Origin of the sequence: Embleya scabrispora (assembly GCF_002024165.1) — a bacterium.
Taxonomy (GTDB): domain Bacteria; phylum Actinomycetota; class Actinomycetes; order Streptomycetales; family Streptomycetaceae; genus Embleya; species Embleya scabrispora_A.
Genome location: NZ_MWQN01000001.1, coordinates 5,616,029 through 5,673,699 on the forward strand (window position 1 = coordinate 5,616,029; position 57,671 = coordinate 5,673,699).

At 71.6% G+C, this 57,671-nt stretch carries 44 protein-coding genes and 2 pseudogenes (2 of these 46 running past the window's edge); 25 read left to right on the plus strand and 21 right to left on the minus strand.

Annotation, left to right across the window (positions count from 1 at the left end; genetic code table 11):
• From B4N89_RS24780 to B4N89_RS24790, 3 genes are all read left to right on the plus strand, one after another.
• Positions 1–384: the 3' portion of an NADPH-dependent FMN reductase gene (locus B4N89_RS24780; protein WP_235618766.1), read on the plus strand. The gene continues 171 nt to the left of window position 1, outside the view; only the last 384 of its 555 coding nucleotides appear in the window; its start codon lies beyond the left edge, outside the window; its stop codon occupies positions 382–384.
• Positions 385–700: 316 nt separating this feature from the next.
• On the plus strand, positions 701–2,128 hold the full coding sequence (locus tag B4N89_RS24785; RefSeq protein ID WP_078978019.1) for an MFS transporter: 1,428 nt from the start codon (positions 701–703) through the stop codon (positions 2,126–2,128).
• A gap of 9 nt (positions 2,129–2,137) precedes the next feature.
• Positions 2,138–2,869, plus strand: coding sequence for an SMI1/KNR4 family protein (locus tag B4N89_RS24790; RefSeq protein ID WP_201260898.1), 732 nt, complete (start codon positions 2,138–2,140; stop codon positions 2,867–2,869).
• Between the two features lie 56 nt (positions 2,870–2,925).
• On the opposite strand, the gene B4N89_RS24795 is transcribed toward B4N89_RS24790, so the two are convergent.
• Positions 2,926–4,788, minus strand: coding sequence for an LVIVD repeat-containing protein (locus B4N89_RS24795; protein WP_235618767.1), 1,863 nt, complete (start codon positions 4,786–4,788; stop codon positions 2,926–2,928).
• A 410-nt stretch (positions 4,789–5,198) separates the two neighbouring features.
• On the opposite strand from B4N89_RS24795, the gene B4N89_RS24800 reads away from it, so the two are divergent.
• The 4 genes from B4N89_RS24800 (at position 5,199) to B4N89_RS24815 (ending at position 10,027) form a co-directional block, all read left to right on the plus strand.
• Complete coding sequence (locus B4N89_RS24800; protein WP_078978020.1) at positions 5,199–6,146, plus strand: LysR substrate-binding domain-containing protein; 948 nt, start codon at positions 5,199–5,201, stop codon at positions 6,144–6,146.
• Positions 6,147–6,246: 100 nt separating this feature from the next.
• Entirely contained in the window at positions 6,247–7,146 is a 900-nt protein-coding gene (locus tag B4N89_RS24805) for a hypothetical protein (RefSeq protein WP_078978021.1), read from the plus strand.
• 260 nt (positions 7,147–7,406) lie between these two features.
• Positions 7,407–8,480, plus strand: a complete 1,074-nt coding sequence (locus B4N89_RS24810) for a fatty acid desaturase family protein (protein ID WP_078978022.1) — start codon at positions 7,407–7,409, stop codon at positions 8,478–8,480.
• Positions 8,480–10,027 (plus strand): MFS transporter, encoded by a 1,548-nt coding sequence (locus B4N89_RS24815; protein WP_078978023.1) that lies wholly within the window; start codon positions 8,480–8,482, stop codon positions 10,025–10,027. Before B4N89_RS24810 ends, B4N89_RS24815 begins: the two co-directional genes overlap by 1 nt.
• On the opposite strand, the gene B4N89_RS24820 is transcribed toward B4N89_RS24815, so the two are convergent.
• Complete coding sequence (locus tag B4N89_RS24820) at positions 9,999–11,552, minus strand: ABC transporter substrate-binding protein (protein ID WP_078978024.1); 1,554 nt, start codon at positions 11,550–11,552, stop codon at positions 9,999–10,001. The two genes, B4N89_RS24815 and B4N89_RS24820, sit on opposite strands and share 29 nt — an antisense overlap.
• Positions 11,553–11,800: 248 nt before the next feature.
• Here B4N89_RS24820 and B4N89_RS49935 point away from each other — a divergent pair, with 248 nt between their 5' ends.
• Positions 11,801–12,940, plus strand: a complete 1,140-nt coding sequence (locus B4N89_RS49935) for a hypothetical protein (protein ID WP_078978025.1) — start codon at positions 11,801–11,803, stop codon at positions 12,938–12,940.
• A 114-nt stretch (positions 12,941–13,054) separates the two neighbouring features.
• On the opposite strand, the gene B4N89_RS24830 is transcribed toward B4N89_RS49935, so the two are convergent.
• Complete coding sequence (locus B4N89_RS24830) at positions 13,055–13,696, minus strand: hypothetical protein (RefSeq protein WP_078978026.1); 642 nt, start codon at positions 13,694–13,696, stop codon at positions 13,055–13,057.
• 118 nt (positions 13,697–13,814) lie between these two features.
• Here B4N89_RS24830 and B4N89_RS24835 point away from each other — a divergent pair, with 118 nt between their 5' ends.
• Positions 13,815–14,000 (plus strand): DUF5703 family protein, encoded by a 186-nt coding sequence (locus B4N89_RS24835; RefSeq protein ID WP_078978027.1) that lies wholly within the window; start codon positions 13,815–13,817, stop codon positions 13,998–14,000.
• A 134-nt stretch (positions 14,001–14,134) separates the two neighbouring features.
• Here B4N89_RS24835 and B4N89_RS53065 read toward each other — a convergent pair whose 3' ends face one another.
• The 4 genes and pseudogenes from B4N89_RS53065 to B4N89_RS24850 form a co-directional block, all read right to left on the minus strand.
• Positions 14,135–14,482, minus strand: a complete 348-nt coding sequence (locus B4N89_RS53065; protein ID WP_235619003.1) for a hypothetical protein — start codon at positions 14,480–14,482, stop codon at positions 14,135–14,137.
• A 131-nt stretch (positions 14,483–14,613) separates the two neighbouring features.
• A pseudogene (locus B4N89_RS51630) lies at positions 14,614–14,793 on the minus strand (chaplin); the annotation flags it as partial.
• Between the two features lie 311 nt (positions 14,794–15,104).
• The gene (locus tag B4N89_RS24845) at positions 15,105–15,344 is read right to left on the minus strand and encodes a chaplin (RefSeq protein WP_078978029.1); all 240 of its coding nucleotides are present in this window, start codon (positions 15,342–15,344) and stop codon (positions 15,105–15,107) included.
• A gap of 215 nt (positions 15,345–15,559) precedes the next feature.
• Positions 15,560–16,888, minus strand: coding sequence for a M20/M25/M40 family metallo-hydrolase (locus tag B4N89_RS24850; protein WP_078978030.1), 1,329 nt, complete (start codon positions 16,886–16,888; stop codon positions 15,560–15,562).
• Positions 16,889–17,193: 305 nt separating this feature from the next.
• Here B4N89_RS24850 and B4N89_RS24855 point away from each other — a divergent pair, with 305 nt between their 5' ends.
• Together B4N89_RS24855 and B4N89_RS24860 are read left to right on the plus strand one after the other, a co-directional pair.
• A complete protein-coding gene (locus B4N89_RS24855) occupies positions 17,194–18,075 on the plus strand; it encodes a TIGR04222 domain-containing membrane protein (RefSeq protein ID WP_078978031.1) in 882 nt (293 codons plus the stop codon).
• Positions 18,076–18,412: 337 nt separating this feature from the next.
• A complete protein-coding gene (locus B4N89_RS24860; protein ID WP_235618769.1) occupies positions 18,413–19,669 on the plus strand; it encodes an SAM-dependent methyltransferase in 1,257 nt (418 codons plus the stop codon).
• A gap of 357 nt (positions 19,670–20,026) precedes the next feature.
• On the opposite strand, the gene mshC is transcribed toward B4N89_RS24860, so the two are convergent.
• The 4 genes from mshC to B4N89_RS24880 all read right to left on the minus strand — a co-directional run bounded on the left by mshC (position 20,027) and on the right by B4N89_RS24880 (position 23,614).
• Positions 20,027–21,253, minus strand: coding sequence for a cysteine--1-D-myo-inosityl 2-amino-2-deoxy-alpha-D-glucopyranoside ligase (gene mshC, locus B4N89_RS24865; protein WP_078978033.1), 1,227 nt, complete (start codon positions 21,251–21,253; stop codon positions 20,027–20,029).
• Between the two features lie 144 nt (positions 21,254–21,397).
• A complete protein-coding gene (locus B4N89_RS24870) occupies positions 21,398–22,222 on the minus strand; it encodes an SCO1664 family protein (protein ID WP_078978034.1) in 825 nt (274 codons plus the stop codon).
• Complete coding sequence (locus tag B4N89_RS24875) at positions 22,219–22,788, minus strand: DUF3090 domain-containing protein (protein ID WP_078978035.1); 570 nt, start codon at positions 22,786–22,788, stop codon at positions 22,219–22,221. The genes B4N89_RS24870 and B4N89_RS24875 overlap by 4 nt, the downstream gene beginning before the upstream one ends.
• A gap of 100 nt (positions 22,789–22,888) precedes the next feature.
• A complete protein-coding gene (locus B4N89_RS24880) occupies positions 22,889–23,614 on the minus strand; it encodes a histidine phosphatase family protein (RefSeq protein WP_078978036.1) in 726 nt (241 codons plus the stop codon).
• 145 nt (positions 23,615–23,759) lie between these two features.
• Here B4N89_RS24880 and corA point away from each other — a divergent pair, with 145 nt between their 5' ends.
• Both corA and B4N89_RS24890 read left to right on the plus strand, forming a co-directional pair.
• Complete coding sequence (gene corA / locus B4N89_RS24885) at positions 23,760–24,734, plus strand: magnesium/cobalt transporter CorA (protein ID WP_078978037.1); 975 nt, start codon at positions 23,760–23,762, stop codon at positions 24,732–24,734.
• Between the two features lie 256 nt (positions 24,735–24,990).
• Positions 24,991–25,614: a hypothetical protein gene (locus B4N89_RS24890; protein ID WP_201260899.1), complete on the plus strand. Its 624-nt coding sequence runs from the start codon at positions 24,991–24,993 to the stop codon at positions 25,612–25,614.
• Between the two features lie 144 nt (positions 25,615–25,758).
• On the opposite strand, the gene B4N89_RS24895 is transcribed toward B4N89_RS24890, so the two are convergent.
• A complete protein-coding gene (locus B4N89_RS24895; RefSeq protein ID WP_078978039.1) occupies positions 25,759–26,808 on the minus strand; it encodes an LLM class F420-dependent oxidoreductase in 1,050 nt (349 codons plus the stop codon).
• A gap of 209 nt (positions 26,809–27,017) precedes the next feature.
• On the opposite strand from B4N89_RS24895, the gene B4N89_RS24900 reads away from it, so the two are divergent.
• Both B4N89_RS24900 and B4N89_RS49090 read left to right on the plus strand, forming a co-directional pair.
• On the plus strand, positions 27,018–27,998 hold the full coding sequence (locus B4N89_RS24900; protein ID WP_078978040.1) for an aldo/keto reductase: 981 nt from the start codon (positions 27,018–27,020) through the stop codon (positions 27,996–27,998).
• 796 nt (positions 27,999–28,794) lie between these two features.
• Positions 28,795–32,097: a helix-hairpin-helix domain-containing protein gene (locus B4N89_RS49090; RefSeq protein WP_143658076.1), complete on the plus strand. Its 3,303-nt coding sequence runs from the start codon at positions 28,795–28,797 to the stop codon at positions 32,095–32,097.
• 53 nt (positions 32,098–32,150) lie between these two features.
• Here B4N89_RS49090 and B4N89_RS24910 read toward each other — a convergent pair whose 3' ends face one another.
• The 3 genes from B4N89_RS24910 to B4N89_RS24920 form a co-directional block, all read right to left on the minus strand.
• On the minus strand, positions 32,151–33,248 hold the full coding sequence (locus tag B4N89_RS24910) for an ABC transporter ATP-binding protein (RefSeq protein WP_078978042.1): 1,098 nt from the start codon (positions 33,246–33,248) through the stop codon (positions 32,151–32,153).
• 174 nt (positions 33,249–33,422) lie between these two features.
• Positions 33,423–34,241: an MOSC domain-containing protein gene (locus B4N89_RS24915; RefSeq protein ID WP_078978043.1), complete on the minus strand. Its 819-nt coding sequence runs from the start codon at positions 34,239–34,241 to the stop codon at positions 33,423–33,425.
• Between the two features lie 177 nt (positions 34,242–34,418).
• On the minus strand, positions 34,419–34,937 hold the full coding sequence (locus B4N89_RS24920; protein WP_201260900.1) for a DUF6643 family protein: 519 nt from the start codon (positions 34,935–34,937) through the stop codon (positions 34,419–34,421).
• Positions 34,938–38,922: 3,985 nt separating this feature from the next.
• Here B4N89_RS24920 and B4N89_RS24925 point away from each other — a divergent pair.
• The 4 genes and pseudogenes from B4N89_RS24925 (at position 38,923) to B4N89_RS24940 (ending at position 42,321) form a co-directional block, all read left to right on the plus strand.
• The gene (locus B4N89_RS24925; protein WP_078978044.1) at positions 38,923–39,153 is read left to right on the plus strand and encodes a hypothetical protein; all 231 of its coding nucleotides are present in this window, start codon (positions 38,923–38,925) and stop codon (positions 39,151–39,153) included.
• Positions 39,153–40,184 (plus strand): ADP-ribosylglycohydrolase family protein, encoded by a 1,032-nt coding sequence (locus B4N89_RS24930; protein ID WP_143658077.1) that lies wholly within the window; start codon positions 39,153–39,155, stop codon positions 40,182–40,184. Before B4N89_RS24925 ends, B4N89_RS24930 begins: the two co-directional genes overlap by 1 nt.
• Positions 40,185–40,638: 454 nt before the next feature.
• Positions 40,639–41,891, plus strand: a pseudogene (locus B4N89_RS24935) (IS256 family transposase).
• A 31-nt stretch (positions 41,892–41,922) separates the two neighbouring features.
• Positions 41,923–42,321: an NUDIX hydrolase gene (locus B4N89_RS24940; protein ID WP_078978046.1), complete on the plus strand. Its 399-nt coding sequence runs from the start codon at positions 41,923–41,925 to the stop codon at positions 42,319–42,321.
• A gap of 494 nt (positions 42,322–42,815) precedes the next feature.
• Here B4N89_RS24940 and B4N89_RS52685 read toward each other — a convergent pair whose 3' ends face one another.
• Positions 42,816–43,208 (minus strand): cupin domain-containing protein, encoded by a 393-nt coding sequence (locus B4N89_RS52685; RefSeq protein ID WP_078978047.1) that lies wholly within the window; start codon positions 43,206–43,208, stop codon positions 42,816–42,818.
• Between the two features lie 114 nt (positions 43,209–43,322).
• Here B4N89_RS52685 and B4N89_RS24950 point away from each other — a divergent pair, with 114 nt between their 5' ends.
• The 4 genes from B4N89_RS24950 (at position 43,323) to B4N89_RS24965 (ending at position 49,626) form a co-directional block, all read left to right on the plus strand.
• Entirely contained in the window at positions 43,323–43,832 is a 510-nt protein-coding gene (locus B4N89_RS24950; RefSeq protein WP_078978048.1) for a MarR family winged helix-turn-helix transcriptional regulator, read from the plus strand.
• A 1,636-nt stretch (positions 43,833–45,468) separates the two neighbouring features.
• On the plus strand, positions 45,469–47,643 hold the full coding sequence (locus B4N89_RS24955; protein ID WP_078978049.1) for an MMPL family transporter: 2,175 nt from the start codon (positions 45,469–45,471) through the stop codon (positions 47,641–47,643).
• Positions 47,640–48,815 (plus strand): sensor histidine kinase, encoded by a 1,176-nt coding sequence (locus tag B4N89_RS24960; RefSeq protein ID WP_235618770.1) that lies wholly within the window; start codon positions 47,640–47,642, stop codon positions 48,813–48,815. Before B4N89_RS24955 ends, B4N89_RS24960 begins: the two co-directional genes overlap by 4 nt.
• A 115-nt stretch (positions 48,816–48,930) precedes the next feature.
• On the plus strand, positions 48,931–49,626 hold the full coding sequence (locus B4N89_RS24965; RefSeq protein ID WP_078978051.1) for a response regulator transcription factor: 696 nt from the start codon (positions 48,931–48,933) through the stop codon (positions 49,624–49,626).
• Between the two features lie 57 nt (positions 49,627–49,683).
• On the opposite strand, the gene B4N89_RS24970 is transcribed toward B4N89_RS24965, so the two are convergent.
• A complete protein-coding gene (locus tag B4N89_RS24970; protein WP_078978052.1) occupies positions 49,684–50,697 on the minus strand; it encodes a transporter substrate-binding domain-containing protein in 1,014 nt (337 codons plus the stop codon).
• A 376-nt stretch (positions 50,698–51,073) separates the two neighbouring features.
• A complete protein-coding gene (locus tag B4N89_RS24975; protein ID WP_078978053.1) occupies positions 51,074–51,670 on the minus strand; it encodes a TetR/AcrR family transcriptional regulator in 597 nt (198 codons plus the stop codon).
• A gap of 149 nt (positions 51,671–51,819) precedes the next feature.
• On the opposite strand from B4N89_RS24975, the gene B4N89_RS24980 reads away from it, so the two are divergent.
• Positions 51,820–52,974: an FAD-dependent oxidoreductase gene (locus B4N89_RS24980; RefSeq protein ID WP_078978054.1), complete on the plus strand. Its 1,155-nt coding sequence runs from the start codon at positions 51,820–51,822 to the stop codon at positions 52,972–52,974.
• A 93-nt stretch (positions 52,975–53,067) separates the two neighbouring features.
• Here B4N89_RS24980 and B4N89_RS24985 read toward each other — a convergent pair whose 3' ends face one another.
• A complete protein-coding gene (locus tag B4N89_RS24985) occupies positions 53,068–54,405 on the minus strand; it encodes a trans-sulfuration enzyme family protein (protein WP_078979606.1) in 1,338 nt (445 codons plus the stop codon).
• A gap of 60 nt (positions 54,406–54,465) precedes the next feature.
• On the opposite strand from B4N89_RS24985, the gene B4N89_RS24990 reads away from it, so the two are divergent.
• Positions 54,466–54,972 carry an Lrp/AsnC family transcriptional regulator gene (locus B4N89_RS24990; RefSeq protein ID WP_078978055.1) on the plus strand — a complete coding sequence of 169 codons (507 nt, stop codon included), beginning with the start codon at positions 54,466–54,468 and terminating at the stop codon, positions 54,970–54,972.
• A gap of 15 nt (positions 54,973–54,987) precedes the next feature.
• Here B4N89_RS24990 and B4N89_RS24995 read toward each other — a convergent pair whose 3' ends face one another.
• Positions 54,988–56,172 (minus strand): low temperature requirement protein A, encoded by a 1,185-nt coding sequence (locus tag B4N89_RS24995; RefSeq protein WP_078979607.1) that lies wholly within the window; start codon positions 56,170–56,172, stop codon positions 54,988–54,990.
• A 252-nt stretch (positions 56,173–56,424) separates the two neighbouring features.
• Positions 56,425–57,671: the 3' portion of a lactate 2-monooxygenase gene (locus B4N89_RS25000; RefSeq protein ID WP_078978056.1), read on the minus strand. 7 nt of this gene lie beyond the right edge of the window; the window shows 1,247 of its 1,254 coding nt (coding positions 8–1,254); its start codon lies beyond the right edge, outside the window; the stop codon is at positions 56,425–56,427.

Consider the following 57,671-nt stretch of genomic DNA (forward strand, 5'->3'; position numbering starts at 1 on the left):
TTGCCGCCGGCCGTCGTCGCGCTGCGCGCCGCGATCGAGGACGCCGACGCGGTGCTGTTCTCCACCCCCGAGTACGCCGGCGCGCTGCCCGGCTCGTTCAAGAACCTGCTCGACTGGACCGTCGGCGGCGTCGAGACCAGTGACAAGCCGGTCGGCTGGATCAACGCCTCGACCAACCCCGGCGGCGCGGCCAAGGCGCACGAGTCGCTGCGCACGGTGCTCGGGTACACCGGGGCCGACGTGATCGACGCGGCCTGCGTACGCCTGGGCGTGGCCCGCGACGGGATCGCCCCCGACGGCCTGATCGCCGACCCCGAGGTGCGCGAGGGCATCACCGCCGTGCTGACCGTACTCGCCGAGGCGGCCCGACTCACCCGCACCTGAACGCGCTCCCGCTCCCGGGCCGGCCACGACGAGCCGGCCCGACCGACCACCGCCACGCGCCGGCCCATCCACACGCGCCGCGCGGGCACCGTCGATCTCGCCGCGGCGCTCGCGGCTGCCGGTGCCGGCCGGGGAGGCACCGCCGTGGGAGCCGTCCGAGCACCCGCCCGTCGCGGTGACGCGGGGCCGCCGACGCGCGCTCGGTGACCGGGGTCACCCGGGCGGCGGCCTTGGGTCCGGGGGATGTGGGCATCGTCCTTCGGATGGCCGCCGACGGGGTGGCCGCGCGGGAGCGGCCGAGAAGGGGCGTGGGAGCGTGACGCACGATGCGCCCGATCCGCATCGGTGGCAGGCGCTCGGGGTCTGTCTGATCGCGGGGTTCATCACCCTCCTCGACGTGTCGATCGTCAACGTCGCGCTGCCGTCGATCCGGGCGGGCCTGGACGCGTCGGAGAGCGACGTGCAGTGGGTGCTGTCCGGCTACGCGCTGACCTTCGGCCTGGTCCTGGTGCCGGCCGGCCGGATCGGCGACGCGCGCGGGCGCCGGATGATGTTCATGACCGGTCTGGCCCTGTTCACCGCCGCCAGCGCGCTGTGCGGCGCCGCGCAGACGTCGTTGTGGCTGGTGCTGGCCCGACTGCTCCAGGGCATCGCGGGCGGCATCCTCACCCCGCAGGTGTCCGCGCTCATCCAGCAGATGTTCGCCGGCCACGAACGCGGCCGCGCGTTCGGCATGTTCGGCACCGTGATCGGCATCTCCACCGCGGTCGGCCCGCTCCTGGGCGGCCTGATCATCAAGGCGGCCGGCGCCGAGGAGGGCTGGCGCTGGGTGTTCTACGTCAACCTCCCGATCGGCGTGCTGGCCCTCGTACTGGCCCGGCGGCTGCTGCCGGGACCGGACCACGAGAATCGGGCCTGCCTGCGCGACCTCGACCCCGTGGGGGTGCTCCTGCTCGGCTCCGGCGTGCTGCTGTTGCTGCTGCCGCTGGTCGAGGAACGCCAGTGGCAGGGCTCGACGAAGTGGCTCCTGATCCCGATCGCGGCGGTGTTCCTGGCGGCATTCGTGCGCTGGGAGATCCACCAGACCCGGGTCGGCCGCAATCCGGTGGTCGACCTGGCCCTGTTCCGGGTCCGGTCGTACACGCTCGGGTTGTTGGTGATGCTGTTCTACTTCGCCGGGTTCACCTCGATCTTCTTCGTCTTCACCCTTTACCTCCAGTCCGGCCTCGGCTACAGCGCGCTGCTCGCCGGGCTGGCGATCACCCCGTTCGCGGTCGGCTCCGCGGTCGGCGCGTGGCTCGGCGGGCATCTGGTGAACCGGTACGGACTCGCGCTGGTGACCGGCGGGCTGCTGATGGTCGCGATCGGTCTGGGCGGGGCGATCGTGGGGGTGTACGAGGTGCCCGGGCGCGACGTCGGCTGGATCCTGGTGGCGCCGCTGGCGTTCGCGGGGGTGGGCAGCGGGCTGGTGATCTCGCCCAACCAGACGCTGACCCTGGCCCGGGTGCCGCCGGCGCAGGGCGGCAGCGCGGGCGGGGTGTTGCAGACCGGACAGCGGATCGGCTCGGCGATGGGCATCGCCGCGGTCGGCTCGATCTTCTTCTCCCGACTGGCCGCCGACCAGGGCCGGGACTGGGCCGGGCCGCTGCGGCACGGCCTGGTGGTGTCGGTGGCGTTCGTGCTCGCCGCGTTCGTCGTCGCGATGGCGGATCTGCACCGGGGGCGGGTGCCCGGGACCCGGTAGCGTCCGGCCATGACCTTCGACATCCACGCGGCACTGCCCGCCGCGCTCGCCGATCGGGCCGGGGCCTGGGAGTTCGTGCGCGCCTTCGCCGCCGACCGCGCCCGGGCGATCGGACCCGCCGACGGGTACACCCCGGCGGAACTGGACGCGAGCGCGGCGCGACTGGGCGTCGCGCTGCCGGCCGCGCTCCGCGAGCTGTACGAACTCCTGGGCCGCCGGTCGGACCTGACGAGCAATCACGACGTGCTGCTGCCGCCCGACAAGCTCTACGTGGAGGACGGCCTGCTGGTCTTCCGCGAGGAGAACCAGGGCGTGGCCTGGTGGGGCGTGCGGCCGCAGGGCGACGACCCGGAGGTCCTGGTGAGTTTCGACACGGCCGAGCCGGTCGAGAAGCCGTGGAGCGCCTGGCTGAACCGGTTCTCGCTCGCGGCCGTCGAGATCGTGCTGTCCGAGACGCTGCTGTTCGACGACGACCTGGTCGAGGCGGTCGAGCTGGACGCGGACGGTCTCGACCTGCTTCCCGAGGCGATGCGGGAGCTGGCCTTCCCCGGCTACCCCGAGGGCGAGTCGGCCGGGAACCGGATCCGCTGGTTCGCCGGTGACGACCTGCTCGGCCGGTACGACGGCGCCATGATCGTCTTCCGCGCCCGTACCGAGGACGACCTGGAGGCCTTCTTCGACGCGGTCTGCGGCCCGGACGACGAGGACGACGAGGACGAGCCCAACGACCGCACCGGGTGAGGCGGGCCGGCCGCCCGGCGTCCGAGGCGCGGACGCCGAGCGGCCGAACCCGGCGCTCAGGAGCCGCTGTTACGGAACGGCTCCTTCGGCCGGCCCAGGTTCGGCCGACCCAGCACGTCCTTGGCGGACAGCGCGTAGATGCCGTGGTTGGTCAGCACCCACACCACGTTGCGGTCCCACTCGACGTAGACGCCGTGCGTCTGGTTGCCCATCGCCCACTCCGGGAACGTGCCGTCCTCGGTCGGCCAGTCCCGGGTCTTGGTGCCGAACGCCTTGGGCACGAAGTACGCCTCGATCTCCGGCCGGGCCGGGTTCTTCACGTCGAAGACCTGGGCGCCCGCGTTGTAGAAGCCGTACACGAGTGTGCCGTCGTCGTGCCGGCCGGGGTTGGTGTAGTAGCCGGTGCGCTTGGGCCCGAAACTGCCCCGGCGCTGGCAATAGTCGGTGATCCCGGCCGACTTCGGCGGCGTCGGCCGCGGCAGTTGCCCGACGATCCGGGGATTGGCCGGGTCCCGCGCGTCGATCTGGTAGATCGGCTTGTAGGGCTCGTAGCAGTCCTCGGTCAGCGGATAGCCGGAGACGTAGATCATCCCGGTGCGCTGAAACTGCGACACGTCGATGTTGTCGCCCTCGGTGCCCGCGACCGACGGCGGCAGGTCCACGTGCCCCACCTGGCGCATCCGGGCCGGGTCGGAGATGTCCAGGACGGTCATGCCCAGGCCGCCCTGCACGGCGAAGCCGTACCGACCGCCGCGCTCCACCGGAGTGGGCACGAACAGCGACATCCGCGCGCCCAGCCAGCTGGTCCGGTTCCCGCAGCGCGGGTTGCGCGCGTACGCCTCCTCCTCGCCGGTGACCTGGCCGGGCAGGTGCCAGGTGTCCAGCAGCTTCGGCGCGCTCGGGTCGGACATGTCGTAGGACTGGTAGCCGGCCGAGTGCAGGTTGGTCGGGTATTCGGTGTTGGCGTACGTGTCGTTCGGCGCGACCGCGATGAACATGTACTTGCCGCCGTCCCAGTACGGCACGTCCAGCGAACCGGAGCCCTGCTGCGGCCGGTTCGGGTCGCTGTGCAGCGGGTCCGGCTGGGTCGAGTCGGTGCTGACGGTCGAGATCAGCTGCCAGTCGGCCTTGCGGGGACCGTTCAGGCGATACACCTTGAAGCCCTTGAGTCCGGGCTTGGCACGCAACTTCGCCACGCCCTCGGGGTTGCCGTACTTGTCCTTGCCCGGCTCGTCGCCGAGTTCGGTGATCTGGCGCTTGTCCTCGAAGGACTGCACCATCACATACGCGCGCAGCCGGTCGTTCCACTGGATCGTGGACGCGCCCCAGTAGTCCCCGGCCGCCCAGGTCCCGTTGGCCTTCGACTCGTCGCCGCCGACGTCCTCCCGGGACATCTTCTCCACCACCTTGACGTGCTTGACGTCGGTGATGTCGTAGACGCGGCCCTCGGAGCGGTCGTACTGGAACATGTAGCGGCGGCCGTCGAAGTCGACGATGTTCTGCCAGGTGTGGAAGAAGTCGGGGGTGAAGTCGTAGCCCTCGTAGGCGGCTTCGACGGTCATGTTCTTCACGTACTGCCGGCCGTCGTACTCGGCCCGGCGGCCCGGGAACGGGTGCGGGTTCTCCTCGTCGAGCGGGGTCGACGCCGGGGCCAGGAACGAGCCGTCGAGCTGCATGCCGTACGCGTTCGGATCGGCCGCCTGCGGGCGGCGGTCCTGGCAGACGAAGGGGATGTTCGGATCGGTGCCGGCGGCGCCCGCGGCGGTCGCGGTGCGGGCCGGGGAGCCGGCGGCGGGGGAGCCGGCGCGTGGGGCGCCCGCGTAGGTGCCGGCGGTGAGCGCCACCAGGGCGGCCACCGCCAGCGCGCTCGATCTGCCGTATCTGCCGGTGCCGTTGCCAAGGAGGGGAGTGCGGCGCATCTGACGAACCTTCCGACCGGGACGATGACGGGGAAGTACACGACCGGCGGCGACGGCGCCGGGCGGGGACGCGGCACACGCCTTTGCGGGGTACGACGCGAACGGAATCCCCGATCGCACCGTCGACCCGTGGCCTCCTCGCCGGCGACCGGTCCATCCGGCGAGGGGCATTTTCGGCGAGTGGCCCGACCCGGCGGCTTCGGAAGCTCCGATGCCGCCGCGCGTCGATCCGCCCGGGGCCGCTCGCGCGCTCGTGCGGCCACGGCGGCGGCTCGTCAAGAAGCCGTCGCCACGTGCATGATGGCTGCGCCGGTGCATGTCCATCCAATGCCGATCCGGCGCCATGGCATCACCAAACAGGTATGCGTCCTGTCGGGGGGACGCAGCACCGAACCGGTACGGGAGCCCGCGTGGACCTGCTCGACGGACGGCTGAAGTTTCGCCACCTGACCCTGATCACGGCGATCGCCGAGCACGGGGGAGTCAGCCGCGCGGCCGAGGCGTTGCACCTGACCCAGCCCGCCGCCACCCGCACGCTGCGCGAGTTGGAGACGATGGTCGGCGTGCCGCTGTTCGAGCGCGGCCCGCACGGGATGAGCGCGACCCTGTACGGCACCGCCCTGGTCGCACACGCACGGGCGATCCTGGCCGAGGTGCGACGGGCCGGCGACCACCTCGCGAGCCTGCGCGAGGGGCAGACCGGCACGGTCACCGTGGGCACCCTGCTCGCCGGGACCAGCGTGCTGCTGCCGCGTGCGGTGTCCGCGCTCAAGCGGGAGCGGCCCGGGATCACCGTGATCGTCCGCGAGGCCACCCACGACGTGCTGCACCCGCAGTTGCTCGCCGGCGAGATCGACGTCGTGGTGGGCCGGTTGGGGCCGGCCGCGGACGCCGGGCGGATCCGGCGGACCGCGCTGTATCGCGAGCCGATCCGGCTGGTGGTGCGCCGCGGTCACCCGCTCCTGGACAGCGCGCGCGAACTGGCCGACACGATCGCGCACCCGTGGATCCTGCCGCTCGAACAGACGGCGCTGCGCAGCGAATTGGCCCAGCTGTTCCTGCGCAACGGGCTGGCGCTGCCGGCCGACCGGGTGGAGTGCACCTCGATCCTGACCGTACGTGCGCTGCTGCTCGGCACCGACATGATCGCCGCGCTGCCCGAACTCGTGGTCACCGGCGACGACCGCCTCGCGGTGTTGCCGGTGCCGCTGGAGTCGGTGCGCCGCACCGTGGGCACCACCCTCCTGGCCGACCGGCCGCCCACCCCCGCCGTGGGCGCCTTCCTCGCCTGCATCGGCGAGGAGGCGGCGGCGTTGCGGGCCGCGCTGGGCGAGGAGGCGGCGCTCGATCCGGACTGACGCGCCCGCCCCGTACCACCGCACGCCCTGTTCAGGCGGTTTCGCCCGGGAGCACCATGCCACCTCGACAACCGCGCGGGACCGCGCCCAGGGGGCCATCGTGCCGAACGATCCACTCAGCCTCACCCCGCATCCACGGCTGCTGCTCGTGCTCAACGGCCCCCGGGGAGTCGGCAAGCGCGTGGTGGCCGCCGCCGTCGCCCGCCACCTGCGCGGTGCCACGGTGTTCGACCCCGACGCGGTGTTCGACCACGCCACGGTGGCGACTTCCCACCCGGTGGGCGTCGTCCCCCACACGGCGGGCGCGCCGGCCGCGTTGGCGGCCCCCGACGACGGCGCCGCCCCGGAGGCCCCCGGACACCGGCCGCGATCCGCCGCCGGGACGAACAGCGGGACGAACACCGCGACGCCGCACGCCGACCACCGCGCGCCCGGGGCGAACGACCCCGAGCACCGCGCGCCCGCCCGCCGGCGGATCCTGGTCGCGGATGCCGCCGAGGCGCTGCGCACGCACCGGCCCGGGCCGATCCTGATGCCCGCCACCCTCCTCGACCGCGCGCACTGCGAGCACCTGCTCGATCTGCTGGTGGCCCGCGGCTTCGACGTCCGACACGTCACGCTGCACCTGGACCGGCGCGACCGCCGGGCCCGGATCGGCGACGACGAGGCGACGGCGTCCGGTCGCGCAGCCCGCCGCGCGCGACTCGGCTCCGAGCGGCGCTACGAACGGGCCAGGCCCTGGCTGCACGCGGCGACGCTGGTCGTGGACACCACCGCCACCTCGCCGGACACGATCGCGGTCGGCCTCGCCGAGGCGGCGCTGCGGGGGTCGCTGCCCACGCACCGGGGGAGCGGCGAGCGCATCGAGGCCCCGCCGGACTCGCACCCGATCACGACGAACGCCGCCGACGGGGGATCCCGGGGGCGATACCGCGCCACGAACCGTGGCGTCCCGGTACAGGCAGGCCGATTCCGGGACATTCGCCGACGGAACGGCTAGCCGGCGACTCGATCTCGTGCAACAGTTCGATGAACGTACCGATGGCACCCGGACCCTGAGTCGTCACACGCGACGGGTCTTCGCGGACCCGCCGTAGCGGATCACACCGCGTGTGTCCATGGTGCTCGACCCCCACGTGAGGGGAGGTGAAGCCTCCCCGGGATCGGGGGCTTGTCGGCTCGTTCCCCGGTGGGACGGTCAATAGCGTCGAGGTGGGCGCCAAGCCACTGCGCTCACACGACCAACCACCGAGATCCGGGATGCCCCATGACCTTGACCGCACCGACCCTGGACGCGCCGCAGGCCCCGCGCCGCGCCGGGGCAGCGACTTCGCGCCGCTGCTCGCCGACCTCAAGGCGGCCGGCCTGCTGGAGCGGCGCACCGCCTGGTACGCCCGCTCGATCGGCCTGAACCTGCTGCTCCTGCTCGGCTCCTGGGCCGCGGTCATCCGGGTCGGCGACTCGTGGTGGCAGCTCGCCCTCGCGATACCCGTCGCGCTGTTCACCACCCGCGCGTCCTTCGTCGGCCACGACGCGGGCCACCAGCAGATCGCCCGCAGCGCCCGCACCCACCGCATCCTTTCCCTGCTGCACGGCAACCTGCTGATGGGGATGAGCTGCGGCTGGTGGAACGCGAAGCACAACAAGCACCACGCCAACCCGAACCACCGGGAGAAGGACCCGGACGTCGCGGTCGGCGTGCTGGTCTGGGACGCCGAACAGACGGGCGGCCGGACCGGCCTGATGGGCTGGCTGACCCGCAACCAGGCACGACTGTTCTTCCCGCTGCTGCTGCTCGAAGGGCTCAACCTCAAGGTCAACGGCCTGATGGCGCTCAAGGAGCGCACCCCGCGCGAGCGCCGGGTCGAGGGTTCGGTGCTGGCCCTGCACTACGCCCTGTACATCTCGGTCCTGGCGATCTCGATGTCGCCGGTCAAGGCCCTGGTCTTCGTACTGCTCACCCACGCGCTGCTCGGCCTGCACCTGGGCATGGCGTTCGCGCCCAACCACAAGGGCATGCCGATGCCGGAGCCGGGCGTCAAGTGGGACCACCTGCGCCGCCAGGTGCTGACCTCGCGCAACGTCACCGGCGGCCCGGTCACCGACTGGCTGCTCGGCGGGCTGAACTACCAGATCGAACACCACCTGGTGCCGAACATGCCGCGGGTGAACCTGCGCCGCGCGCAACCGATCGTGCGCGCGCACTGCGCCCGGCTCGGAGTGCCCTACCTGGAGACGAGCGCGATCACCTCGTATCGGCAGGCGCTCGGCCACATGCACCGGGTGGGCGCGCCGCTGCGCAAGGAGCGGGCAAAGGTGTCCGCAAATGATTGATGTGTCGTACATCTATCCCTAGGGTGGGGCCGACCTTCCGCCCTCTCCCACCCGGAGCGTTCGTGACCGGCCCCGCCTCGACTCCGCACGACGCGCGACGACGCCTCCTCGTACCGGTCCTCGGCTCCTGCGGCATCGTCGCCGCGCTGATGCAGACCGTCGTCGTCCCGCTCCTGCCGGACCTGCCCGCACTGACCGGCAGTTCGGCCTCGACGGTGAGCTGGACCCTGACCGCCACGCTGCTCAGCGGCGCGGTCTGCACCCCGCTGCTCGGCCGGGCGGGCGACATGTTCGGCAAGAAGCGCATGCTGGTCCTGGCCATGGTCGTGTTGTCGATCGGCTCGCTGATGTGCGCGCTCACCTCGGACATCGCCGTGCTTATCGTCGGCCGCACCCTCCAGGGCATGGCCACCGCCGTGGTTCCGCTGGGGATCAGCATCCTGCGCGACGAACTGCCGCCGGCCAAGGTCGGCGGCGGCGTCGCGATGATGAGCTCGACGCTCGGCATCGGCGCCGCCGTCGGCCTCCCACTGGCCGGCCTGGTGGTCGACCACGCCGACTGGCACATGATGTTCTGGGCCGCCACGGCACTGGCCCTGGTGGTGCTGACCCTGGTCGTGCTCGTGGTCCGCGAGTCGCCGGTCCGCACCCCCGGCCGCTTCGACGTGATCGGCTCGCTCGGCCTGGCCGCGTTCCTGGTCTGCCTGCTGCTCGCGGTCTCCAAGGGCGCCGCCTGGGGCTGGGGCAGCGCCCGGACGACCGGCCTGATCGGCGCCGCCGCGGCAATCCTGCTCGGCTGGTGCCGGCACCAGTGGCGGGCGCGCACCCCACTCGTGGACCTGCGGGTGACCACCCGCCCGGCGGTGCTGCTGCCCAACATCGCCGCGCTGTTCATCGGCTTCTCGTTCTACGCGAACAGCCTGTCCACGGCCCAGCTGGTACAGACACCCGAGGCGAGCGGCTACGGCCTCGGCCTCTCGGTCGCCGCCGGCGGCCTGTGCCTGCTCCCCGGCGGGGTGATGATGGTCGTCCTCTCCCCCCTCTCCACCCGGCTGACCGCCACCCGGGGACCACGCTTCTGCCTCGGCCTCGGCGCCGTCCTGCTCGGCCTGGGCTACGTGGTGCGCATCTTCACCAGCCACGACCTGTGGACCGTCATCGCCGGCGCCACGGTCGTCGCCTCCGGCACCGCCATGTGCTACTCGGCGCTGCCGATGCTGGTCATCCGGGCCGTGCCCGCCGCGCAGACCGCCGCCGCCAACGGGATCAACGCGCTGATGCGCACCATCGGCCAGGCGGTGTGCAGCGCGGTGGTGGCGGCCGTGCTCACCACGTACACGATCTCCGCCGCCGGACGCGAACTGCCCGCGCTGCACGCCTACATGGTCGTGTTCGTGATCGCCGGCGCGGTGGCCGGATGCGCGCTGATCGCCTGCCTGTGCATCCCCGACCCCGTCGGCCCCACGGCGGTACCGATCCCCGCCCCGGCCACCCCCGCCGACTCGCGCCCGCTCGCGCCTAGGCCAGACCCAACCGGTCGAACATGATCAGCCCGTCCTCGAACACGGTCAGGTCGACCACCTTAACGTTCTTCGCCCGGATCGCCGCCGTGAACGCCTGCTCGTAGGCGAACATCGGCACATCCTGCGCCAGCGCCCGCTGCACCTCGGCATACGCGGCCCGCCGGACCTCCGGATCCGTGGTGGCCCGGGCCCGCTCCAGCGCCCCGTCCACCGCCGGGTTCTTCCACTGCATGTGGTTGTCCTGCCCCTTGGAGTGCAGGAAGTTGTACAACACCGGCTCCGGGTCGTCGAAGGACAACACGAACTCGCCCGCGTCGAACTGCCGTTGGATCTGCACCTTCTGGAGGTACTGGGTGCCCTCCAGGAACTCGGTCCTCATGCCGATGTTCCTCATCGTGGCGATCTGGGCCAGCCAGTATTCGGCGGTCACGTGCGAGCCCGGACTGTTGTACGTGCTGTAGGTGAAGTTCAGCGGCTTGCCCTCGGCGGCGAGCGCGTCGAGCAGGCGCTGCGCCTCGACCCGGTTGTTCGCGGGCAGCGGCGCGTCGGAGGCGACGAAGTCCGAACCCGGGCGCAGGAACGTGCTCAGCGGCTTGCCGGCGTCGTCGGTGACCACCTTCGTCCGCGCGGCCGGATCCATGATCAACGCGAACGCGCGCCGCGCCCGGGGATCGTCGAACGGCGGCCGGGCCGTGTTGAACAGCGTCATGAAACCGCCGCTCTTGCCCTCGGTGACCACCGGCAGCCCGGCCTTGCGCGCGTCGCCCATCAACTTGGCCTGCGCCGTGGTCAACACCTGGGCCTGATCGGCGTTCAGCATCGCCAGCCGCTGCGACTGGTCGACCACCGGCTTGAGGATCAGCTCCTTCAACGGCGGCCGCGAGCCCACCTGCCAGTACTTCGGATTGCGCTTGAACACCATCTGCTGGTCGCGCACCCAGCTCTCCAGCCGGTACGGCCCGGCTCCCACCGGCTTGGCGCCGAACCCCTTCGGATCGGCCCTGATCGCGGTCGGCGAGCCGATGAACGCCAGGTTGTGCGCGATCACCTTGTCGAAGTGCGCGTTCGGCGCCGGCAGCGTGACCCGCACGGTCCGGCTGTCGGCCACGGATATGCCGATCCCGGCGACCACCCGCGCCTGGAGCGACTTGTTCGCCGGATCCGCGTGCCGCTCCCAGTTGAACTTCACCGCCTCCGCGTCCAGCGGGGTGCCGTCGGAGAACCTCAGATCCGGCCGCAACCGCATCGTCCAGACCCGACCGCCCTCCGCCGCGGTCGCGCTCTCCGCCAGCTGCGGCATGGCCCGGCCGGTCTTCGGATCGATCCACAACAGCACGTCGAAGACCGCCGCGGCCTGGGTGCCACCGGTGATCTGGGACAGGCTCGCCACGATCGGGTCGAGACTGCGCGCCTCCTGCGTGACCAGCACGGTCATCGCGCCGCGGGACGAACCGCCGGCGGTGGAGTCCGCACCGCACGCGGCGGTGGTCAGGGTCAATCCGAGCAGCGCGGCCACGAGGGCCGGCCGCCGGGGGAGCACGGATCGCACGTGGTCGCTCCTCGCACGGGCCCACCCCGGTCCGGGCGGACCACGGTCTCCGGGCGGGCCGGATCCCCATGGACGGTGAGGGCTCAACCTAAAGTCACTCCTGACTCACGGTCAACAACCGTTTCCGGATCGGTGACCGTCCGGGGCTGCGAGCCGGTTGGGTGATTCGTGCGATTTTCCTGCCGAAGCGGGCATAGGACGGTGTGTTTGCCGATGCCGTGAGGCCTGAACGCACGCCAGGAGACCGCATGACCACCGCCGCCCTGACGCCGGACCTGCTCGCCGAGCTGCGCCGTCCCCGCGCGTACCCGCTGGTGTCCCTGACGCTGCCCACGCACCGGCACCGCCCGGAGAACCAGCAGGACCACATTCGGCTGCGGAACGTGCTCACCGAGGCGGAGAAGCGGCTGGCGGCGGACCCGGAGGTGACCCGGGAGGTACGGATCAAGACGGCCGACCGGCTCCGGGCCGCGGCGGCCGAACTGGATCCGGAGAGCTTCCTCGACGGTCTGGTGCTCTACGCCTCGGCGGACGAGCACTACGCCTTCAGAATCGAGGCGCCGGTCAGCGAGCGGATCGTCTTCGCGACCACCTACCTCACCCGCAACCTGGTCTCCGCGGCGGAACGCCTCACCCCGTACTGGGCGCTGGTGCTCAGCGAGCAGGAGGCACGATTGTGGCGCGGCCGGGGCGAGCACGTGTACGAGGCGCGCGTCGACGGATTCCCGGTCACCACACCCGCGCCCGAGCCGGACGGCCAACCCCGGCGCGAGGGCGGCGGCATCGGGGTGAGCGAGGAATTCCGCCGACTGCTGAACGAGGCCGACGAACACCTGGCCCATGCGCTCACCGGGCCGCAGCGTGACGGCAAGGTCGTCCTGGTCGGCCTGCGACCGCAGGTCAAGGCGTTCCGCGAAGGCAGCCGCAACGCCGGGCACCTGGCCGAGAGCGATCTGGAGGTCGGCGGCCTGGTCGACGCCACGGCCGCGCAGCTCGCCGAGATCCTGGCCCCGGCGCGGGCCGCGCTGGCCGAGGAGGCGACCGCCGCCGCACTGCGGGCGCTCGACGACGCGCGCAGCGCCAAGCGGTACGCGGGCGGCATCCAGGAGGTGTGGGCGCCGGTCCGAGCCGGGCGCGGCGCGCTGCTCGTGGTCGAGGAGGGCCTGCGGGTCACCGGTCGCCTGGTCATCGTCGAGGCGACCGGGGAGATCGCGCTCCAGGTGCTCACCGGCCCGCACGCGGAGGACGCGGTACTGGCCGGTCGGGCCGAGGACGACATCGTCGACACCGTGGTCGAGGCGGCCCTCGAAGGCGACGGCAAGGTGGTCTTCGTCCCCGACGGCACACTCGCGGACGTGGGCGGCATCGCACTGGCGATGCGCTATTGAGCCGGCACCACGCACATCCGGGTGCGGCGGCGGCCTCGCGACAGGCCGCCGCCGCACCCGGATGACACGTGAGCGAACCGGCCAGGGCCGATCGGCGGTCGATCGATACGTCGATCAGTGCAGATCGCGTTCCAGGGCTTCCAGGTCGTCCTCGTACGCGGTGCTCGTCTCGAACCGGTAGATGATGCTGCGCGGATCCGCGTCCTCGAAGGGGGCGTCGAGCCATTCGCCCGGTTCGGTCGGCTCGATCGCGGACACCCACAGGGTCGAATCGCCCGGTTCCAGGCCCAGTTCGTCGGCGCGCTGGGCGATCTCGTCCGGATCGTAGACGTCGAAGAGCACCGCGACCGCGCTGGACGCGCTGTCGGCGCCGGTATCGCGCGGCGAGACGGCCGGTTCGTTCTCGCCGGCCTCCGCGTCGGCCCGGCGGGCGTGGTCGACGAGGGTGATCAGATCCTTGATCACGTAGTCGCGACGGATCAGCACGGTCACCGCCTCGGGGTTGGTCGGCCCCTCGTATTCGGCTTCCTCGCCGCTGCTCGGCACCTCGAACGGGGTGACCTCGTCGTAGGCGTCGTACAACAACTCGTCGTAGGCCTCCGCGGCGGCCGCGAGCGCGTCGTACGCGGCGAAGACGGCCGGGTCGCTCTCGCCCTGGCGGGCTTCGACGGCGGCCAGATGGTCGTCGATCGCCGATTTGAGAACGTCCGCGGCGGCACGGACCTGCTCTGGCGTGGGCTGCGCAACACCGGTCATGGGGTGACGTTATCCGCAAGAGCCCCACGCGCGCACAATGGTTCACTGATGGCAGAGTCGTTGGCCTACCAAAAGGCCGGTCACCGCGCCGGCGGCGCGGGCGCCGGGGAATGGAAACATGGCGGACTACGAGTTTCGGCAACTGGACATTCCGCGCGGCACGTCCCGCGGCGACGCGTGTCGGATCCTGACCGAGCAGGCGGAATACGGGTATTGGGAGCTGGACCGGCTGCTCCTGCGCGGCGACGGCAGCCGCCGGGTGGTGCTCCGGCGCCGGATCATCAGACAGGTGCGCACCATGTGACGGATGCGCACCATGTGAGCGAGGTGAAGGCCGGACTGCCCGCCCCTGTCCTCCCAGGGGCGAGCGGTCCATCCGGGCGCGCGTCGGGGTGCGTCGGGCGCCCGGTCGATGCGGATGGGTCCCGGAGGTCGGGATCAGTCCCGGGCGGGCCGCGCGCGACGGTACAGGACGAAGCCGCCGAGCAGCAGCGCGGCGCCGATCGGGGCCACGGTCAGCGCGTCGGAACCGGTCTCGGCGAGGGATCCGCCGCCGTGCGAGGAACCGCCGGTCGTGCCGCCGGTGCTGCCGGCCGAGCTGCCACCGGTCGTGCCGCCCGTGGTGCCGCCGGTCGTGCCGCCCGTGGTGCCGCCGGTGTTGCCGCCCGTCGACCCGCCGGTGTTGCCACCGGTGTTGTGGCCGGTCGAGCCGCCGCTGGTGCCGCCGGTGGTGGGCGGCGACGTGGTCGGCGGCTTGGTGGTGGGGGCTTGGTGCTCGGCGGGCACGTGGTCGGCGGCTTGCTGGTCGGCGGGTGCGTCGTCGGGGGCTTCGTGTGCGGTGGCTTGTTCGTCGACACGTTGGCGCAGTGGTTGCCGAAGGCCGGGTTCAGCGCACCGATGACGTTCACGGTGTTGCCGCAGATGTTCACCGGGACGTGGATCGGCACCTGGATGTTGTTGCCCGACGCCACGCCGGGCGAGCCGACGGCCGCTCCGTCGGCCCCGCTGCCGGCGTTGGCCACGCCGACGGCCGCGGACGCGAGTGCGCCCGCGGTGGCGACGACGACCAACAGCCCCTTCTTGGCGAGCTGGTGCATGTAGGTACCCCTGTGTCTCTTTCGCGAGGGGCGGGGGACGTTGACCCCGCACGGTCGTCCAACGAGAGTCGACACCGGAGGTCACCGGGGTGACGGGGATTCGCTCGTATGGCTGAGTTTCGGCCTTCCGTGCAACCGTGTTCCGATTGTTTTCGCCCGCGCTTCGGCCCGGACGGGCTCGGCTGAACGAAGCCGACCGTCGCCGCGCCGAGGCCGCCGGGCCCGGGCGGGGGCCGGCCGTACAGCGGGACGGCCCCGAGACCGTGGCGGTCCCGGGGCCGTCCTCACGCCATCGAGCGCGTGGGCCTGGATCAGGTGTTGATGCAGGTGTTGCCGAAGGCGGGGTTCAGCACACCGACGATGTCGATGGTGTTGCCGCACAGGTTGATCGGGACGTGGATCGGCACCTGGATGTTGTTGCCCGACACCACACCGGGGGAACCGACGGCCGCGCCGTCCGAATCGGCGTTGGCCATGGCGCCACTGGCACCGGCGAGCACGAGACCACTGCCGGCCGCGACGATGAACGCGGTCTTGCCCATCTTCTTCATGATTCTTCCGTCCTCCTTGTAGACACCACGACGCGCATGCGCGCCGCACAAGAAGAAACGACCGGATCAAGCGCAGGCTACGTGCTCCGGGAGGTATTCACTCGTTCGGGCCCGACGGCCGGGAAAACCCGTGGTCGGCGATGCCGACGGGCGCGCGGCACGGGCTCGGGATCCCGCTCCCGACCCGGCCGTGCGCCCCCCGCTCATCCGATGTCTCACGCGTTGTCGAGCAGGTGGTCCAGCACCCGGACACCGAACTTCAGCCCGTCCACCGGGACCCGCTCGTCCACGCCGTGGAACATGCCCGCGAAGTCGAGGTCGGCCGGCAGCTTGAGCGGCGCGAAACCGAAGCAGCGGATGTTCAGATCGGCGAAGGACTTCGCGTCGGTGCCGCCCGACAGGCAGTACGGCACGGCGCGCGCGGCCGGGTCGTGCGCGCGCAGCGCGGCCGACATGGCCTCGACCAGGGCGCCGTCGAAGCCGGTCTCCAGGGCCTGGTCCGTGTGGACCGTCTCGCGGCGCACGCGCGGGCCCAGGACCGCGTCCAACTCGGCGTGGAACTCGTCCTCGAAGCCCGGCAGGAATCGACCGTCCAGGTGGGCGGTGGCCTGCCCGGGGATCACGTTGACCTTGTACCCGGCGTTCAGCATGGTCGGCTGCGCGGTGTTGCGGATGGTCGCGCCGATGATGCTCGCGATCGGGCCGAGCCGCTCGATGGTGGACTCTATGTCGTCCGGGTCGAGTTCGATGCCCAGGGCGTCGGAGACCTCGTCCAGGAACGCGCGCACGGTCTTGGTGATCCGGATCGGGAACTTGTGCCGACCCACCCGGGCGACCGCCTCGGCCAGTTCGGTGATCGCGTTGTCCTTGGCGATCATCGAGCCGTGGCCGGCGGTGCCGTCCACGATCAGCCGCATCCAGTCCATGCCCTTCTGGGCGGTCTCGACCAGGTAGAGCCGCAGGTCCTCGTTGACCGTGAAGGAGAAGCCGCCGACCTCGCCGATCGCCTCGGTGACGCCCTCGAACAGGTCGGCGTGGTTGTCCACCAGGTGCCGGGCGCCGTACAGACCGCCGGCCTCCTCGTCGGCCACGAAGGCGAGTACGACATCGCGCGAGGGCAGCCGGCCGGACCGTACCCGATCACGCAGCACCGCGAGCACCATCGCGTCCATGTCCTTCATGTCGACCGCGCCCCGACCCCACACGCAGCCGTCGGCGATCTCGCCCGAGAACGGGTCGTGGGTCCAGTCGGCGGCGTTCGCCGGGACCACGTCGGTGTGGCCGTGGATCAGCAGGCCCGGCCGGGACCGGTCGATGCCCTCGATCCGGACCACCGTGCTGGCCCGGCCGCGCTCGGATTCGTAGATCTTCGGCTCCAGGCCGACCTCGGCCAGCTTTTCGGCGACGTATTCCGCGGCGGCCCGTTCACCCGGCCCCGATCCGTCGCCGTAGTTGCTCGTGTCGATGCGAATCAGGTCGCGACACAGGTCGACGACCTCGTCTTCCGCGCGGGTGGTGGGCTGGGGACGGACAGCCTCCGTCATGACGGCTCCTCGGGAAAGGCGGAACGGCACGTGTCTACGGGTGTACCACCATCCTGCACCCGCGAGCGGATCCGACCGAGCCCGGGCACCGTTCTGACGATCAGTCAGTTGACTGGGGGCGGGTCGCGGGGCCGGCACGGGGCTCCCGCGCGAGCGCGTGGCGACTGCGGGGCGGCCGTGTGGCGACGATGCCCGGAACGTAGGGAGATGCCTCTGACCGGGGGGATCGGGCCACTGCTACCTTCCGGATCAGGGTGAACAAGCCGCACACACCCGCGAGTCGGACAATCGGGAGGGGACGTCACATGAACGGCACGGCGTGGGGTCTGACGGGTCCCGAATTCCTCCGCCTCTACGGCGGGATCGCCCTCGGGCTCGTGGTTCTGGCGATCGTGTTGCGGATCGTGCTCGCCTGGGCGATCCGCGGCCAGGCGCGCGGCGGGCCGCTGGGCGCGTATGACGCGGCCTACCTGGCGGGCGGCCCGATGCGGGTCGCCGACACCGCGTTGGCGTCCCTGATCACCGAGGGCTACGTACACGTCCAGCGGGTCGGTCGGGTCACCGCGGCGACCGGATCGCGGCCACCGGAGGCGGTGGCCGCGGCGATGCTGGACATCGTCCGCACCACGCGCGGCACCCGCATCGCCCTGCTGCGGGGCTGGTCGCGCAGTCCCATGCGTGCGGAGATCGAACGCAGCCTGGTCGACCGCGGACTGCTGCACTCGCCGCTCGCGCGTCGGATCGCCAAGACGCCGTCCCGGCTGCTGTTCGTGCTCGGGCTGGTGGGCATCGCCCGCTTCGTCAACGGCCTGGCGCACAGCCGGCCGATCGGCTTCCTGGTCCCGATGATCGTGTTCACCTTCGTCTTCGCGGGGCTGACCGCGGCGGGCTTTCGGACCACCGCGGCGGGCCGCCGGGAGCTGCGCGGTCTGACCGCACAGGTGCGGGCCGACCGCCGCTCCGGCGCCCTGGTCGGCGCGGGCGCGCTGTCCGGCCTGTTCGTGGTGGCCTGCCTGGGGTTGGCGGCACACCCCGACCCGGATGCCCGGCTCGCGCTGGTGGCGTACGGCGGCACCGGCAGCAGCGGTGGTGGCGGCGGTGGCGACGGCGGCGGAAGCGGCTGCGGTGGCGGGAGCAGTTGCGGCGGAGGCGGCGGCTGTGGCGGTGGCGGCGGCTGCGGGGGCTGATAGATCCCCGGCTCGACGATCGACGAAGACCGGCTCCGCATCCCCGACTCCGGGATGCGGAGCCGTCGCACGTGCGGCCGTCCGCGGCCGCCGCGCACAACGCTCCGCCGCGGCCGCCCCCGGGTTCCGCGCGCCCGCGGCTGTCGCGTCCCGTCGCGGGAAGAGTGGGACTCGAATGGGAGTTCTACGAGTCGCCGTTCCTCCCGAGGCGGGCAGCCGTCGATCGGGCCGGCCCGAACCGGAGGGAGGCGCGGCGCGGACGGTCACGTCGCACCAACCGGGTGCGCGGCCGCGCGGCGTACCCGTGGTGCGGGCACGGGACTGGAGGGAGTCTGCGTTGAGTGTGATCGAGGTTGCCCCGACCCGGGTCGATCCGGTGCGCTGGCCCGATGTGGCGGAGGTGCCACGTCGACCGATGCGCGCCGCCGCGGCCCGCGTCCTGTTCGAACGAGCGGTGGCCCGGCTGCCGTTGCGGGTGTGGATCGACGGCGCGATGCACGGCGACGGGGACGCGAAGGCGCCGGTGATGCGGATCGTGCGGCCGGACGCGTTCTTCCGTCGGGTGGGCACGGGTGGGCTGATCGGCTTCGGCGAGGCGTATCAGGCGGGCGACTGGGAGGCGGACGACCTGACCGCGGTGCTCACCGTCTTCGCCTCACGGGTGAGTACGCTGATTCCCCCGGCGCTTCAGCGACTTCGCCGCCTGGCGATACCGCGCCTACCGCGTGCGCAGCGCAATACCGTGGCCGGCGCCAAGCGCAACATCCACCGGCACTACGACCTGTCGAACGAGTTGTTCGCCACCTTCCTGGACGAGACGATGGCGTACTCGTCGGCGGTGTTCGAGCAGGGCCCGGACGGCGGCCCGCGGGCCGACGAGGACGCGTTGCCCGAAGCCCAGCGGCGCAAGATCGACCGGCTGCTCGACCTGGCGGATGTCGGCCCCGGTACCCGGCTGCTGGAAATCGGGACCGGATGGGGCGAGTTGGCACTACGCGCGGCCGAGCGCGGGGCCGACGTACACACCATCACCATCTCGGCCGAACAGCGCGACCTGGCGGTGGCGCGGATCGCGAACGCGGGCCTGGCCGATCGGGTCCGGGTCGAGTTGCGCGACTACCGCCACGTGAGCGGCAGTTACGACGCGATCGTCAGCGTGGAGATGATCGAGGCGGTGGGGGAGGAGTACTGGCCCACCTACTTCGGAATGCTCGACCGACTGCTCGCACCCGGCGGCCGGGTCGCGTTGCAGTCGATCACGATGCCGCACGACCGGATGTTGGCCAGCCGGGACACCTACACCTGGATCCACAAGTACATCTTCCCGGGCGGTCTGATCCCCTCCGACGACGCGGTGCGCAAGGCCACCGCCGCGACCCGGCTGCGGGTCGCGGACAGCAGGTCGTACGGCCTGCACTATGCCGAGACGTTGCGGCTGTGGCGGGAGCGGTTCGACCGGCGGGCCGACGAGGTCGAGGCGTTGGGCTTCGACCACGTGTTCCGGCGCATGTGGGACCTGTACCTGTCCTGGTCCGAGGCGGGCTTTCGGTCCGGCTACCTGGACGTGCGGCAGTACCTGCTGATGGAGGCGTGAGGGCGAAAGTGGTGGGATCCGAGGGGGATCCGCCCGGAGGGAGCCCGGTTCGGGGCCAATGTCGGGGAATCGGGTCGGTGACTCCCTCGAAGTTTCCGCCGAAGATGAGGGCTTCCCCTGAAGTGCCGAGGGATTCCCGCGTGATCTGCTTGGGACGCGGGCGAGGGGTCCGCTCCGTTCGGCCGTCGCGGGGGTGTGGCCGGGCGGAGCGGACACCGACCCCGGCCGGTGCCGGCAGGTGCCGGTGAACCACGAAGTCCCCGAACGGCACTTGCCGTTCGGGGACTTCGTGGTTGTCCGGGACGGTGCGGCCGTTGCGGCCGACCGCTGTGGCGCCCGGCCGCCGTCGGGTCGCGGTTACAGGGCCACGCCGAGGATCGCGTCCAGTGCCCGTGAGGCCACGCCCGGGGCGGACATGTCCTCGCCGCCGTCGGCGAGTTGCCGCGCCGCCCAGGCGTCCATGGCGGCCAGCGCGCCCGGGGCGTCCAGGTCGTCGGCCATGCGTTCGCGGATCGCGGCGAGCAGTTCGGTGGTGTCCGGCCCGTCGGGACGGCCGACCGCCGCGCGCCACGTGGCCAGCCGCGCCTCGGCCCCGGCGAGAACCGTGTCGGTCCACTCCCAGTCGCTGCGGTAGTGATGGGCCAGCAGGGCCAGGCGGATCGCCATCGGGTCCACGCCCTCGCGGCGCAGCTTGGAGACGAACACCAGGTTGCCGCGCGACTTGGACATCTTCTCGCCGTCCAGCCCGACCATGCCCGCGTGCACGTACGCCTTCGCGTACGGCACCTCGCCGGTGACCACGTGCGCGTGCGAGGCGCCCATCTCGTGGTGCGGGAAGACCAGGTCGCTGCCGCCGCCCTGGACGTCGAAGCCCATGCCCAGGTACTTCAGCGCGATCGCCACACACTCGATGTGCCACCCGGGGCGCCCGGCCCCGAAGGACGCGTCCCAGGACGGCTCGCCCGGCCGCGCCGCACGCCAGAGCAGCGGGTCGAGCGGGTCCTTCTTGCCGATCCGCTCGGGGTCGCCGCCGCGCTCGCCGAAGATCTCCAGCATCCGGGCGGCGGTGTATCCGGACACGCCGCCGAAGCGCTCGTCCGACCCGATCGAGAAGTAGATGTCGCCGTCGACCGAGTAGGCCGCCTCCTTGGCGAGCAGGTCCTCGATCAGCGGCACGATCAGCGGGATCGCCTCGACCACGCCGATGTAGTTGGCCGGCGGTAGCACCCGCAGCGACGCCATGTCCTCGCGGAACAGCGCGGTCTCGCGCTCCGCCAACTCGACCCAGTCGACGCCGTCGCGCACGGCCCGCTCCAGGAGGGGGTCGTCCACGTCGGTGACGTTCTGCACGTAGTCCACGCTGTGGCCGGCATCCCGCCAGACCCGCTGGAGCAGATCGAAGGCGACATACGTGGCCGCGTGGCCCATGTGGGTCGCGTCGTACGGCGTGATGCCGCACACGTACAACCGCGCGACCGGTCCCGGGGTGACCGCCACCAGCTCGTGCACGGAACTGTCGTGCACGCGCAGGGACGCACCCTGACCAGGGAGAACGGGGAGCTCGGGTGCAGGCCAGGCATACATACGTATGAGCCTAACGTCAGCGGGGGGTGAAGATCTTCCAGGGTTGGCAGACGAATATCCGCGTCTTTACCGGCGCCCGGGACGGCGTGCGGGCCGGCGCCGGTGGCCGGGAACGCCCGGTCGACCCATGAATGTCATATCGAGTCAGATCGGCGGCCACGGAATCACGTGCCGGCGGCCGTCCGGCTTCGGCAGCCGGCCCTCGGCGAGCAGAACTCTCACCCGTTCGCGGGTGGCCTCGACCTCGTCCGGCGTAATCAGCTCGCCCAGACGCGCACCCAGCGCGCCGTGCAACTCCTCGGCCAGCGAGGTCAGCGCGGCGCGCGCGGAGGCCGGCAGCGGCTCGCCCGCCCAGCCCCACAGGAGGGTGCGGAGTTTGTCCTCGACGTGGAAGCAGATGCCGTGATCGATGCCGTACACGTGGCCGGCCGGGCCGGGCAGGAGGTGGCCGCCCTTGCGGTCGGCGTTGTTGATCACCGCGTCGAACACGGCGATGCGCTGAAGTACGTCACCGGCCGCGTGCACGAGCAGGGCGGGCTGCTCCCTGCCCTGTTCGTCGGGGACGACCACGTGTGCGATCGGCTTCCAGGCCGGTCCGGGGTCGACCGCCGGCAGGATCGCGACCGGCTCGGGCTCGTCGTCCGCCCGCTTGTGGTCGATCCACACCTGGCACATGCCCGCGCCGTACGGGCCCTCCCGGAACACCGTGGTCGGCACGATGTTCCAGCCCAGCGCCTCGGACACCTCGTACGCCGCCACCTCGCGCCCCGCGAGCGTGCCGTCGGGGAAGTCCCACAGCGGACGCTCGCCCGCGACCGGCTTCCACACGCACGGCAGGGACACGCCGTCGAGCGTCGCGACGCAGTACAGCGTGGCGTTGGAGGCGTCCTCCAGGCGCGCCCGCACCGTCAGCTCGCCCCGGCGCAACAGCTCCGGGACGGCGGCGGCGTCGAGGACCGTGTCGGTCAACGCCGGTACCCGTTGGCGCGCGGGCAGATGTGGCCCTCGGCGTCCATCGGCAGCCCGCAGAAGGGACACGCCGGCCGCCCGGCCGCGACCACGAGCAACGCGCGCTTCGCGAACGCCCGGGCCTGCCCGCCGGTGAGCCGCACGCGGAGCAGCGGCGGGCCGTCCTCGTCGTCGTCATCGCCGAGCAGGGTGTCCTCGGGGGAGTCGTCGTCGGGGACCTGGGCCTGTGCCTCGACCACGAGCCGTTCGTCGTCGGCGTCCCACGCGAGGGCCATCGTGCCGACCCGGAACTCCTCCAGGATCGGCGGCAACAGCGGGCCGGAGTCCTCCAGTTCGGCGGGCGTCACGGCCGGTACGGCGGTCTCGCCCCCGGTGCGGCGCACCAGCTCGTCGAGGAGTTCGTCGACACGTTCGGCCAGGACGGACACCTGGGTCTTCTCCAGCGCGACGCTCGTCACGCGGCCGGCGGCGGAGGCCTGGAGGAAGAAGGTTCGCTGGCCGGGCTCACCCACGGTGCCGGCGACGAAACGGTCCGGGGGGTCGTACAGGAAGACCTGGCGGGGCACGAGCTGCTCCGTGATTCTCGAGAGCGGGACGGGGTGGTCGGTCGGGTCGGACGGGTCGGTCGGTGAGGGCGCGCGGGGGGAGTGCGCCCTCCGAAGAACCCTACGGCGCGCCGGCTCCGCCGCCCACCACCGCGTCGCCGGACGCCGGTCCGTGCCGTCCGTCGGGCGGCGGCAGCAGGCCGGCCACCGAGCCGCCGGTGTCGTTGAGGCGGCCGACGGTCGGGCGGTGGGCGCCGTACGTGATCACCGTGAGCGAGCACGGATCCACCTGGATCCGCTGGAACAGGTCCAGGTGCATCCCGAGCGCGTCCGCGACCAGCGCCTTGATCACGTCGCCGTGCGAGCAGACCAGGTACATCGCCTCGGGTCCGTGCTCGGCGGCGATGCGCTCGTTCCAGTCGCGGACCGCGTCCACCGCGCGGGCCTGGGTGGTCCGCAGCGCCTCGCCGCCCGGGCCGGGGAAGGTGACCGCGCTCGGGTGCGTCTGCACGGTCTTCCACAGCGGGTCCTCGGCGAGCTTCTTCAGCTCCTGCCCGGTCCAGTCGCCGTAGCGGCACTCGCCGACCCGCTCGTCGACCTGCGCGCCCGCGTCGAGCGCGAACTTGGTCCCGAGCCGGGCCGTCAGCACCGCCTCCGAGGTCTGTCGGCAGCGCTCCAGCGGGCTGGTCACCACCGCCGCGAGCGGCAGCTCGGCGATCCGCGCCGCCAGCGCGGCGGCCTGTTCCTCGCCCCGATCGTCCAGGAACACCCCCGGCGTCCAACCGGCGAGGACTCCGGAGGAGTTGGCCGTGGTCCGTCCGTGCCGAACAAAGAGCACCGTCGTCATGGGTCAAGCCTATGTCGGGGTGGTGCGGGCGCCGTGCGCGAGGCGTGCGTGAGGGCGGGCACGGTATGGATGAGGCGTGGGCGGGGGCGGTGCCGCGGTGGGTCGGGCCGATTCGGTCGGCCGCGGAAGCCGGCAAACTGGCCGGGTGATCGTCGACTGCGCCATCTACACGAACGGCCGCCGGACCGAAGGGCCCTCCGACTTCTCCGACGCGCTGGACGAGGCCCGGCGGGTCGGTGACTCCTTCCTGTGGATCGGGCTGCACGAGCCGACGCCGAGCGAGTTCGACCTGGTGACGAGCGAGTTCGGGCTGCACCCGCTGGCGGTCGAGGACGCGTTGCACGCGCACCAGCGGCCCAAGCTGGAGACCTACGACGACTCGATCTTCCTGGTCCTGAAGACGCTCCACTACTACGACGAGACGTCGTCCGTGGAGACCGGCGAGCTGATGATGTTCATCGGCGACTCGTTCGTGGTGACCGTCCGACACGGTCCGGGCGCGGAGTTGAAGTCGGTGCGCCGACGGGTGGAGAAGCAGCCCAAGCTGCTCAAGCACGGCCCCGGCGCGGTGATGTACGCGGTCGCCGACGCGGTCGTGGACACCTATCTCGCGATCGCCGGCGAGCTGGAGACCGACCTGGAGGAGTTGGAGGCGCGGGTCTTCTCGCCGAGCCGGGAGAACGACGCGGAGGCGATCTACCTGCTCAAGCGCGAGGTCCTGGAGTGCCGGCGCGCCGCGCTGCCGCTGATCGAGCCGATACGGCGGCTGGCCACCTCCGAGATCGCCTTCGTCCCGGCCGACACCCGGCCGTTCTTTCGGGACGTGGCCGACCACGTGACCAGGGTCACCGAACAGATCGAGTCGTTCGACCGGTTGTTGTCGGACGTCCTGGGCGCGCATCTCGCGCAGGTGGGCGTGCGGCAGAACGAGGACATGCGCAAGATCTCCGCGTGGGCGGCGATCTTCGCGGTGCCGACGATGATCGCGGGCGTGTACGGGATGAACTTCGAGCACATGCCGGAGCTGAAGTCGGTGTGGGGGTATCCGGGGGCGGTGACGCTGATGGTGCTGTCGTGCGTGGGGTTGCATCGCATGTTCCGGCGCAGCGGGTGGTTGTAGGGGGCTGCGTCGCCTCCCTTCGCGGTCGACGCCGCGGCCCGTGTCGGTCGCCGGCGCGTCCGGGGCCCGGGGCCGGCGGCGTGTCCTTTGCCGGGTGTGGTCGTTGAACTCGGTACCGGCCGTGGCGGGGACGCACTGGACTCCCCCGCCGCGGCCTGATTTCGTTCCGTGAGCGATCAAGCGGTGGACGCCGGCACCGCCCACGCCGGACTCTCGTAGGCTTCTGCTCGTACAAACGCGGCGGAAGCAGGTGGGGATGTTCGGCAAGTCGGGCAGGCAGCGCACATCGGGGACGCGCCCGGCCCAGGTTCCGGGGGCCGGAGCCGCCGGGGCCGACTGGTCCGCGCACACCCAGCTGGAGGACGCGGTGCGGTCCTACCTGCTGCACCCGGACGTGGCGATGGAGGCCCTGGGCTCGGTGCTGGGCCGCCGTCCGGTGCGCGGCTTCACGCTCGAACGGGTCGTGGACATCAACGCGAACGGCACGTCGGTCTGGCAGGAGGCGGCGGTGTGCGACGACCGGCGCCTGGTGTTGTGGCACAGCGAGGACATGACCGACCCGTCCGCGCCCGGCGGCACGGTGCTGGATTCCTCCGTGCAGGTGATTCCGCTCGGCTCGGTGTCGCACGTCGGGATACGCACCCTGGTGGGCACCGACAACGACGGGCGGCGGCAACTGCGCGGCGCGTTCGTGTTCCTGGCCACGCCGACCCTCCAGGAGGTGGCGACGGTGCGCGGGGAGGACGGCGCGTCGACGGGGCGCTTCCGGCAGGAGGCGTACCGGTTCAGCAAGTCGCTGGAGGACGGCGGGCCGGGGCAGATTCGCCGGCTGTTGGAGTTCGCCGAGGTGGTCGCGGCGCGGGTGCCGGGGCCGCGCTGAGGGGGCGGCGCGGGTGGGGGCTCGGGGCGCTTCGGGTGTTTCGGGTTCTTCCGGTGCTTCCGGCGTTTCCGGTGCTTCGGGCGTTTCGGGTGCGGCGTGGGCGGTCGTGTGGCGGGCCCGAGGTGTGTCGGGCCCGCCGTCGGGTCAGGAGCCGGTGCCGGAGAGGTCCAGCGCCTCGGCGGCCAGGCGCAGCGCCGCCACCCGTTCGTCGAGGGTGCTGCCGTTCGGCGCGATGGTCAGGGTGGTCACGCCGGTGTCGGCGTAGGCCTGCATGCGCTCCGCGATTCGCTCCCGGCCGCCGAGCAGGCTGGTCTTGTCGATGAAGTCGTACGGGACGGCCGCGCCCGCGCCGGCGTAGTCCTTCGCCAGGAATTTGTCCTGGATCTCCTTGGCCTCGGCCTCGTAGCCCATGCGGACCGCGAGCCGGTTGTAGAAGTTCTGGTCCCGGCTGCCCATGCCGCCGACGTACAACGCGGCGTAGCCGCGCACCTGTTCGGCCGCCTGTCGCGGGTCGTCGCCGACCACGAGCGGGACGGTCGGCACGACGTCGAAGTCGGTCATCGCGAGCCCGGCCTTCTCCCGGCCGGCGCGGATGTGTACGAGCGATTCCTCGGCGTGCTCAGGGGCGTAGAAGACGCCGAGCCAGCCGTCGGCGATCTCGCCGGTCAGCTCCAGGTTCTTCGGGCCCACGGCGGCGATGTAGAGCGGGATGTGCTCGCGCACCGGGTGCACGGTGAGCTTGAGCGGCTTGCCCGGGCCGCCGGGCAGCGGCAGCGTCCAGTTGGCGCCCTCGTGGGCGACCCGCTCGCGGCGCATCGCCTTGCGGATCACCTCGACGTACTCGCGGGTGCGGGCGAGCGGCTTGTCGAACTTGACCCCGTACCAGCCCTCGGACACCTGCGGCCCGGACACGCCCAGGCCGAGCCGGAACCGGCCACCGGAGAGCACGTCGAGCGTCGCGGCGGTCATCGCGGTCATGGTCGGCGTGCGGGCCGGGATCTGGAAGATCGCCGAGCCGACGTCGATCCGGGTGGTCTGCGCCGCGACCCAGGACAGCACGGTGGCCGCGTCCGAGCCGTACGCCTCCGCGGCCCAGCAGACCGCGTAGCCGAGCCGGTCGGCCTCCTGGGCGACCGCCAGATTGTCGGCGTCGTTGCCGGCGCCGAAGTAGCCGAGGTTGATTCCGAGTCGCATCTCCGCGGACCCCCTGTTCGACGTCTGTCCGACGTCCGTCTCACGCCCGGACGGGGTTCGTCCGGCGTTCGTCCGACTGGTTGGCGGTACCTGTTGCCTCGGCCGACCCTACCGCGTGACCTACCCGCCGGTAACCTGTCTCGTCGGCGTACCGCCGAACGGCCCCGCCAACGGCGGCGCGGGGGAGGGAACGGCTAGTCTCCGGTGCCATGGAGCAGCGACATCTCGGCCGCACCGGCCTGCGGGTCTCCCGCATGGGGCTGGGCACCATGACATGGGGACGAGACACCGACGAGCACGACGCGGCCGACCAGATGAAGGCCTATCTGGACGCCGGTGGGAACTTCGTGGACACCGCCGACGTATACGCCGACGGTGAGGCCGAGTACATGATCGGCCGCCTCCTCGACGGGTACATCCCGCGCTCGGAGGTGGTGATCGCGACCAAGGCCGCGAGTGTGCCGTACAGCGAGCGCCGCTTCGACGGCTCGCGGGGCCACCTGCTCCAGGCGCTCGACCACTCGCTGGCCCGCCTCGGCACGGACCATGTCGACCTGTGGCAGTTGCACGCGTACGACCCGTCGACGCCGCTGGAGGAGACCCTGCACGCGCTCGACCTGGCGGTCACCAGCGGGCGGGCCAGGTACGTCGGGGTGTCCAACTTCTCCGGCTGGCAACTGGCGAAGGCGGCCACGTGGCAGTCGGCGGCCCCCGGCCGGGTGGTCGTGGCCAGTACCCAGGTGGAGTACTCGCTGCTGCAGCGCGGCATCGAACGCGAGGTCCTGCCCGCGGCCCTCGACCTGGGCGTCGGCCTGCTCCCGTGGTCGCCGCTGGGGCGTGGAGTGCTGACGGGCAAATACCGCCACGCCATGCCCGCCGACTCCCGGGGCGCCTCCGCCCACATGGGCCCCTTCGTCGCCCCGTACCTGGACGACCACTCCCGCCGCATCGTCGACGCCCTGGCCACCGCCGCCGACGGCCTGGGGGCGGCCCCGATCGAGGTGGCCCTGGCCTGGGTGCGCGACCGCCCGGGCGTGGTCGCGCCGATCGTGGGCGCGCGCAACGCCGGCCAGCTCAGGGCGTCGTTGGCGGCCGAGTCCGTGACGCTTCCCACCGAAATCCGCAACGCGCTGGAGGACGTCTCCCAGCCGATGACGGGCTACCCGGACGACTCGTGGAGCCAGGCTTAGGCGGGGCGGCCTGGTGGGTGTGCGGTCGTGAACGGTGCGGGGCCGGGCCGTGCTCGGAGCGGTTCGACGCGGTTAGATGCGGTTCGAGGCGGTTCGAAGCGAACGGGCGGGAGCCGTAGCGGACTTCGGCCCGACGGGATCCGGCCGCTTTATCGAGGTTGGCGCTTTTGGCGGCGGGGCGCGGGCTGGGGCCTGTCCGAGTCGGTGATGGGCCGCCGGCGGCGTGCGGGGCTCCTGGCGAGACCGGTGTGTTGGTCGGCGAGAACCGGCCGGGAGCGGGGGAGGGGAGGGCGGTCGGGTCGGGTTCTCCGGGGAGCCGCCTTGGGTTGGTCGGGTGTCTTCGGTGTGCGGCGGGCGTGGGGCGGCTCGGGTTCACGCAGCCGGATCGCGTGGGGTGGTCGAGGTCGAGATAGCCGTCCGTGATGCGGCTCGACGGGTTACGCAGATACGCGTGCGGTCGATCCGGGTGTGACGCGGTACCTGCTTGACGATCGGTGGGGGCTTCGGGGCTCTGGGGCTCTGGGCTCCGCCCACGGTCGGATACGGGGCGCGCGACCGGCGGCGCCGAGGTCGGCTGGCCGGGGGCTGCGGGTGAGTGGAATCCGGTCTGGGCCGGTTGGGCTGGTCGTGGGTGGGCCGGGGTGGTCGTCTTGCGGGGGTGTCGGCCGGAGGTGTGGCCGCTTGGTTGTCGGTCGGTGCTGGTTGGTTGGGTGTGCGAAGAGTGTGGTCGGCGGGGAGTGTTCGTTGGTCGTGGCGAGGACGGGGGTTCGGTGTTCCGGGGCGCGCGGGTCCGGGGGTGCTGGATCGGGTGGGTCGAGGGGGCGGCTTCGGTGCGGCGGAAGGGGTTGGGCCGCCGGGTGCGGCAGTTTGGGACCATCGATTCCGGCGAGGGTCGGTGACACCGGCGCGGCCGGTTGTATGTCGGGGTGTTCGAGCGGACGAGTGTGGGTCGGGTGTGGCTGACGTGAGTGTGGGCGATGCGGGTGGCGTGAACGGCGGCGGTGCGGGAGCCGATCCGGAGGATGTGACCGAGCGTCGGGCCGGGACCGGCCCCGGGGCCACGGCGACCCGGGCCGGTTCCGAGCACGTGCCGTCGGGTCCGGAGCCCGAAGTGTCGGACGCTCGGGACAGCCGGCCGAAGGCCGACCCGGTGGCCCTCCTCCGCGACCAACTCGCGAGGTTGGCTCGCGGCGAGGCCCCCGAGGTCGTCGGTGGCGTGGCGCATATCGAGGCCGCCGATCCGACCCACGCCGAACGTGCCCGCCGCCGCACCACGGTGGCTGCGGAAGCCGCCGAGGCCGAAGCCGCCGCGATTGCCGCCGCCGAGGCCGAAGCGGAGGCCGCCGCCGAGGCCGCGGCCGCAGCCGAGAAGGCCCGCGCCGAGGAGGATTCGGCGCCCGCTTCCTCGTCGACGGGCGAAGAGGGCCGTCGAGAGGCTGAGGCGGGTGAAGAGGCACCTTCCCGCCGAGTACGCGACGACGGCGACGAAGCGCCGTCCCGCCGAGAGCCGGGAGCCGGTGGAGAAGCGCCGCCCCATCGCGGCACCCGGCGTGCCCCTCGGCGCATCCGCGACCTGGACCTCCCGTCGGGCTCGGACAGCGAGGGCGCCGCCGGCGAATCCGAGACGCCGGCCACCGGCGACGCCTCGCCGAGCCCGACCGCCGCAAACGCCGCCACGACCGAGCCGGTTGACGACGACGCGGCGGCCCCGACCTCCGACCGCACCGCTCTCGCCCCTCAGCCGTCGGAGCCGGTCGGCGGTCCGCCGAACTCGGCCGACGAGGGCGCTGCCTCCGCAGGGCCGGCGGATTCCCCGGCCGAGTCGAGGATTGACAGCGCGAGCAGCGTTGACGCCGTGCCGGCCGTCGACGCCGGTACCGAGGATGCTTTCCCCGGTGTGGGTGCAGAGAGCGATGCTCTCGGTCGATCGCGGGCCGCGGCCGAGGACGATGCCGCTCCGGAACGGCGAGCGACCGCGCCGGATCCGGCTCTGGATTCGGAGAACGGTGCTCCTGTCGACGCAACCGGCATCGAGCACGGGTCGGAGAGCCGGTCGGAAGGTGATAACCACGGTCTTGTTGCTCAGGTTGGTGACGGCGGCGCGTCGGGCGCGGTAAGTGACAGTGGGGCTCTCGTCGTGCCGGACGGCGACAGCGGCGCGACGGGCTTGGCGAGGGGCGGCGGCAGCGTCGAGGGCCGTGGTGGTCTGGCTCCCGGCAGGGACGGCGGCAGTTCCCCGCGGGTGGGCGAGAGCGGTACGCCTGGGAGGTCGGGCGTTGCCGAGGGTGGTGGGCGTGAGCGTGGGGCCTGGGGGCGGCCCGGCGTCGGGGGTGCCTCCGGCCCGGAGGCGGGGGAGGCGGAGCGGCGGCCGTTCGGTGTCGTGGTTGCCGATGTTGCTCGGCTGCTGAGGGCCGCAGGCGCTCCCGAGGGGATGGCCCCCCAGGTGGTTGCCGCGTTGGGGGGCGAGGCGGCGGAGTTGTTGGCGGGTGATCCGTGGGCGTTGCTCGGGGTGGCGGGGATCGCGCCGCAGCAGGCCGACCAGTTCGCACGTGGGGCGTTGGGCGCCGCGTGGGCTGCCGACGATCCTCGGCGGGTGCGGGCGATTGTGCTCTGGCTGCTTCGACGAGCCGCTCGCCAGGGGGATACCGCGATCGAGGCCGATGCCGTTCGGGCGGCGCTCGGACACTTCGAGGTGGGCGAGCCCGACACGGCGCTGCGCGCCATACTGGCCGAGGGCCGGGTGATGGCGTTCGCCGCCGTGCCCGCCGCCTCCGCCGAGGAGGACGGCGACTTCGCCGAAACGGATGACGGCGACGGCGACTTCGAGGCCGACTTCGAAGCCGACTTCGAGGAGCCCGACGAACTCGCCGCCGTCGGCGGTGTGCTGCTCGCCCTGGACGACTACGCCCTCGCCGAGGAGGCCATCGCCGAAGCGGTCGTGCGGCTGATGTCGACGGTCGAACCCTGGCCGGAGTTCGGCGACGGCAAGCTGGATCGGGCGCTGGCTTCGACCGGCGTCGTGCTCTACGCCGCGGGCCCCGGTGAGGAGCCGCCCGCCGCGATTTCGGCCGTCGTGGCGAAGGTTCGTGCGGCCGGACGTCGGGTGGCCGTGGTCGCCCCGACCACCGACGGCCGGAACCGCCTCGGCGCCGGTGCGGTCGGCCTGCGCGAGTTGGCCGCGATGGAACGTGGCCCGGACGGCACCCTCGAACTCGACCTCCTCGTCGTCACGGACGCGACCCTGCTCGACGTCACGGCCGCGGCGGCGATCTTCGAGGCGGTCCCCGACGGCGCCAGACTCCTGCTGGCCGGCGACCCGGCCGGCCTCGAATCGACCGGCCCGGGACGGGTGTTCACCGACCTGGCCGCCACCGGCGCGATCCGTGCGCTGGTCGCGCCGAACGTCCCGGACGGACCTCTCGAAGCGCTCGCCGACGGCATCCGGGACGGCCGGTTGCCACCGATTCAGGATTCCGAGCGCCGCGTCGTACTGATCCCCGCCCGCACCGGCGAGGAAGCCGCCCATCGCTGCGCCCAGTTGGTGGCCGACTCGATTCCGAGGGCGATCGGGATCGCGGCGCGGGACGTGCTGGTCGTCGTCCCCCTGGCCACGGGGCCCGCCGGTGCGAACGCGCTCAACGCCGCCCTGAAGGCGCGACTCAACCCGGGCTCCGGCGTCGGTAGTTCGTCGCCGCCCGGCGCCATCGACGTCGGCGACCGGGTGATCCGGGCCACGGCCGACCCGAGTTGCGGGGTGGTCCAGGGGACGGTGCGCGAACTGCTGCCCGACGGACGGGCGGTCGTGGCCTTCGGGACGGCCGCGCCGGAGGCGGTGCATCCGACCGAGCTTCGCCACGGCTGGGCCTTGACGGCCCGTCAATCCCTGGGCGTGCGACGCCCGGCGGCGGTGGTCGTACTGCCCGCCGAGGGCGCCGACGCCTACACCAGAGCCCTCATGTACACGCTCGTCACGCGAGGCGAGCGCCACGTCTCGATCGTGCACGCGGCCGGCCCCGCCCTCGCCGCCGCGGTGGCCGCCGACCCGACCCGGCAGCGAACCACCCACCTGCGGCAGGCGTTCGAGGAGGCGGCCGGCTGAGGGCCCTCGGCGCCCGGACTCGGCGAGCCCGGGCGCAGGCGCAGGTACGGAGTTCAGTCGGCGAGGCGTTCGCCGGTGGACTTCGAGAACTTGTGGATCTCGTCGACGCGCGGGGTCACCCGCAGCGTCTCACCCTTGTGCGGAACCCGGTTGCCGGGTACCCGGACGACCAGGGGGGTGGGCGAGCCATCGACCCTGGCGGTGCCGTACACGTAGGCATCGGAGCCCAGTTCCTCGACCACGTCCACCGTGACGGGCAGGCCGCCGGCGTCGGCATCGGAGGTGACCTCGAGGTGCTCCGGGCGTACGCCGACCGTGACCCGCTCGGCCTTCTCGGCGCGGGCCGTTTCCAGCGCCTCGCGGGTGAGCGGGATCGGGATGTCGCCGAAGCGGAAGCCGTCCTCCGTCAGTTCGGTGTCGATCAGGTTCATCGACGGCGAGCCGATGAAGCCGGCCACGAACACGTTGTTCGGGTGCTCGTACATCCGACGCGGGGTGTCGACCTGCTGGAGGATGCCGTCGCGGAGTACGGCGACGCGGTCGCCCATGGTCATCGCCTCGACCTGGTCGTGCGTCACGTAGACCGTGGTGGTGCCCAACCGCCGTTGCAGTCCAGCGATTTGGATGCGGGTCTGGACGCGGAGTTTGGCGTCGAGGTTGGACAGCGGCTCGTCCATGAGGAAGACGCGCGGTTCGCGGACGATCGCGCGGCCCATCGCGACGCGTTGCCGCTGGCCGCCGGAGAGCGCCTTCGGCTTACGGTCGAGGTATTCGGTGAGGTCGAGGATCTTGGCGGCCTCGGTGACACGTCGCGCGATCTCGTCCTTCGGCCGATGTGCGATCTTGAGCGCGAAGGCCATGTTCTCGGCCACCGACATGTGCGGGTAGAGCGCGTAGTTCTGGAACACCATCGCGATGTCGCGGTCCTTGGGTTCGAGGTTGGTGACATCGCGGTCGCCGATGCGGATCGCGCCCGAATCGACGTCCTCCAGGCCCGCGAGCATCCGCAGGGCGGTGCTCTTCCCGGAGCCGGACGGACCGACCAGAACGAGGAATTCGCCGTCGCCGATCTCGAGGGAGAGCTGGTCGACGGCGGGCCTGTCGCCCTTGGTGTACCGGCGGGTGGCCCGGTCGAACGTGACGGTAGCCATGGAGTCGCGCCCCTCACCCGGCAGGAACGTGCCGGACGGTCCTAGGTAGTGGGGGTATCAGCGTGACGCGCCAGTGCGGGCGTGGGGACGGGGCGCGCGGACGATGTCACCCACGTGGGTGACGCCGGTGCGCCGGGTGGCGCTGCGGTGAGGCGCGGTGTGCGCACGGTTGGATCAACCGGTTTCGAGGACCTCGAAGGCGTCGCCCACGCGGAGGATGCCGGTGGCGTGGGCGGAAAGTTCGGGGACGAGGTTTTGGCCGAAGACGAGCTTCGTACCGAAGCGGCGGTGCTTGCCCAGAGCCCGGAGCGGTTCGGGGCCGCGTTCGCCGGTCCGCTGGTCGGTGGTGGTGATGACGCAGCGCGAACACGGCTTGACCACGCGGAAGACGACGTCGCCGATCCGGATCCGACGCCAGTGGTCCTCGGCCCAGGCCTCGGGCTCGTCGATGACCACGTTGGGGCGAAAACGGTTCATCGGCAGTGGGGATTCGATGAGACCGTTCAGCGCTTCGAGTGAACCCGTCGTGGTCAGGAGCAGCGGAAATCCGTCCGCGAAACTCACCCGATCGGAGGAGTCCGCAAACTTTTGATCGGGTATCCGTCGGGTCGGGTCGTCCAGGTACACGAGCCGCACGTCGATGCCCAGCAACTTCCCGAACCACGTGTGCGCGTCGTCCGGGCCCACGGCGGCCTCGATCTCGTCGTTCCAGACCGTCACCGGCACGAGCCGGACCTCGGCGGTTGGCTCGACCCGGAGTTCGTCCATCGAGGGCGCGCGGACGACCAGCCGTCCGCCGTGCTCCTGACGTACCGTCACGGTCGCGAGCAGGGGCTGCCTGCGCTGGCTGAGAAACCGTCCGGCCGTGTCCACCAACATCCAACGCCGGTCCCCGGCAAGACCCCACGGCTCGACCACGGCCTCGGAGAGGTCGATGCCACGGGTGGACTTGATCGGGTACAGGTGCAGGGAGGCGAGGTGGCGGTGGTGCATGGCTTCACTGTTTCACGCCGGCCCACGAGGGCCGACGGCGGATCGGCGGGGCGCCTCGGCTCGGCTCCGGGACGGCCACGCGGGACGTACGGGTATGACGACTCTCGATGCTCGACCTCGCTCGGGCGGCGCGCACTCGGCGGCGTTCACCCGGTGGCGTGCGCTCGAGGCGTGCGCTCAGTAACGGGGCGGGAATTGGCCCGGCTCGCCCATGTTCGGCACGCGCGGCGCGGGAACCTGCGGCGGCTGGACGTACTGCGCGGCGTACTGCCCGGCACCCGGCTGCGACTGGTGCACGGCCGGCTGCGGAGCCTGCGGCGCGGCCGGGGCCATCGACGCGTAGCCCGACATGGGCGCGTTGTTGTACTGACCGCCCCCGTACTGCGGAGCGCCCCCGTACTGCGCGGGCACCGGCAGCGGCGCGGGTAGCGCGGGCATCGGTGCGGGCGCGTTGTAGCCGTAGCCCGGGGTCGACGAGCCGTACGCGGGCGCGGGCGACGAGTACGAGGAGGGCAGCGCCGGGAGGGCGGGGAGCGCCGGTCGTTCGCCGAAGAGCGGGTGCATGGCGAAGTCCGGAAGGGGCACGTTGAAGGGGCCGATCTCCGGCCGGCCCCGTTCGGCCACCAGCCGGTCGTAGATCGGGGTCTCCGAATACGGCGAGTAGATGCCGCCGTCATAGGCGCGAGCCGAGGTCATGGCCGATAAGGTACGCGATTCGCGGCGCTTGCGAACCCCCTGGGTCGTGACGAATTTCAGCGGGTTGCGTCTGAACTTCGTCAAGGCTTGCCAATAGCCCGCGCCGGGGTGCTTCCGCCGCCTGGGCGGGCGATGTGATAGGGCGTCACATTCAGGTCGATTCCGCAGCTCCGGACACCCACCGTTCACCAAACCGACGGGCGTGTCGGAACCGGGAGGGCCGGACCGGGCAACGCGGCCACCTGCGGCGGAAGGGCCCGCCTCCACCCGAGGCCTGGGGCCCAGCTCGCGGGGGCATGTCGCGGGGCATGGCAGCGGCACGCGGCGGGGGACCCGGCGGCAGAGCCGACTCTTGACGACGGCGGGGTGCGGGCCGTGGCCGGAACGGCGGCTGTGGGGCGCGGTTGGGCGGCTTGGCGGGGCTTAACCTCGTTGGCGGGCGTGTGGCTTCGCCTGGGGGTTGGCGGCCGGGATGCGCCGTCGCGGGAGGTGGCGGGGCGGGTTCTGACGGCAAGGTGCGGGGCGTGGCTGGGACGGCGGCTGTGGGGCGCGGCTGGGTGGCCTGGCGGGGGTAACGTCGTCGGCGGGCGTGTGGCTTCGCCTGGGGGTTGGCGGCCGGGATGCGCCGTCGCGGGACGTGGCGGGGGCAAGCCTTGCCGGCAGGCGTTGCCGTTGCCTGCGGACGCCAATTGTTGCGGGGCGCGGCGGCCTGGCCTGGCGGGGCTCAACCTCGTCGGCCGGTGTGCGGCTTCGCCTGGGGACGGCGGGGCCGGATTGTGCCGCCGCGTGACACGGCGGGGTCCAACCTCGGCGGCAGGACGCGGGCTTCGCCCTGGACGGCCGCCGCGCTGTTGCGTGACGGGGAGACCTCAACCGACCGCAGGCTCGAGCCCCGTCTGCGGACGTCCGCTGAGGTGTGGCGTTGCCTGACCGCCAAACCGACTGCAGAGCCCGGGACTTGCTTTCGGACGTCCCAGGATGCACCGCGGCTGCTCCATCCGGCGGGTCCTCATCCCGACCGCAGGCCCGGATCTCGTCTTCGGATGTCCGGATGTCCGGATGTCCGCTGCGTTGTGCCGCGACTGGCCGCCCAGCTGGCCATTGGCACCGGGCCCTCGGACGCCCGCCACACCGCCCGACCCGGCGGCCCCGCAGGCCGACCGCAGAGGTCAGGTCTCACCCTTGGACGCCCGCCACACCGCCCCAGGCCTGACGGGACCCAACCTCGACGGCTGGGCTGGGCCCTCGCCCGCAGACACCGACTGCGCCGCGCCGCCGCGCCTGTCCCGCCGGGCACCAATCTCGACCGCCGGGCTCGGGCTACGCCCACAGCTGCCCGCTGCTACCTGCCCAGGCAGCCCAAGGCCGACCGCAGAACTTGGTCCTCGCCGCTGGACGCTCGCCGCACAGTGCACCACCGCCCGACCCGACAGACCGTCGAGTCGACCGCCGGACTCGGGGTTTGGCCAGGTGTCCGGGGCGGGGCCTCCCCGAGTGGGTCGAGTGTGCTCGGCGGGGGTCGCGCTTTTGGCTGCGGTGGCTGGTACGGGGGCTGGTCCGAGTCGGTGGTGGGCCGCCGCCGGCGTTCGGGGCTCAAGGACTCGAAGGCGCCGACGAGACGGGCGCGTTGCCCAGCGAAAACCGGCCGGCAGCGACGAGCAGGGAGGGCGGCCGTGTCGGGCTCTCCGAGGAGCCTTCCGGGTGGATCGGCCGGTTCCGGCTCGCATTGCGCTTTTGGTTGCGGGCGCGGGTGGCGCGGGGTCTGTCCGAGTCGATGGTGGGCCGCCGCCGGCGTTCGGGGCTCCAAGACTCGAAGCCCCCGGCGAGACGGCCGCATTGCTTGGCGAAAACCGGCTGGCGATGGGGGCAAGGGGCGGCCGGGTCGAGTCCTCCGGGGGGCCTTTTCGAGTGGGTCGGGCGCTTTTGGCGAGCGTTGCGCCTTGGGCTGCGGGTGGCTGGTGCGGGGCTGGTCCGAGTCGATGGTGGGCCGCCGCCGGCGTTCGGGGCTCCGAGACTTGGGGCTTCCGGTGAGGCTGGTGCATTGCTCGGCGAAAACCGGCCGGCAGCGGGGGAGCGGGCGGGTGGTTGGGTCGGGTTCTCCGGGGTGCCTTCCGGAGTGGGTCGGGTGCTTTCGGCGGGCGTTGCGCTTTTGGTTGCAGGGGCTGGTGCGGAGTCTGTCCGAGTCGGTGGTGAGCCGCCGCCGGCGTTCGGGGCTCCGAGTCTTCGAGCTTCCGGCGAGACGGGTGTGTTGGTCGGTGAAAACCGGCCTGCAATGGGGGCGGGAGGGCGGTCGAGCCGGGTTCTCCAGGTGGCCTTCCCGAGTCGGTCGGTGGGTTTCCGAGCGTGCGGAGGGGAGTTGGCGCTCGAAACCGGATCGCGATGGGTGGTTATGGGCTTGGAGCTTCGGTGACCTGCGGTTTTGTGGGGTCGGGTCGGAAAGTAGGCTGTCGAGTGCCGGTTTCATGCGCTTCGACGACTCAACGCCGCTGTAAAGACCAAATCCGCCCAATAGTTGCCGACTTCAGCCGCTGCGACCCACAGGGGCCACCGAGGAGACCGCAAGTGCCCAATGGGCGCCGAAGCCGGATCCCGAGGCCCCCGAATTCGGCCCCCGCTGTCACTGACCTGCGGTTCTCTCTCATACCAAGTCTGCGGCACCTCACGCCGTCCGGTTTCGTGGACTCTCGCCCCTCACACGCCCACCGCATTTTCGAGATGTCCTGCCCGGCCCACTCGGGAAGGTCCGCCGGAAGACTCGACCCGAGCGCCCTCCCGGCCCGCCGCTGCCAGCCGGTTTTCGCTGACCAACGCGCCGGTCTCGTCGGGGGCTTCGGGTCTCGGAGCCCCGAACGCCGGCGGCGGCCCACCATCGACTCGGACAGACCCCGCACCAGCCATGCGCGACCAAAGGCGCAACGCCCGCCGGGAAGGCCCGGCCCACTCGGGAAGGCCCGGCGGAAGACTCGACCCGAGCGCCCTCCCGGCCCGCCGCTGCCAGCCGGTTTTCGCCGAGCAACGCGCCGGTCTCGTCGGGGGCTTCGGGTCTCGGAGCCCCGAACGCCGGCGGCGGCCCACCATCGACTCGGACCAGCCCCGCGCCAGCCACCCGCAGCCCAAGGCGCAACGCCCGCCGGGAACCTCCGACGCTCTCGGGAAGGGGCAGCACCTGGACGATATCGAGGTTGAGTTTGAAGGTGCCAGGGATGAGCCTGGCGAGCGTTCGTTTTACTGGCCTGGTGGTGTCCAGCGTGAAAATGGGGCGAGCTCGATCTGCTGGACTTGTGTGGACCAGGAGAATTTATACGCGAGATTGTGGCGGGTGCCAGCGGACTGGCGAGGACGCCTCTATAACCAGGGTGAAGCGAAGAAGCCGGGTCGTTCGTGACTTGTTCATCCGATCGGCCAAAAGCACTCCGGGAGGAATGGCTTGGAAATTGGCTGGTAGAAGATCAGGTGAACAAGGGTGCGCTGGGCATAGACGCGGTCGGTATCGCGGAGTTTGAAAAGGATCCCTAAGCGACCTGTACTAGATCTGGAATCGCACGTCCTCGGGCTGCTGCTTCCCGTCGCCGATGGGCCGGTGCGTATGGTGGAGATTCCGAAACTGTAAGGCAGGATTCGAGTGCCCACGGTGCCGACCGTCGGCGATCGCATCGCGCAGACCCCCGTGCCATGGATTTAGAGCCGATCTTCCATTCGGATTCCTACTAATTCGTGAAAGTGGGTTCTCGGGGCGCCCGAGGCGAGGTCGCCTTTCCCGAGCTGATTGGCTATGACGGTGATTGCGGGTGAGCCCATGAGGTAACCCGGTAAAGGTTGAGCGCTGGTGCAAGAAGGTTGAGGGCTATGTCGTCTGTTAGGGATGATCTTGCGGTTGCCGACCACTCCGACGGTCGGAGTGGTGGCCAACGGCCGGCGTTAGTGCGCCGATAGCTGGTTTGCAATGCGAATCTGATCCGGAACCCGCTACTCAAATGGGTCTCGGATGGCGCTTCTTGAGGCGATTGGCTCCGTGATTGTTTACTTCGAGATGATTGATGCCTGGTTATATGCTCTGGATGTAAGTTCTGCCGACATGGGCGGCTTTGAGACAGTTGGCGGCAGGATGGTTTGGCTTGAGATGAGCCACTCCGAGATGGTTGGCACTCGAGATGCTTGCGGGATGGGTCGTACTGGGCAAGAGCTTTTGGCTGGGTGTGATTCTTGGGAGAGCTGATGGGGCTCGACGGTTTTTGGGGAGATGGATTGTTGCGAGACAAACCGAGTCGGGAAAAGGACGCAAGGGTTGATGAGTTGCTGCCGCCGGCCGGAGGAATTGATCCGCCGCCCGCTCGGGCCGTGTTGTTCGATCGGATCCATGGGGGATGGATCGGGCGATGCCTTGGTGCCCATGCGGCCAGGCGGGAATCGAGCGCCGGGGTTGCCGGGGATCGCAGTGACGCGGTTGATCGGGCGGTTTTGAGTCTGCGGGTTTTGGAGTCGTACGGGCCGGGGTTCACGAGTGCGCAGGTTGGCGGATTGTGGTTGCTTACCCTGCCGTTCCTACGTCCTTTTGCGGCGGAGCAGGCCGCGTATCTGCGTTTGCTTGATGGGGAGTTGCCCCCGACCACAGCTGGTGATGGGAGCGGGTCGGACGGGTCTGGGGAGGCGATGATGCGGGCCGACATGTATGGCTATGTGGCGCCCGGGGATCCGAGGCGGGCGGCTCGGTTGGCTCGGAAGGATGCGGTGGTGTCGCATGGCGGGGAGGGGATGTACGCCGCCATGTGGTGTGCAGCGCTGGCGGCGGCGGCCTTCACGGCTCGGGACGCGGCGCAGGCGGTGGGGGTTTCGTTGCGGCACGTTCCGGTGGAGTCGAGGGTGTCGCGGGTGGTTCGGGATGTGCTTGTCGCTTATGCGCGGGGGTGGGCCTGGGATGACGGGGTGGCCGAGGTGGGGCGGGGATCTGGGAGCGATGATCGGCACGACGCGTCGGGGTATGCGGGGCTGATCGCGGCTGGGTTGTTGTGGGGTGACGCCGACCCCGTTCGGCAGATCGGGCTGACTGTGCGCGGCGGGTGGGATGTACATGCCACCGCGCCGCTGGTGGGTTCGATCGCGGGCGTGTTGCACGGCGCCGAGGCGGGATGGCCGGCGGAGGCGTCGACTCGGATCGAGACCGCGTTGCCGGGGGAAAGTGTCTGCGCGTTGGGGGAGTTGGCGCGGCGGACTCTGGCTGTGAGCGGTACGGAGTCGCCCCTGATGTGACGGTTGGAGTTGGACTACGGACTGGGCGCCACGGGGTGCTTGCTCCCGGTCGGCGCCGAGTTGGTCGGCAGGTTGGTTGGTTCGTTCGCGAGTTTGGTAGCCGGGCGCGGTGTGGCGGCTGGGGGCGGGTCCCGGTGCGGCGATTCGGACCATGGAGACTGCTGACGACCGTCCTCGGGAGGCGACGGTGTGCCCGATGGGGTGGTGGCGCTGTGCGTGTCGGCCGTGGGCAGTTTGGGCTGCTCCCCGGGGTGACGGCCGAGGGGTAGCTACCGTCCAGGTCGGCGGCGGGCGAGGTGTGGTGGCTGATGCGGGGCCTGGTTGGACGAACGAGCAATGCTCAAGAGCTGTGGATCGGTGTCGGGGAGACGCGCGAAGGGCGTACCTTCTCGAATGATCCTGTGATGGTCATCGAGTAGGCCGACGTTGGCGCGTCGGTCGGGAAGACACGCCCGTGCTCACGGTAGTCAAGGCCGACGGTTCCACGCCAAACGGCTCCCTCGTCGACGAGATCGTCCGCGAGGGTGCCCGCCGCATGCGGCCGCCGTGCCGGAAGCGGAAGTCATCGGCTACACAGACGAGTTGGCTGATCAACGGGACGGCGACGGGCGCCGCCCGGTGGTGCGCGACGGTCACCACAAGCCCAGCCCGTCACCACGGCCGCCGGTGCGGTGGAGGTCGGGGCCCCGCGGGTGAACGACAAGCGGGTCGATGAGGCGACCGGGGAGCGCAAGCGGTTCTCCTCGGCGATTCTGCCGCCCTGGTGCCGCAAGTCCACGAAGATCGCAGAGGTGCTGCCACTGCTCCACCTACACGGCCAGTCATCGGGTGACTTCGTGCCCGCGCCGGAGCAGTTCCCCGGTTCCTCGGCCGGCCTCTCTCCCGCGACGGTGACGCGGCCGACCGCGCGGTGGCAGGCCGACCACACCGCGTTCATGGACCGGGACCTGTCCGCCACGGACCCCGTATACGCCCGGGCGGACGGCGCCCACCTGCGGATACGCCCGGAGGAGGCGAAAGCCGCAGTCCTGATGCCGATGGGAGCGCGTGCGGACGGCACGAAGGAACCGATCGCGATGACGGACGGCTACCGCGAGTCGTCCAAGGCGTGGGCGGGCCTGCTGCGGGACCGGGGCCCGCCGCGGCATGCGGGCCCCGGCCCCGGCCGTCGGCGACGGTGCGCCCGGCTTCCGGAACGCGCCGAACGAGGTGTTTCCCGAAACCCGTCATCAAAGGTGCACGGTCCACAAAACGGCCGATGTTTCGGACGCGTTCCCGAAATCGGCCCAGCCCGCGGCCACGCGCGCAATCCAGGAGATATACAACGCCGAGGACAAGCAACACGCGGCCGGAGCCATCCGCGACTTCGAACGGGCCCACGGAGCGAAGTACCCCAAGGTCGTCAAGCGGATCACCGACGACGACGGCGAGCTTCCGGCGTTCTTCGACTTCCTCGCCGAGCACTGGATCCATCTGCGGACCACCGACTCCATCGAGTCGACCTTCGCGACCGTGCGGCTGCGGACCAAGGTCACCAAGGGCGCCGGCTCCCGCGCGGCCGCCGCGGCGATGGTCTTCAAGCCGGTCGAGTCCGCCCGGGCCCGCCGGCGGGCCGTCAACGCGCCGCACCCGGTGCCGTCGGTACGGGCAGGGGCCGTCGTAGCCGGCGGCCGACTCGTCGAACAGGCCGACGAGCACGCCGCATGACCCGATCCGATCACGAGGAACAAGGACATCCATGACCACCATCGACAAGATCGCATGGCTCCGGCTGGAGGCCGGGAAGATCCTCAGCACCCGTTCCCGCGGCAAGGATGTCTACTACCTACCCGGCGGCAAACGTGAGCCCGGCGAGAGCGACATCCAGACCCTCGTCCGCGAGATCGGCGAAGAACTCACCGCCACCATTGCGCCCGACAGCGCCGTGCACGCCGGTACGTTCGAAGCCCAGGCACACGGACACGCCATCGGGATCACGGTCCGCATGACCTGCTACACCGCCGACTACCAGGGCACGCTCGAACCCGGCAGCGAGGTACAAGAACTCATCTGGCTCACATACGCCGACCGGGAGCGGGTCTCCCCGGTCGATCAACTGATTTTCGACCACCTACACCAGTCCGGCCGGCTCCTCTGACCCCGCTGCTTGCCCGAGGTATCAACCACAGCTCTTGACGATTCCTCGGACGACGACCGGGTTCGTCGGGGTCGCCGCGCCGAGGTCTCTGTGTTCTGGGGCCGTTGGCGCGGCGGCCGTTGGCGGTGAGTGGCGCGGCGTCGCCTCTGAGGTGGAACGGCTGGGCTGCGGGGTGGGCGGGCCTCCGTTGGGAGGTGACTTCGGGGGGATCTGGCCGGTTTTGCTGATTTTGGCTAGGGCCAAGGTGTGGTGGCTGGGCGCGTGGTGGCCGGCTGTGGGGTGTCTCGTCGAGCGCGCCTGGCCGTGTTGGGCTGTGTGCCAGTTCCCTTGCGCTCTTGGGGAGTTGGGGGGCGGGGCTGGGTGGCGGTGCTGCGGTGCTGCGGTGCTGCCGGTGGTGAGGGGGTGGGGTGGTGCGGTTGGACTTTTGGTTCTGCGGGGTGGCTTGCGTTGGGAGGTGGGCTTGGCGGGGTGGGTGGGTTGTGGGGGCGGGTGAGTCAGGCGATCCAGGGCGGGGTGGTTTGGGGGGATTGGGACTTGGGGTCGGAGGCGGGGATGTATGCGTGGGAGGGGGTGGGGGACGTGGCTATCGCGGAGAAGCCGGATTCCGGGTGTGAGTGGAGTTGGCGGGGGGTGTTGGCCGGGAGGATCAGTGTGTCGCCTGCGGTTGCGGTGGATTGGTCGTTGTCGATGGTGACGGTGAGGGCGCCGGCGATGACGGTCCAGATTTGCTCGGTGTCGATGGCGTGGAGGGGGCCGGAGACAGCCGGGGGCATGTCGACGCGCCACAGGACCGTGTCGGTGCCGCCCTGGGTGGGGGAGGCGTAGGTGGTCATGACGGCGTTGGGGGTCTCGGTGACGCGGGCTTCGGTGCTGCGGATGACAGGCATGAGGTGATCTCCTAGACTCGTACGCAATTCGACAACGTCATTGTCTTTGCTTGCGAATCAGATAGTGAACCAGGTTGTCTATCTGTGTCAAGAGAGTCGTCAGGAGACGTATTCATGGCTGCTTCGGGAGTGGGCGGAGCCGATGTGGACAGAGCGGCTGCAGAGCCGCCCGGCTTCGAGTTGCCGTTGCGGCTGCTGATGGCCTTTCGGGCGTTGATCGACGAGGTGCATGCGGAGTTGGCCCGTCAGGGGCATCCGGACATGCGGCCCATGCACGGCTTCGTGTTTCAGGCGATCGGTCCGCACGGGACCACGGCGGCGGATCTCGGGCGGCTGTTGGGGGTTTCGAAGCAGGCGGCGGGCAAGACGATCGATGGGCTGGAGCAGCTGGGCTATGTCGAGCGGCACACGGATCCGAATGACGCGCGGCGCAAGCTGGTTGGGCTCACCGCGCATGGGGTCGACTCGTTGGTGAAGTCGGCCGCGATCTTCGAGGACGTCAGGGCCAAGTGGGCGGACCGGCTGGGCGTGGATCGGTTGCGTGCGCTGGAGGAGGGCCTTCGGGTGATGACGCCCGGGGACACGATCCACCTCGACATGCCGGCGTGGTTCGGCGGCGGCTGAGGGGCTGAGCGGGGAAACGCCGAGCCGACGACGGGCGAGCGGGCGAGCCGGCTCTGGTTGGGTTCGCGGTGGGTGAGTCGAAGGCGTGGGAGCGGCCGAGTCGACCGGGTTGGGTGAGTTGCTGAGGTTCGCGCTTTTGGTAGCCGGGTCCGTTGCGGAGTTGGTCCGGGGTTGCTGCCGGCGTGCGGGGCTCCGAGATTCGGGTTTTCCGGCGAGCCGGCTGCATTGCTCGGCGAAAGCCGGCCGGCGACGGGGGCGGAGAGGGCGGCCGGGTCGAGTCCACCGAGGGAACCTTCCCAGCGGGTGGGGTCGCTTCGGCGTGCGGTGGGTGTGTGGGTGACGGGTGCCGTTGCTTCGGGGTGAGAGAAAAGCGCAGGTCGGTGCGGCGGCTGCTGCGGATCCGGGGGTCCGGTCTTGGCCCCTGCTGGGTACTTGCGGTCTTCGTGACGGCCTTTGAGGGGGCGCAATGCCCGAAGCCGGTTCCGATCGTGTGGTTTTCGATCCCCACCCCCGTGTCGAGGGGGTCGGAGCACACGAAACTGGCACTCGACGCCCGACTTTCCACCCCGACTTCGCAAAACCGCAGGGCGCCGAAGCCCGAAGCCCGCAACCATCCCGCCGGGATCCGGTTTCGAGCCTTACTCCTTCCCGAGCACCCCTCGAAACGCCTCGACCCGCTCGGGTCGCCCCCGTCGCCGGCCGGTTTTCGTCAAGCGATGCAGCCGCCTCGCCGGAAACCGCAAATCTCGGGACCCCCACGCCGGCGGCGCACTCCACGTGCCGGACCAACCCCGCACCGGCGCCTCGCAGCCACGAGCACAGACCTCAGCAACGGCGACTGGGCCGACGTTGGTGGAGACGGTGGTGATGTCGACCTTGCCCTCTGCTTCGATGGGGACTGCGCGGCGGCGTAGGGCGTAGCAGGGGCTGCCGGGCCCCGCCGATCGGGAACGCGGGCGTCGTGGCTCGAGTACTGCGTACACGCCGACGCGGGTCGCTCCGCGAGCGAAAGCGTGCGACCTCGGCCCGATTTCGCTCGGCCCGGCATCCGTGCTCCCGCGCCGGAGTTCCCGCTCGCAGGCCCCGCCCGGGCATGCCCTCGCTCTTGGCCCGAGCCCCGCTCGTGACCCCTGTCCCCGCCGTCCGCACTCCCGTCCAAGTCCGTGTGCCCGTGCCTGGGCTCTCCGACTCTGCGCATACTCCGGCAGCCCCCTCGCCTCGCGCCTGCCAGGGGAGCTCCGCCCCAGCGCCGTGTCGCCGCACAGGCCCGTGCGCCTGGCGTTCCCGTCCTATGCCCGCGCGTGTTGCGGCACTTCCGTCCTCGCCGCGCGCGTGTTCGGGGGCTTCCGCCCCCTGCCCATGTGCTCGTCCGGGTCCGTGTCCGTGGTTCCCGGGCTCTGCCTCGCGTGTGCTGTGGCAGCCCCGCCCTCGCGTTGCGCCTGCCTCGGGTCCTCCGATCCCGTGCCCGGGTTTCCGCCCGGCTCCGTGTGTCCGTGTTCGCGCGTCCCGCGTGGGGTTGGGGCGGGGTGGGTTACGCCTCTGGGAGTAGTGGGTGTTGCTTGACGTCGGGTGGAGTAACGCGGAGATCGGTCCTTGGCCGGACGAGGGGTGTGGGCCTGGGCGGAAGCCTTGGGGCATGGAGATTTTGTCGCAGGACGAGGGCGGCGTCGGGTCCGCTTCGGTCGGGCACGATCCGGTCGTGCCGCCCGGGCGGCCGGGGCCACGGCGGCGGCGGCGGGGGCGGTTGTGGGGGGTGCCGTGGGTGGTGCTGGGTGGGTGGGTGTTGGTCGTGCTGGTGGCGGGGATGTTCGCCGCCAAGCTCGGTGACGTGCAGCGCAACGAGGCCGTGGACTACCTGCCCGCCAACGCCGAGTCCACCCAAGTGGCCCGGATCCAGGGCGGCTTGCCGGGCGGCGACGCCATGGACGTACAGATCGTGTATCGCCGCGACGGCGGATTGACGCCCGCCGACCGGGAGGCGGCCGCCGCAGGGATCGCCGACGTGGTGGCTCGGCATCCGCTCGTGGGTGGGTCGGGGCCGGCCGCGCAGGAGTCGGTCGATCACACCACGCTGCGCTACGCGTTGTCCGTCGACCGCCGGGGTGCCGAACCGGACGACATCGTGCCGGATATCCGCACCCTCGTGGAGCGGCATCCCGACGGGCTCAGCGTGCGTGTCGGTGGCCCCGGCGGCATCACGGCGGACATGCAGGAGGTGTTCGCGTCCATCGACGGGACGCTGATGCTCGCGAGCGTGCTCGTGGTGGCCGTGTTGCTCATGTTGACCTACCGCAGTCCCTACCTCTGGATCGTGCCGCTCGTCTGCGCCGGGGTTGCCGTGGCCGTCGCGACGGCGACGGTGTACGGGCTGGTGCGAGCGTTCGGGATCACCGTCACCGGGCAAAGCTCCGGGGTGTTGACGGTGCTCGTGTTCGGGGCGGGCACCGACTACGCGCTGCTCCTGGTGGCCCGCTACCGCGAGGAACTGCGGGTGCACGAACGCCCGTTGGAGGCCATGTTCGCCGCGCTGCGCGGCTGTGGGCCCGCCGTGTTGGCCTCGTCGGGGACGGTCGTGGTCGGGCTGCTCTGCCTCACCGCCGCCGATCTGAACAGCAGTCGGGGCATGGGGCCGGTCGGGGCGGTGGGCGTGGTGTGTGCGCTCGCGGTGATGACGACCCTGCTCCCGGCGATCCTCGTGTTGCTGGGGCGGCGGGTGTTCTGGCCGTTCGTACCGGTGTTCGGGAGTACGCCGAAGCTGGGGCGCGGCGCCTACGCGCGGATCGGAACGGCGGTGTCCAGGCGGCCGATCGCCGTCCTGGTCGCGGGAGTCGTGCTGCTCGGGGCGGGGGCGTTGACCGCGTTCGGGCTGCCGGGTGCGCTGCGGCAGAGTGACGGCTTCACCAAGAAGCCCGAGTCGATCGTGGCCCAGGAGACGTTGAGCGCGGCCTTCCCGGAGCAGTCCGGTGCGCCGATCGCGGTGCTGGCGCGGAGCGAGCGGGCTGCGGGCGTGCTGGCGGCGGTGGGCTCGACCGCGGGGGTCGAGCACGTGCGTCAGGGACGAACGGCCGATGGATGGACGGAGATCCTGGCCTTCGCGAAGGATCGGCCCGAGTCGGCCGGGGAGCATGCCACGATCGAACGCCTGCGTGCGGTACCGGATGCCCGAGTCGGCGGCCCCACCGCGCAGCAGATGGACACCGCGCACACCACGGCCAGGGACCGCCGCGTCGTCGTGCCGCTCGTGCTGCTCGCGGTATTGCTGGTGTTGATCGTGCTGTTGCGCAGCCTGGTGGCGCCGCTGATCCTGGTCGCCGCCGTCGGGCTGGTCTGGGCGGCGTCGCTCGGACTGGGCGGGCTGGTCTTCGAGCACGGCTTCGGGTACGCGGGCGTGGACGCGCAGACGCCGCTGCTGACCTTCGTGTTCCTGGTCGCGCTCGGGGTGGATTACGGGATCTTCCTGATGCACCGCGTGCGGGAGATGGCGCTGCGCGGGGATTCGGTGCGGATTGCCGCGCCGGCCGCGCTGGAGACCACCGGCGGGGTGATCGCCTCGGCCGGGTTCGTGCTCGCGGCGACGTTCTCGGTCCTCGCGCTGCTGCCGCTGGTCTCGCTCGTGGAACTGGGATTCGTGGTCGCGGTGGGGGTGTTGATCGATACGTTCCTGGTCCGGACGTTCCTGGTCACCGCGGCGAGCGTGGCGCTGGATCGGTGGATCTGGTGGCCCGGCCCGCTGTCCCGACGGCCCGCGCGGGGCACCACGGGCACCCGGCCGGTGCAACCGCCCGTGTCGTCCCGGAAGATGGCGGTGTGACGACACGAACGAGGTGGGGTGGGGCGTCCGTCGCGGACGCCCTGCTCGCCGTCCTGTTGGCGGCGGGGGCGGTCGGCGCGGCGCAGGTGTGGTCGGCGCAGCGGGCGCTGGACCCGGTCGGCGCGGCGCTGTTGCTCGGTGCCACGATTCCGCTCGCCTGGCGCCGGGTGCGGCCGGGGACGGTGCTGGTGCTGACGTTCGCGCTCACCGTGCCGTACCACCACCGCGAGTACCTGCACGAGAGCGCCGCGGTGCCGGCGTTGGTGGCGTTGGGGACGTACGCGGCGTACGTGCGGCGCGGGGCGGCCGTCGCGGTCGGGGTGGCGGCGCTGACCGTGGCGGTCGTGGCGATGACCCTGGGCGGTACGGACGGGCCGAGTTGGCGCGATCGTTGCGGGATGGCGGGCTGGGTGGTCGCGGCGGTGGTCGCGGGCCAGGCGTGGCGCAGCCATCACGACTACGTGAGCGCGATCATCGATCGGGCCGAGCGCGCCGAACGCTCCCGGGACGAGGTGGCCCGGCGGCGGGTCGCCGAGGAACGCCTGCGTATCGCGCGGGACCTGCACGATCTGCTGGCGCACAGCATCACGCTGATCGGCGTCCAGGCGGGCGTGGCCGCGCACCTCGCCGCGCAGGAGCCGCCGGCCGAACGGGAGGTCATGGTGGGCGCGTTGGACACGATCGCGCAGACCTGCCGGGACGCCCGCCACGAACTCCGGGCCACGCTGTCGGTGTTGCGGGACGCCGAGGAGGTCGCGTCGTACGAGGCGGTGCCGGGGCTGGCCGGCCTGGACGGCCTGGTTCCGCTGGCGGGCGCGGCCCGCTCCGCCGGCATCGACGTCACCCTGACCGGACACGACGGCCCGACGCCCGCGCCCGAGGTGGGCGTCGCCGTGTACCGGATCGTTCAGGAGGCGCTGACGAACGTGGTCAAGCACTCGCAAGCGCACACGGTACGGGTGGAACTCATCGCCGAGGAGACCGAGTTGCGGGTGAGCGTCGTCGACGACGGGCACGCGAACGAGGTCGGGGAGGGCGCCGGCTTCGGCATCCTCGGAATGACCGAACGGGCCCGCAGCGTGGGCGGCACGCTGGTCGCGGGCCCCGCTCCCGAGGGCGGGTTCGCGGTCTCGGCGGTGTTGCCGATGGCGCGGTCGGAGGGCGCGGGGTGAAGGCGACGCCGTTGTGCCGACCGCCCGGCCGCGCCGAGCGTCCCGGCGGTGCCGAGTGCCCCGGCCGCGCCGACCGCCCCGGCTGTCGGGTTCGAGATGAACGGGGGAGTGTGTGATGGGCGATGCCTTGCGGGTGTTGCTGGCCGATGATCAGCATCTGGTGCGGTCGGCGTTCGCGATGTTGGTGGCGTCGGCGGCCGACATGGAGGTGGTCGGTGAGGCCGCCGACGGGCGGGCCGCGCTCGAACTCGCCCGGGAGTGCAGGCCGGACGTCGTGGTGATGGACATTCGGATGCCGATCCTGGACGGGATCGAGGCGACGCGGCTGATCGCGGCGGATCCGGAGTTGTCCCGGGTCCGGGTGCTGGTGTTGACGACCTACGAGGACGACGAGAACGTGCTGGCCGCGTTGCGGGCGGGGGCCGGCGGGTTCCTGGTCAAGGACACGCGCCCGGCCGAACTCCTGGCCGCCATCCGCACGATCGGCGCCGGCGAGGCGCTGCTGTCGCCCGGGCCGACCGCACGGTTGATCTCGCGCGTGTTGCGGATGCCGGCGACGGCGAGCACGGGTACGCCGGGCTCGCCGCGGGTGGCCGACCTGTCGGCGCGCGAACGCGAGGTGTTGACGCTGGTCGGACGAGGGCTGACGAACGCGGAGATCGGCACGCTGCTCGGGCTCAGCCCGCTGACCGCCAAGACGCACGTGAGCCGCATCATGGCCCGGCTCGGCGCCCGGGACCGGCCGCAACTGGTCGTCATCGCCTACGAGTCGGGTCTGATCGTGCCGGGGGACGACCCGTCGCCGACGTAGCGTTCGGCCACGGCCTACCGCCACCGCCACCGTGCCCGCGCCCGTGCCCGCGCCCGCTCAGTCCCGGTACTCCGCCCCCGGCGCCGTCACGTCCCCCGACTCCGGGATGTAGCGGGCCAGGTAGGTGTCGAACAGCCGACGCCAGGTTCCGTCGTGCCGGATGCGTTCGAGGGACGCGTTGACGAAGCGGACCAGGTCCGGTTTGCCCTTGGCGATTTCGAGGCCGTAGGGCTCCCGGGTCAACTTGGGGCCGACCATGCGGATGAAGCGGTCCTGGGCCTGGAGGCCGGCCATGACGGTGTCGTCGCCGACCGCCGCGTCGGCTTGGCCCTGTTGGATGCGGACGAGGCAGTCCGTCCAGTTGTCGCCGGTGACGTCGACCAGGCCCCGCGTGGCGTGTACCGCGTCGGCGGCGGTGGTGCCGCCGACCGTGCACACCCGGGTCCCGGTCGGGAGGCCGGCGAGGCCCTTCGTGTGGTCGGCATCCGCGGCGGGGGTGTCGTCGACGATCAGGACCCGCTGGCCCGACTCGTAGTAGACCGAGCTGAAGTCGACCACGGCCCGCCGTCGGCAGTTGACGGTGACGGACTTCGCCACCATGTCCACCGTGCCGTTCGCGACCGATTGTTCGCGGATGTTGTTCGGCACGACCCGAAAGCGCAGTCGGCTCGGATCGTTGCCGCCGAACAGGTCCGCGGTGATCTCCCGCACGAGGTCGATGTCGAAGCCCTTGAGCCGGTTGTGGTCGGTCACGTCGGCGTAGCCGAACGGATAGGCGCTCTGGTCGATCCCGACGATCAGGTGGCCCCGCTCCAGGATGCGGGAGAGCGAGCCGTCGGTGCGGTAGTCGGCCGCGCGGGGCGGGCCGGAGGCCGGTCGCAGGCTCGCGGTGGGATTCCCGCAGGTCTCGGGTGGTTCGACGGCGACTCCGGGAGCGAATCCGGGTGCGGTCGCGGCGGCGCCGGCATCGGAGCGCTCGGCGGGGGAGGAGGCGGCGGGTGCGCCGGATGTGGTGGAGCCGGCGGACGTACAGGACGCCAGTGCCGCGAGCGCGATCAGTACGACCGCCATCGACAGCGCGGATGTCGGCCGAAGCGTGGTTCTGCGGCGTCGCCGAAGCGGGATCCCCCGGGCGCCTCGCCGTCGCGGGTGTCGGGTCGCCGTGCGCGGAGCCCTCCCGTCGGGACGCCGAAGTCCCGTGAACCGGCGGGCCCGAAGCGGGCGGCGGGCCGTGCGGTGCGGTCGGACCGCGTGCCTGTACATGACGCGTCACCTCCCGGGGCGGTGTGCGCGACACCGCTCGGCGCAGCCGATTCTGCCTTGATCGAGACGCTACCCGGGCCAACTCGCGGGCTACCGGGGGTAATCCCCCGAATTGTTGATGTACACGAAACCGGCCGGACCCTACGGCGCCGCCCCACCCACATCCGGCCCACTGCGCCCGAGTTCACGCCCCCGGACCTCCCGCACCCGAGCCTTCCGCTCCCAGGTTCCCGGTCAAGCAGCGTTGGATCTGGGGGCCGAGCCAGGCGACGACCTCGGGATGCGTCATGGCCACGATCGGCGGCAGTCGCAGGACGTATCGGCACAGGGCGAGCCCCAGCACCTGGGTGGCGATCAGGCCGGCGCGCCGGGGGGCCTCGGCGGCGTTCGGACAGGTGCGGAGCACAAGCGGGGCGAGCTGGTCCGCGAAGACCGCGCGCATACGCTCGGCGGCGTCGTCGTTCGTCACCCCGGTCCGCAGCAGGATCAGCATCGCCTCGTCACCCTCCCAGCGGTCGAGGAAGTGCGCCGAGAGCACCGCGCCGAGGTGCGAGCGGGGGACCGTATCGAGTGCGGGGAACCGAAGGTCGACGTCCGCCGCGGCGGCGAACAACTTCTCCTTCGTGCCGAAGTAACGCATCACCATCGACGGATCGATCGCCGCATCGGAGGCGATCGCCCGAATCGTCGCGCGTTCGTAGCCGTCGGAACCGAATCGTTCCCGGGCGGCGGCCAGGATCACGGCCTTGGTCTCGATGGACGACCTTCGCGGAGTACTCATGCCAACGATTGTAGGCCAACGCCTGTTGACTTACTGCCACGAGGCGGCCATGGTTGATGCCAACAGACGTTGGCCAACAAACGTTGGCCTCGAAGGGGTCCGGGTTTCGATCCGGCTTCCGACCCCAATCCCAACCCCAGGAGCCCCCGATGAGCACCGAACTCCCCGCCACCACCGATGTCCTCATCGTGGGCGCCGGCCCCGCCGGACTGACCCTCGCCGTCGCCCTCGCCGCCCAGGGCCGAGACGTCACCGTCGTCGACGCCCATACGGCCGCCGAGCAGACCTCGCGCGCCGCCGTCGTACACGCCCGCACCCTCGAGGTACTGGCCCCGCTCGGAGTCGCCGCACCGCTCGTCGCGCAGGGCATCCCCTCGCCGACGTTCACCGTCCGCGACCGCGACCGCGTGGTGGTCCGGATCGACTTCTCCGGCCTGCCCACGGAGTATCCGTACTCGCTGATGGTTTCCCAGGCCACGACGGAGGCCGCCCTCCTCGACCGCCTCACCGAACTCGGCGGCACCGTGCTGCGGCCGTACCGGGTGACCACCCTCGACCAGGACGCCGACGGCGTGACCGCGACCTTCGAGACCGGCGAACGCGTCCGCGCCGGTTGGGTGGTCGGCGCCGACGGCATGCACAGCACCGTTCGCGACCAGGCCGGGATCGGCTTCCAGGGGGGCACCTACGCCGAGTCGTTCGTCCTCGCCGACGTGCGGCTGAGCGGCGCGGTCGCGGCCGACGAGGTGATCCTGTACTTCGCCCCCGCCGGCCTCGTCGTGCTCGCCCCGCTCCCCGGAGGTCGACACCGGATCGTCGCGCCGGTCGTCGACGCGCCACACGAGCCGTCGGCGGCCTACGTGCAGGAACTCCTCGACGTACGCGGTTCGAAGGCCGGCAGCGTGGTGGTCGAGGAGGTCGTCTGGGGATCGCGCTTCCGGGTCCACCACCGGATCGCCGACACCTACCGCGCGGGCCGGATCCTGCTCGCCGGCGACGCCGCCCACGTACACAGCCCGGCCGGCGGCCAGGGCATGAACGCCGGCATCCTCGACGCGGTGACCCTGGCCGAGGCACTGGGCTCCGTACTCGACGGCGGCCCCACCGCGGCCCTGGACACCTACGGCGCCATCCGCCGCCCGATCGCCGAACGCATCGTCGAACTCGCCGACCGGATGACCCGGGTGGCCACCCTCGCGCCGGCGCTGCGCCCCCTGCGCAACCTCGTGCTGCGCACCCTCACCCGGATCCCCGCCGTGCGCCGCGAACTCGCCCTGCGGCTCTCGGGTTTGACCTACCGCTGACCCCACCGGGGCCGGCCGCGCCGCGAAGCGCGCCGCCGCCGACCCCCGGCACGTGCGGACGCCGGACCCACTCCGGCCCCCGCCTCCGTCCCCTCAGACCCCCACCGGCCACAGCGCCGCGCCCGGCGCGCCGTCACCCGCCCCGACCCCGGCGTCCGGAGCCGGCGCTGCCCCGACCTGCCGCCCGCCCATCCGGTCCAGCGCCGCCGACAGGTCCGCCCACAGGTCCGCCTCGTGTTCCAGGCCGATCGACAGGCGGAGCAGGTGCGGGCCGATGTCGCCTTCGGCGCGCGCCGCGTCGTCGATGACCCGGTGGGTCAGCGAAGCCGGGTGCTGGATGAGGGTGTCGACGCCACCGAGGCTCACGGCGGGGGTGATCAGGCGGAGCGCGCCGACCAGCCGGATCGGGTCGCCGGTCGGTTCGAAGGCGATCAGCGCGCCGCCGATGCTCGGATAGTGCACGCGCGCCACCGCCGGGTGCGCCGCCAGTCGGGCGGCCAGCGCGGCGGCCGTCGCGGAGGCCCTGGCGACGCGGATCGGCAGGGTCGCGAGGCCGCGCAGCAGCAGATAGCCCGCCAGCGGGTGCAGCAACGCCCCCGTCGCGAACCGGATTTGCCGCAGCGCCTTGGCCCACTGCGGATCACAGGCCACCACACCGCCGAGCACGTCACCGTGTCCGCCGAGGAACTTGGTCGCACTGTGCAGGACCAGACGGGCACCCGAGGAGGCAGGCCGCTGCAGGATCGGCGTGGCGAACGTGTTGTCCACCAACAGCGGTATCTCGCCCGCCTGCGCCGCGAGTTCGACCAGATCGAGTTCGGCCAGCGTCGGATTGGCCGGTGTCTCGACCATGACCAGACCCGTGTCGGGTCGCAACGCCGCGGCCACGCCGTCCGGTTCGACCCAGGTGACCTCGGTGCCGAGCAGGCCGCCGGAGAGCAGGTGGTCGGTGGTGCCGTACAGCGGCCGGACCGCGACCACGTGCCGTCGGCCCTGCGCGGCGGCGGCGAGCAGGCACGCGGTGACCGCCGCCATGCCGGTCGCGAACGCCACCGCGTCGGCGCAGCCCTCCAGTTCGGCGAGCGCCTGCTCGAAGCGGCGCACGGTCGGATTGGTCAGCCGACCGTAGATCGCCGAGCCGTCGGGCAACTCGCCCTCCGCGTAGGCGTCCAGGGCGAGCGCCGCCGCCGGCAGGTCCGAAAGGGGATAGGTGGTCGACAGGTCGATCGGCACGGCGTGTACGCCCAGCGCGGCCAGGTCGTCGCGGCCGGCGTGTACCGCGCGGGTCTCCAACGTGTGCCGCGCGACGGGTCCGGCGGGGGTGGAGCCGGTGGGGGTGGAGCCGGCAGAGGCGGCGCCGGCAGGGGTGGCGCCGGCGGGCGCGGTGTCGGTGCGGCCGGCGGTGGCGGGGGAGTCCGGTCGAAGGTCCATGGACGTCATCCTGGAGTGGACTCCGGAGAATCCGTCCGGACACCGAATTATCATCGCCGGATGAGCCAATCCATCGCCCTTGATCCGACCGATCTCGGCATTCTCCGGGCCCTTCAGAACGATGCCCGGATCAGCAACAAGGCGCTCGCGGCCGAGGTCGGCATAGCGCCCTCGACCTGCCTGGACCGGGTGGCTCGGATGCGCGCCGCCGGGGTGGTGAAGGGTGCGACGGTGGAGGTGGACGCGGCCGCGCTCGGACGACCGCTGCAGGCGATGCTCGCGGTGCGGGTACGGCCCCATCACCGCGCGGTGCTCAACCCGTTCGTCGGGCATGTGCTGAAGTTGCCGGAGACCCGCGCGCTGTACCACCTCGCGGGTCCCGACGACTTCCTCGTGCACGTCGCGGTCGCCGACGCGACCGGGCTGCAACGGTTGGTGGTGGACGGATTCACGGCGCGCACCGAGGTGACCCAGGTGCACACGATGCTGATCTTCCAGCAGTGGTCCGGCGGTCCGCTCCTCCCGCCCGAACCTTCGGTTCCCGCACGGCGCCTGACGGCGGGTTAGCCGGACGCCGCGGACTCAGTCGGCCTCGGACACCCGCTCCCCGTGCGGGTCGACGTCGCCGGCGCCCTCGCCCTGGCGGGCGGACAACGCCACCCCCGCGGCGACGGTCAGCGCCGCCACCGCTCCGGCCGCCGGCACCGCCGCCTCGCCCAGGAACGTGCAGGCCAGGACCAGTACCGCGGCGGCCGGCAGCAGTACCTGCTGGGCGGCGCCGCGCTTGTGGTGGCGGGCGTGCAGCGCCCACGTGGCGACCAGGAACAGCCCCGCGGGGATCGTGACGCTCGCCGCGGCGGCGAGGTCGGAGATGTGCGCCTCGCCGACGGCCTGCTCGACGGCGACTTCCAGACCGGCCCCGATCGCGGCGGCGGAGCCGAAGATCACGTAGTGGCCGTATCCCCACAGGAACGCCTGCTGACCGGACTCGAGGTATTCGTGGATCGGCGCCGCGAAGTAGATCCAATAGGCCGCGAACACGATCAGGAGCCCGCCGGCGGCGATCGGCAACAACTCGTCCAGCGCGGCCTGGTCGTCGAGCGCGGTCTGGATCGCGACGGTCGCGGCGGACACGCTCTCGCCGAGCATGATGATGGTGAACAGGCCGTAGCGCTCGGCGATGTGATGCGGATGCCAGGTGGTGGGGTGTCGGCGTTCGGCGATGGCCGGCACCGCCATCTCGGCGATCGCCAGCGGTGGGAAGCCCCAGTTCCACGCGGCGTCGGGCAGGAGCAGCAGCACGACCCAGCCGATCTGGACCAGCACCAGGCCGGCCGCGTAGCGCAGCGCGGTGCGGCGGGCCGCCGGGTCGGTCTCGTCGTGGGCCGCGCGCAGCCACTGGAAGGTCAGCGCGAGGCGCATGATCAGGTAGCCGACGATGGCGACGGTGTAGTCGCTGTTCTCGAACGCGCGCGGGACGCCGGCGGCCAGGACCAGGACACCGGTGATCTGGACGAGTGTGGCGACGCGGTACAGCGGGTCGTCGCAGTCGTATGCGGAGGCGAACCAGGTGAAGTTGACCCACGCCCACCAGATCGCGAAGAACACGAGCAGGTATCCCGCGATCCCGTGCCCGGGGTGGCCCTCCGCGAGCGAGTGCACCAGGCGGCTGCCGGCTTGTGCGACGGCTACCACGAAGGTCAGGTCGAAGAACAACTCCAACGGCGTGGACGCGCGGTGCGGCTCCGTGGAACTGCGCGAGGTCATGCGGCGCAGGATTGCGGCGGGGCGCGCGGGGTTGGTCACGGGGTGGGTCCTCTCGATCCGGGCGTGATCATGCGCGGAGGGTATCCGAGAGGGGCGGGCAAAACGGGGTAATCGGGGGGCGACAGTGTCGCCGGCGAGGTGACCCGGGTTCGACCGGGCCGGCCCTGCGGTTGTCCTCGAACGCCGGACGGGCTGAGGGGTTGGTCGGCTTGTGCGACGAAGTGTCGCCGGATGGGTGGGGGCGGTTGGGGGTCAGGTCAGGATTTTGGGGTTCAGGTCGTTGAGGTGGGTGTGGCCGGATAGGGCCATGGATAGGTCGAACTCGGCCAGTAGGCAGCGGAGTACGTGGGTGATGCCGGGTTCGCCGCCCAGGGCCAGGCCGTAGATGTAGGGGCGGCCCAGGAGTACCGCGCGGGCGCCCAGGGCCAGGGCCTTGAGGATGTCGGTGCCGGTGCGTACGCCGCTGTCGAAGAGGACCGTCAAGTCGTCGCCCACTGCTGTCGCGATCTCCGGGAGAGCGTCCAATGCCCCGATGGCGCCGTCCAGTTGGCGGCCGCCGTGGTTGCCGACCACGATGCCGTTCAGCCCTGTGTCGCGCGCCTTTCGGGCATCGTCGGGGTGGAGGACGCCCTTGAGGACGATCGGGCCGATCCAGTTGTCGCGGAGGAAGGCCAGGTCGGACCAGGTTTTGGTCGGGTCGGAGAACATTCCGGCCCAGTGCACGATCGCGGCCGTCGGGTCCTCGGCGATCGGGCGGCTCAACCCGGCCAGGAAGGCCGGGTCGCTCAGGTAGTTGGCCAGGCCGATGTGCCGCAGGAAGGGCAGGTACGCCCGGTCCAGGTCGGTCGGCCGCCATCCCAGGTACCAGGTGTCCAGGGTGACCACGAGCACGGTGTAACCGGCCGCCCGCGCCCGGGCGAGCAGGCTGATCGTCACGTCGTCGTCACGCGGCCAATAGAGCTGGAACCACCGCGGGCCCGAGCCGGACGCGGCGGCGACCTCCTCCAGGGAGTACGACGACGCGGTGCTCAACACCATCGGCAGCCCGAGCCCGGCCGCCGCCCGCGCGGTCGCCAACTCGCCCTCGGGATGCACGATCGACTGCACGCCGACCGGCCCGAGCAGCACCGGCGCGGGCGACTCCGTGCCCAATACCGAGCAGGACAGATCCCGGGTGCCCACGTCCCGCAACATGCGCGGGACGATCCGGCGCCGCTCGAACGCCTCCCGGTTGGCCCGCATCGTCGCGCCGCCGCCCGCGCCGCCCAGAACGTAGCCGCGCGGCCCCGGATCGAGCCGTTCGCGCGCGGCCTCCTCCAGCGCGCTCGCGCCCGTCGGGTACGCGGGCGGCTCTCCGGTCAGCAGCCCGTCGAGATAGATCGAGTCCTGAAACGCGGCGAAGGGCCCGGCGGCCTGCGCCTCACCGGCCCGCGCCTCATCCGATTGCGCGCCGTCCGACTGCGCGCCGTCCGACTGCGGATCGTCGGGCACCGGGCCAT

Coding starts and splice junctions, on each gene's coding strand:
- B4N89_RS24930 (WP_143658077.1), top strand. CDS start 39,153: ATGGGGCTCGACGGTTTTTGGGGAGATGGATTGTTGCGAGACAAACCG.
- B4N89_RS49935 (WP_078978025.1), top strand. CDS start 11,801: ATGACCACCGCCGCCCTGACGCCGGACCTGCTCGCCGAGCTGCGCCGT.
- B4N89_RS24845 (WP_078978029.1), bottom strand. CDS start 15,344: ATGAAGAAGATGGGCAAGACCGCGTTCATCGTCGCGGCCGGCAGTGGT.
- B4N89_RS24850 (WP_078978030.1), bottom strand. CDS start 16,888: ATGACGGAGGCTGTCCGTCCCCAGCCCACCACCCGCGCGGAAGACGAG.
- B4N89_RS24990 (WP_078978055.1), top strand. CDS start 54,466: ATGAGCCAATCCATCGCCCTTGATCCGACCGATCTCGGCATTCTCCGG.
- B4N89_RS24815 (WP_078978023.1), top strand. CDS start 8,480: ATGTGTCGTACATCTATCCCTAGGGTGGGGCCGACCTTCCGCCCTCTC.
- B4N89_RS24910 (WP_078978042.1), bottom strand. CDS start 33,248: ATGGCTACCGTCACGTTCGACCGGGCCACCCGCCGGTACACCAAGGGC.
- B4N89_RS24970 (WP_078978052.1), bottom strand. CDS start 50,697: ATGGCGGTCGTACTGATCGCGCTCGCGGCACTGGCGTCCTGTACGTCC.
- B4N89_RS24995 (WP_078979607.1), bottom strand. CDS start 56,172: ATGACCTCGCGCAGTTCCACGGAGCCGCACCGCGCGTCCACGCCGTTG.
- B4N89_RS24835 (WP_078978027.1), top strand. CDS start 13,815: ATGGCGGACTACGAGTTTCGGCAACTGGACATTCCGCGCGGCACGTCC.
- B4N89_RS24890 (WP_201260899.1), top strand. CDS start 24,991: ATGTTCGGCAAGTCGGGCAGGCAGCGCACATCGGGGACGCGCCCGGCC.
- mshC (WP_078978033.1), bottom strand. CDS start 21,253: ATGTATGCCTGGCCTGCACCCGAGCTCCCCGTTCTCCCTGGTCAGGGT.
- B4N89_RS24895 (WP_078978039.1), bottom strand. CDS start 26,808: ATGCGACTCGGAATCAACCTCGGCTACTTCGGCGCCGGCAACGACGCC.
- B4N89_RS24915 (WP_078978043.1), bottom strand. CDS start 34,241: ATGCACCACCGCCACCTCGCCTCCCTGCACCTGTACCCGATCAAGTCC.
- B4N89_RS24880 (WP_078978036.1), bottom strand. CDS start 23,614: ATGACGACGGTGCTCTTTGTTCGGCACGGACGGACCACGGCCAACTCC.
- B4N89_RS24940 (WP_078978046.1), top strand. CDS start 41,923: ATGACCACCATCGACAAGATCGCATGGCTCCGGCTGGAGGCCGGGAAG.
- B4N89_RS24925 (WP_078978044.1), top strand. CDS start 38,923: ATGGCGCTTCTTGAGGCGATTGGCTCCGTGATTGTTTACTTCGAGATG.
- B4N89_RS24955 (WP_078978049.1), top strand. CDS start 45,469: ATGGAGATTTTGTCGCAGGACGAGGGCGGCGTCGGGTCCGCTTCGGTC.
- B4N89_RS24950 (WP_078978048.1), top strand. CDS start 43,323: ATGGCTGCTTCGGGAGTGGGCGGAGCCGATGTGGACAGAGCGGCTGCA.
- B4N89_RS24920 (WP_201260900.1), bottom strand. CDS start 34,937: ATGACCTCGGCTCGCGCCTATGACGGCGGCATCTACTCGCCGTATTCG.
- B4N89_RS24900 (WP_078978040.1), top strand. CDS start 27,018: ATGGAGCAGCGACATCTCGGCCGCACCGGCCTGCGGGTCTCCCGCATG.
- B4N89_RS24985 (WP_078979606.1), bottom strand. CDS start 54,405: ATGGACCTTCGACCGGACTCCCCCGCCACCGCCGGCCGCACCGACACC.
- B4N89_RS52685 (WP_078978047.1), bottom strand. CDS start 43,208: ATGCCTGTCATCCGCAGCACCGAAGCCCGCGTCACCGAGACCCCCAAC.
- B4N89_RS24810 (WP_078978022.1), top strand. CDS start 7,407: ATGCCCCATGACCTTGACCGCACCGACCCTGGACGCGCCGCAGGCCCC.
- B4N89_RS24795 (WP_235618767.1), bottom strand. CDS start 4,788: ATGCGCCGCACTCCCCTCCTTGGCAACGGCACCGGCAGATACGGCAGA.
- B4N89_RS24975 (WP_078978053.1), bottom strand. CDS start 51,670: ATGAGTACTCCGCGAAGGTCGTCCATCGAGACCAAGGCCGTGATCCTG.
- B4N89_RS24790 (WP_201260898.1), top strand. CDS start 2,138: ATGACCTTCGACATCCACGCGGCACTGCCCGCCGCGCTCGCCGATCGG.
- B4N89_RS24855 (WP_078978031.1), top strand. CDS start 17,194: ATGAACGGCACGGCGTGGGGTCTGACGGGTCCCGAATTCCTCCGCCTC.
- B4N89_RS24830 (WP_078978026.1), bottom strand. CDS start 13,696: ATGACCGGTGTTGCGCAGCCCACGCCAGAGCAGGTCCGTGCCGCCGCG.
- B4N89_RS24965 (WP_078978051.1), top strand. CDS start 48,931: ATGGGCGATGCCTTGCGGGTGTTGCTGGCCGATGATCAGCATCTGGTG.
- B4N89_RS24980 (WP_078978054.1), top strand. CDS start 51,820: ATGAGCACCGAACTCCCCGCCACCACCGATGTCCTCATCGTGGGCGCC.